At 31.8% G+C, this 57671-nt stretch carries 54 protein-coding genes and 1 tRNA gene (2 of these 55 running past the window's edge); 29 read left to right on the top strand and 26 right to left on the bottom strand.

What is annotated here, in order from left to right; genetic code table 11:
- The 8 genes from GFV00_RS04680 to GFV00_RS04715 form a co-directional block, all read right to left on the bottom strand.
- Positions 1 to 251: the 5' portion of a thioesterase family protein gene (locus GFV00_RS04680; RefSeq protein ID WP_160557033.1), read on the bottom strand. The gene continues 1624 nt to the left of window position 1, outside the view; the window shows 251 of its 1875 coding nt (coding positions 1-251); it begins with the start codon at positions 249 to 251; its stop codon lies beyond the left edge, outside the window.
- Positions 252 to 362: 111 nt separating this feature from the next.
- Positions 363 to 1463: an ABC transporter permease gene (locus tag GFV00_RS04685; RefSeq protein WP_160557032.1), complete on the bottom strand. Its 1101-nt coding sequence runs from the start codon at positions 1461 to 1463 to the stop codon at positions 363 to 365.
- Complete coding sequence (locus GFV00_RS04690; RefSeq protein ID WP_160541817.1) at positions 1460 to 2566, bottom strand: ABC transporter permease; 1107 nt, start codon at positions 2564 to 2566, stop codon at positions 1460 to 1462. The genes GFV00_RS04685 and GFV00_RS04690 overlap by 4 nt, the downstream gene beginning before the upstream one ends.
- Before the next feature lie 36 nt (positions 2567 to 2602).
- On the bottom strand, positions 2603 to 3334 hold the full coding sequence (locus tag GFV00_RS04695; protein WP_160557031.1) for an ABC transporter ATP-binding protein: 732 nt from the start codon (positions 3332 to 3334) through the stop codon (positions 2603 to 2605).
- Positions 3303 to 4214, bottom strand: coding sequence for an ABC transporter ATP-binding protein (locus GFV00_RS04700; protein WP_160557030.1), 912 nt, complete (start codon positions 4212 to 4214; stop codon positions 3303 to 3305). The genes GFV00_RS04695 and GFV00_RS04700 overlap by 32 nt, the downstream gene beginning before the upstream one ends.
- Positions 4215 to 4279: 65 nt before the next feature.
- Positions 4280 to 5176, bottom strand: coding sequence for an HlyD family secretion protein (locus GFV00_RS04705; protein WP_160557029.1), 897 nt, complete (start codon positions 5174 to 5176; stop codon positions 4280 to 4282).
- Between the two features lie 4 nt (positions 5177 to 5180).
- Positions 5181 to 6446 carry a TolC family protein gene (locus GFV00_RS04710; protein ID WP_160557028.1) on the bottom strand — a complete coding sequence of 422 codons (1266 nt, stop codon included), beginning with the start codon at positions 6444 to 6446 and terminating at the stop codon, positions 5181 to 5183.
- Between the two features lie 10 nt (positions 6447 to 6456).
- Entirely contained in the window at positions 6457 to 7068 is a 612-nt protein-coding gene (locus GFV00_RS04715) for a TetR/AcrR family transcriptional regulator (RefSeq protein WP_160557027.1), read from the bottom strand.
- Positions 7069 to 7504: 436 nt separating this feature from the next.
- On the opposite strand from GFV00_RS04715, the gene pdhA reads away from it, so the two are divergent.
- The 7 genes from pdhA (at position 7505) to GFV00_RS04750 (ending at position 12790) form a co-directional block, all read left to right on the top strand.
- Entirely contained in the window at positions 7505 to 8509 is a 1005-nt protein-coding gene (gene pdhA / locus GFV00_RS04720) for a pyruvate dehydrogenase (acetyl-transferring) E1 component subunit alpha (protein WP_160541812.1), read from the top strand.
- 22 nt (positions 8510 to 8531) lie between these two features.
- Positions 8532 to 10157 (top strand): 2-oxo acid dehydrogenase subunit E2, encoded by a 1626-nt coding sequence (locus GFV00_RS04725; RefSeq protein WP_160557026.1) that lies wholly within the window; start codon positions 8532 to 8534, stop codon positions 10155 to 10157.
- Between the two features lie 107 nt (positions 10158 to 10264).
- On the top strand, positions 10265 to 10690 hold the full coding sequence (locus GFV00_RS04730; RefSeq protein WP_160557025.1) for a nucleoside-diphosphate kinase: 426 nt from the start codon (positions 10265 to 10267) through the stop codon (positions 10688 to 10690).
- A gap of 96 nt (positions 10691 to 10786) precedes the next feature.
- Positions 10787 to 11263 carry a cytidine deaminase gene (gene cdd / locus GFV00_RS04735; RefSeq protein ID WP_160557024.1) on the top strand — a complete coding sequence of 159 codons (477 nt, stop codon included), beginning with the start codon at positions 10787 to 10789 and terminating at the stop codon, positions 11261 to 11263.
- 93 nt (positions 11264 to 11356) lie between these two features.
- Positions 11357 to 12310: a methylenetetrahydrofolate reductase [NAD(P)H] gene (gene metF, locus GFV00_RS04740; protein ID WP_160557023.1), complete on the top strand. Its 954-nt coding sequence runs from the start codon at positions 11357 to 11359 to the stop codon at positions 12308 to 12310.
- Positions 12311 to 12670, top strand: coding sequence for a dihydroneopterin aldolase (folB, locus tag GFV00_RS04745; RefSeq protein WP_160541807.1), 360 nt, complete (start codon positions 12311 to 12313; stop codon positions 12668 to 12670).
- A 49-nt stretch (positions 12671 to 12719) separates the two neighbouring features.
- Positions 12720 to 12790 (top strand) — tRNA-Cys (locus tag GFV00_RS04750).
- A gap of 35 nt (positions 12791 to 12825) precedes the next feature.
- Here the strand turns inward: GFV00_RS04750 and GFV00_RS04755 are convergent.
- The 4 genes from GFV00_RS04755 to GFV00_RS04770 form a co-directional block, all read right to left on the bottom strand.
- Positions 12826 to 14526, bottom strand: coding sequence for an enoyl-CoA hydratase-related protein (locus GFV00_RS04755; RefSeq protein WP_160557022.1), 1701 nt, complete (start codon positions 14524 to 14526; stop codon positions 12826 to 12828).
- A 205-nt stretch (positions 14527 to 14731) separates the two neighbouring features.
- Entirely contained in the window at positions 14732 to 15910 is a 1179-nt protein-coding gene (locus GFV00_RS04760; protein ID WP_160557021.1) for an acetyl-CoA C-acyltransferase, read from the bottom strand.
- A gap of 158 nt (positions 15911 to 16068) precedes the next feature.
- Positions 16069 to 17133: a 2Fe-2S iron-sulfur cluster-binding protein gene (locus GFV00_RS04765; RefSeq protein WP_160557020.1), complete on the bottom strand. Its 1065-nt coding sequence runs from the start codon at positions 17131 to 17133 to the stop codon at positions 16069 to 16071.
- Between the two features lie 125 nt (positions 17134 to 17258).
- Entirely contained in the window at positions 17259 to 17669 is a 411-nt protein-coding gene (locus GFV00_RS04770) for a hypothetical protein (RefSeq protein WP_105296668.1), read from the bottom strand.
- Between the two features lie 189 nt (positions 17670 to 17858).
- Between GFV00_RS04770 and GFV00_RS04775 the strand changes: the two genes are divergently transcribed.
- Entirely contained in the window at positions 17859 to 19073 is a 1215-nt protein-coding gene (locus tag GFV00_RS04775) for an MFS transporter (RefSeq protein ID WP_160541802.1), read from the top strand.
- Between the two features lie 53 nt (positions 19074 to 19126).
- Here the strand turns inward: GFV00_RS04775 and GFV00_RS04780 are convergent, their stop codons facing one another.
- Positions 19127 to 19573 carry a type I restriction enzyme HsdR N-terminal domain-containing protein gene (locus GFV00_RS04780; protein WP_160557019.1) on the bottom strand — a complete coding sequence of 149 codons (447 nt, stop codon included), beginning with the start codon at positions 19571 to 19573 and terminating at the stop codon, positions 19127 to 19129.
- A gap of 10 nt (positions 19574 to 19583) precedes the next feature.
- On the opposite strand from GFV00_RS04780, the gene holA reads away from it, so the two are divergent.
- From holA to hisIE, 10 genes are all read left to right on the top strand, one after another.
- Complete coding sequence (gene holA, locus GFV00_RS04785) at positions 19584 to 20594, top strand: DNA polymerase III subunit delta (RefSeq protein ID WP_160557018.1); 1011 nt, start codon at positions 19584 to 19586, stop codon at positions 20592 to 20594.
- A 99-nt stretch (positions 20595 to 20693) separates the two neighbouring features.
- Positions 20694 to 20984, top strand: a complete 291-nt coding sequence (locus GFV00_RS04790) for a putative quinol monooxygenase (RefSeq protein ID WP_160557017.1) — start codon at positions 20694 to 20696, stop codon at positions 20982 to 20984.
- Between the two features lie 293 nt (positions 20985 to 21277).
- Entirely contained in the window at positions 21278 to 22135 is an 858-nt protein-coding gene (gene hisG, locus GFV00_RS04795) for an ATP phosphoribosyltransferase (protein ID WP_160557016.1), read from the top strand.
- A 75-nt stretch (positions 22136 to 22210) separates the two neighbouring features.
- A complete protein-coding gene (gene hisD / locus GFV00_RS04800) occupies positions 22211 to 23491 on the top strand; it encodes a histidinol dehydrogenase (protein WP_160557015.1) in 1281 nt (426 codons plus the stop codon).
- A 71-nt stretch (positions 23492 to 23562) separates the two neighbouring features.
- Positions 23563 to 24600: a histidinol-phosphate transaminase gene (hisC, locus tag GFV00_RS04805; protein WP_160557014.1), complete on the top strand. Its 1038-nt coding sequence runs from the start codon at positions 23563 to 23565 to the stop codon at positions 24598 to 24600.
- Complete coding sequence (gene hisB, locus GFV00_RS04810; RefSeq protein ID WP_160557013.1) at positions 24597 to 25691, top strand: bifunctional histidinol-phosphatase/imidazoleglycerol-phosphate dehydratase HisB; 1095 nt, start codon at positions 24597 to 24599, stop codon at positions 25689 to 25691. Before hisC ends, hisB begins: the two co-directional genes overlap by 4 nt.
- A gap of 117 nt (positions 25692 to 25808) precedes the next feature.
- Positions 25809 to 26387 carry an imidazole glycerol phosphate synthase subunit HisH gene (hisH, locus tag GFV00_RS04815; protein ID WP_160557012.1) on the top strand — a complete coding sequence of 193 codons (579 nt, stop codon included), beginning with the start codon at positions 25809 to 25811 and terminating at the stop codon, positions 26385 to 26387.
- 96 nt (positions 26388 to 26483) lie between these two features.
- Positions 26484 to 27206, top strand: a complete 723-nt coding sequence (hisA, locus tag GFV00_RS04820) for a 1-(5-phosphoribosyl)-5-[(5-phosphoribosylamino)methylideneamino]imidazole-4-carboxamide isomerase (RefSeq protein ID WP_160557011.1) — start codon at positions 26484 to 26486, stop codon at positions 27204 to 27206.
- Positions 27207 to 27297: 91 nt separating this feature from the next.
- Positions 27298 to 28050: an imidazole glycerol phosphate synthase subunit HisF gene (gene hisF, locus GFV00_RS04825; RefSeq protein WP_160557010.1), complete on the top strand. Its 753-nt coding sequence runs from the start codon at positions 27298 to 27300 to the stop codon at positions 28048 to 28050.
- Entirely contained in the window at positions 28047 to 28634 is a 588-nt protein-coding gene (gene hisIE, locus GFV00_RS04830) for a bifunctional phosphoribosyl-AMP cyclohydrolase/phosphoribosyl-ATP diphosphatase HisIE (RefSeq protein ID WP_160557009.1), read from the top strand. Before hisF ends, hisIE begins: the two co-directional genes overlap by 4 nt.
- A gap of 56 nt (positions 28635 to 28690) precedes the next feature.
- On the opposite strand, the gene ligA is transcribed toward hisIE, so the two are convergent.
- A complete protein-coding gene (gene ligA, locus GFV00_RS04835) occupies positions 28691 to 30724 on the bottom strand; it encodes an NAD-dependent DNA ligase LigA (protein ID WP_160557008.1) in 2034 nt (677 codons plus the stop codon).
- A gap of 303 nt (positions 30725 to 31027) precedes the next feature.
- Between ligA and GFV00_RS04840 the strand changes: the two genes are divergently transcribed.
- Entirely contained in the window at positions 31028 to 31837 is an 810-nt protein-coding gene (locus GFV00_RS04840; RefSeq protein ID WP_105296681.1) for an enoyl-ACP reductase, read from the top strand.
- A 65-nt stretch (positions 31838 to 31902) separates the two neighbouring features.
- On the opposite strand, the gene GFV00_RS04845 is transcribed toward GFV00_RS04840, so the two are convergent.
- Positions 31903 to 32469: a hypothetical protein gene (locus GFV00_RS04845; RefSeq protein WP_160557007.1), complete on the bottom strand. Its 567-nt coding sequence runs from the start codon at positions 32467 to 32469 to the stop codon at positions 31903 to 31905.
- Between the two features lie 107 nt (positions 32470 to 32576).
- Between GFV00_RS04845 and GFV00_RS04850 the strand changes: the two genes are divergently transcribed.
- The 4 genes from GFV00_RS04850 (at position 32577) to GFV00_RS04865 (ending at position 38265) form a co-directional block, all read left to right on the top strand.
- A complete protein-coding gene (locus tag GFV00_RS04850) occupies positions 32577 to 34484 on the top strand; it encodes an ATP-binding cassette domain-containing protein (RefSeq protein WP_160557006.1) in 1908 nt (635 codons plus the stop codon).
- A gap of 230 nt (positions 34485 to 34714) precedes the next feature.
- Positions 34715 to 35590 carry a sulfite exporter TauE/SafE family protein gene (locus tag GFV00_RS04855; RefSeq protein WP_160557005.1) on the top strand — a complete coding sequence of 292 codons (876 nt, stop codon included), beginning with the start codon at positions 34715 to 34717 and terminating at the stop codon, positions 35588 to 35590.
- A gap of 12 nt (positions 35591 to 35602) precedes the next feature.
- Entirely contained in the window at positions 35603 to 36001 is a 399-nt protein-coding gene (locus GFV00_RS04860; RefSeq protein WP_160541787.1) for a DUF1634 domain-containing protein, read from the top strand.
- Positions 36002 to 36048: 47 nt separating this feature from the next.
- Positions 36049 to 38265, top strand: coding sequence for an FUSC family membrane protein (locus tag GFV00_RS04865; protein WP_160557004.1), 2217 nt, complete (start codon positions 36049 to 36051; stop codon positions 38263 to 38265).
- On the opposite strand, the gene GFV00_RS04870 is transcribed toward GFV00_RS04865, so the two are convergent.
- The 4 genes from GFV00_RS04870 to pepE form a co-directional block, all read right to left on the bottom strand.
- Positions 38258 to 38713, bottom strand: coding sequence for a YqaA family protein (locus tag GFV00_RS04870; protein WP_160557003.1), 456 nt, complete (start codon positions 38711 to 38713; stop codon positions 38258 to 38260). The genes GFV00_RS04865 and GFV00_RS04870 overlap by 8 nt on opposite strands.
- Positions 38714 to 38723: 10 nt before the next feature.
- On the bottom strand, positions 38724 to 39473 hold the full coding sequence (locus tag GFV00_RS04875; protein WP_255448787.1) for a 1-acyl-sn-glycerol-3-phosphate acyltransferase: 750 nt from the start codon (positions 39471 to 39473) through the stop codon (positions 38724 to 38726).
- 2 nt (positions 39474 to 39475) lie between these two features.
- Positions 39476 to 40441 (bottom strand): type I phosphomannose isomerase catalytic subunit, encoded by a 966-nt coding sequence (locus GFV00_RS04880; RefSeq protein ID WP_160557002.1) that lies wholly within the window; start codon positions 40439 to 40441, stop codon positions 39476 to 39478.
- A gap of 66 nt (positions 40442 to 40507) precedes the next feature.
- Positions 40508 to 41215 (bottom strand): dipeptidase PepE, encoded by a 708-nt coding sequence (gene pepE / locus GFV00_RS04885; RefSeq protein ID WP_160557001.1) that lies wholly within the window; start codon positions 41213 to 41215, stop codon positions 40508 to 40510.
- 295 nt (positions 41216 to 41510) lie between these two features.
- On the opposite strand from pepE, the gene GFV00_RS04890 reads away from it, so the two are divergent.
- The 3 genes from GFV00_RS04890 to aspS all read left to right on the top strand — a co-directional run bounded on the left by GFV00_RS04890 (position 41511) and on the right by aspS (position 45406).
- Entirely contained in the window at positions 41511 to 42170 is a 660-nt protein-coding gene (locus GFV00_RS04890) for a hypothetical protein (protein WP_160557000.1), read from the top strand.
- A 224-nt stretch (positions 42171 to 42394) separates the two neighbouring features.
- The gene (locus tag GFV00_RS04895; RefSeq protein WP_160556999.1) at positions 42395 to 43288 is read left to right on the top strand and encodes a CorA family divalent cation transporter; all 894 of its coding nucleotides are present in this window, start codon (positions 42395 to 42397) and stop codon (positions 43286 to 43288) included.
- Positions 43289 to 43654: 366 nt separating this feature from the next.
- Positions 43655 to 45406 carry an aspartate--tRNA ligase gene (gene aspS, locus GFV00_RS04900; protein WP_160556998.1) on the top strand — a complete coding sequence of 584 codons (1752 nt, stop codon included), beginning with the start codon at positions 43655 to 43657 and terminating at the stop codon, positions 45404 to 45406.
- A gap of 293 nt (positions 45407 to 45699) precedes the next feature.
- Here aspS and GFV00_RS04905 read toward each other — a convergent pair whose 3' ends face one another.
- Positions 45700 to 48168, bottom strand: a complete 2469-nt coding sequence (locus GFV00_RS04905) for a hypothetical protein (RefSeq protein ID WP_160556997.1) — start codon at positions 48166 to 48168, stop codon at positions 45700 to 45702.
- Positions 48169 to 48323: 155 nt separating this feature from the next.
- Here GFV00_RS04905 and GFV00_RS04910 point away from each other — a divergent pair, with 155 nt between their 5' ends.
- Entirely contained in the window at positions 48324 to 49079 is a 756-nt protein-coding gene (locus GFV00_RS04910; protein ID WP_160556996.1) for a Kdo domain containing protein, read from the top strand.
- Between the two features lie 7 nt (positions 49080 to 49086).
- Here the strand turns inward: GFV00_RS04910 and GFV00_RS04915 are convergent, their stop codons facing one another.
- The 3 genes from GFV00_RS04915 to GFV00_RS04925 all read right to left on the bottom strand — a co-directional run bounded on the left by GFV00_RS04915 (position 49087) and on the right by GFV00_RS04925 (position 52218).
- On the bottom strand, positions 49087 to 50742 hold the full coding sequence (locus GFV00_RS04915; RefSeq protein ID WP_160556995.1) for a glycosyltransferase family 39 protein: 1656 nt from the start codon (positions 50740 to 50742) through the stop codon (positions 49087 to 49089).
- 97 nt (positions 50743 to 50839) lie between these two features.
- Positions 50840 to 51505, bottom strand: a complete 666-nt coding sequence (locus tag GFV00_RS04920; protein WP_160556994.1) for a lipid-A-disaccharide synthase N-terminal domain-containing protein — start codon at positions 51503 to 51505, stop codon at positions 50840 to 50842.
- Complete coding sequence (locus GFV00_RS04925) at positions 51502 to 52218, bottom strand: glycosyltransferase (protein WP_160556993.1); 717 nt, start codon at positions 52216 to 52218, stop codon at positions 51502 to 51504. The genes GFV00_RS04920 and GFV00_RS04925 overlap by 4 nt, the downstream gene beginning before the upstream one ends.
- 156 nt (positions 52219 to 52374) lie before the next feature.
- On the opposite strand from GFV00_RS04925, the gene mdh reads away from it, so the two are divergent.
- Entirely contained in the window at positions 52375 to 53313 is a 939-nt protein-coding gene (gene mdh, locus GFV00_RS04930; protein ID WP_105296699.1) for a malate dehydrogenase, read from the top strand.
- Between the two features lie 331 nt (positions 53314 to 53644).
- The gene (murF, locus tag GFV00_RS04935) at positions 53645 to 54922 is read left to right on the top strand and encodes a UDP-N-acetylmuramoyl-tripeptide--D-alanyl-D-alanine ligase (RefSeq protein ID WP_160556992.1); all 1278 of its coding nucleotides are present in this window, start codon (positions 53645 to 53647) and stop codon (positions 54920 to 54922) included.
- Positions 54923 to 55083: 161 nt separating this feature from the next.
- On the opposite strand, the gene GFV00_RS04940 is transcribed toward murF, so the two are convergent.
- From GFV00_RS04940 to bamA, 3 genes are all read right to left on the bottom strand, one after another.
- A complete protein-coding gene (locus tag GFV00_RS04940; protein ID WP_158254198.1) occupies positions 55084 to 55608 on the bottom strand; it encodes an OmpH family outer membrane protein in 525 nt (174 codons plus the stop codon).
- A gap of 16 nt (positions 55609 to 55624) precedes the next feature.
- A complete protein-coding gene (locus tag GFV00_RS04945) occupies positions 55625 to 56617 on the bottom strand; it encodes an OmpH family outer membrane protein (RefSeq protein ID WP_160556991.1) in 993 nt (330 codons plus the stop codon).
- Between the two features lie 99 nt (positions 56618 to 56716).
- Positions 56717 to 57671, bottom strand: the end of a protein-coding gene (gene bamA, locus GFV00_RS04950) for an outer membrane protein assembly factor BamA (RefSeq protein ID WP_160556990.1). 1610 nt of this gene lie beyond the right edge of the window; the window shows 955 of its 2565 coding nt (coding positions 1611-2565); its start codon lies beyond the right edge, outside the window; its stop codon occupies positions 56717 to 56719.

A 57671-nucleotide genomic window follows, 5' to 3' on the forward strand; every position in this document is an offset into this window, starting at 1 on the left:
AGGCGAAACGGCTTATACCATTTTTTATAAAAACGTTCTAATGATTCTTGTCCTTTATCCCGATTGGCGATTTTTTGAGTACCATAACCAAATAAAAATAATCCGATTGAGTTTAACAAAGCAAAACCCAATAGACCTGTTAAACCGAATAAATAAGTTATTTGCACGGAAAAAAACAGTCCTAATCCCCACAACCAGGATAGAGCAACCGAATTTCCCCAAAAAAAAGAATTTATGATTTTAGATTTCATTACTTTTAGTTTAAAGTATATGTTGTTTCATTAATTTATTAATGTCAAAAATAATGCTTAAGAAACTTATAAAGAACATGTTCTATGCCTTTAAATAACTCTTTCAGACTCTCAATTTGTTTTTTTGTAGCTTACAATTGCACCTACATTCAACACTACAGCAAAGATAATAATTATATATAATTGATGAGAGATATCAGCCAAGGTACTTCCTTTCATATAAACCAGCCTCATCACTTCAATAAAATAACGTACCGGATTAAACATGGTAACGATTTGCGCCCATCTGGGCATACTGCTTATCGGAGTATAAAGTCCGCCCAATAAGAAAAATATAATTATAATAAAAAACAACACAAACATGGCCTGTTGTTGTGTAGATGAAAAATTTGAAATTATTAACCCAAATCCGGTAAATGCAATAAGGTAGAAAAAACAAAATATATAAATTATTAGAGCATGACCGGCCGGAACTAACCCGTATACCAACCAGGCTATTAGCATACCAACAGTTAGTATAAACATTCCCATAACCCAAAAAGGAATCAATTTTCCTATAATAAAAATATATTTTGGAATAGGTGTAACATTGATTTGCTCAATGGTTCCAGCTTCTTTTTCTTTAACAATATTCAAGGAAGAAAGCGCCCCGCCTATAATACTGAGTAGCATAACCAAAATACCGGGCACCATAAAATTTCGATAATTCATTTCCGTATTATACATATAATAGGGCTTAACAATAATTTGTCCCGAACTTTGAGACTGACTAACCAGTTCCCGATTGTAAGCTGCTAAGATTTGTCCTAAATACGAAGACCCTAAACCTGCTTTTTGTCCGTTTATGGCATTTACCGATAGCATAACATCGGTAGATTTTTCTCTTATAAAGGTATTTTCAAAATTATGGGGAATTTCTAAAATCAAGTCTGCTTCATTTTTTTCGACGATCTTCAATGCATCTGAATAAGACGTTGAATAATTGGCCAATTTAAAATATCCGGATGAAATTACTTTTTGTATCAATTCTCTGGAAGCCGAACTGTGATCGTTATCTATTATGCTTAATAAGATATTTTTCTGTTCAAAAGTGGCTGCCCATGGCAATACTAATAATTGAAAAACAGGCATAAAAAATACCAATCTCAAAATAGTTTTATTCCTGAATATCTGAAGAAATTCTTTTTCTAATAAAAATTTTAATGTTCTCATAACCTGTTTTTAAACATTTTAATACTTACCACTAATAAGAAAAGAGTCATACCAATAAGTATCAGACACTCTTGCCAGATAGCAAAAAAACCAAGCCCTTTAATCATTACATCTTTAACGGCAGTAATAAACCAGGTAGCGGGTAAAATGGTTGATATTATTCTAAGCGGCAAGGGCATATTTTCTACGGGAAATATTAACCCTGAAAGCAACAATGTGGGAAGCAATAATCCCATACCCGAAATTAACATGGCAGCTTGTTGGGTTTCCGTTATGGATGAAATTAAAATTCCTAACGATAAGGTTGATAGAATGAAAATTGTACATAGAAAAAGAAGTAAAAGTAAATTTCCTTCAATTGGCACTTCCAAGATGGTAACAGATATAATTAATATAGAAAAAACGTCAATAATGGAGATCAGGAAATAAGGAACCACTTTCGCTAATACAATGCTTATGGGTTTTAGTGGAGAAACTAATAATATCTCCATAGTTCCTTGTTCTTTTTCTTTTACAATGGAAATAGATGTCATCATTGAACAAATTAACATAAGAACCAATCCCATAATTCCCGGCACAAAATTATACGCACTTTTTAATTGTGGATTATAAAGCATTTTAACCTGACTTTTAATTACATAAGAACCTGAACTCGCTTTATTCATTTGTTGTTTTTGATATTCCGCTATAATTTGTTGCAAGTAGCTAACTATGGTAGATGCTTCATTAGGATCTGATGCATCTACAATAAGTTGAACTTCACTAGTTCCTTGATGATACAAGTCTTTATCAAATCCTTGAGGAATAACCACCGCCAATTTAGCTTTTCCTAAGCGAAAACGTTGTTCAACCTGTTCTAATTTGTCCAGGTAGCCTGTAAGGTCAAAATATTTACTGGCATTTATTTGTTCTATAAGTTGTATGGATTGGATGGTTTTAGAATTATCTAATACAATGAAAGAGGTATTTTTAATTTCTGTCGTAATAGCAAACCCAAATATCATAAGAAGTGCTATAGGCATAATTAAAAGCATAAGCATAGTTCTAAAATCACGGGTGATGTGAAAGATTTCTTTCTTTATAAAACTAAAAAATTGATTCATGCCCTATTCTTATTTTTTCCTTTATTTAGTTAAAATCTATTCTCTTTTTGCTCCTCTTGCCAATATTTGAAAAACTTCATCCATAGTTTCCGCATGATATTTATGACGAAGTCCCGCAGGCGTATCCAATGCTTCAATTTTACCATCGACCATAATTGAAACCCGATTACAATATTCTGCTTCATCCATATAGTGAGTTGTAACAAAAATGGTTATCCCGTTATTGGAAGCCTGATATATCATTTCCCAAAAAGTACGTCTTGCTATGGGGTCTACTCCTCCGGTGGGTTCATCCAAAAAAACAATTTCAGGAGAATGAAAGGTCGACACTGCAAATGATACTTTTTGTTTAATTCCCAAGGGTAAGGATTTAACCAAAACATCCCTTTCTGTTTCTAAGGAAAGTTCCTCTAAACATTGTTCCGTTTTTACTTTAATATCCTTAGTGCTCATTCCATAAATACCACCAAATAATCGCATATTTTCTTTAATGGTTAAATCTTCATATAACGAAAATTTTTGGCTCATATATCCGATATTTTTTTTAATCTTATCCGACTCTTTGTAAATATCGTATCCTGCAACAATTCCTTCCCCTGAGGTGGGAGATAACAATCCACAAAGCATTCGTATGGCTGTTGTTTTTCCTGCACCGTTTGCTCCCAAAAAACCAAAAATTTCACCTTTGGATACTTCAAAGCTTATATGATTGACTGCAATAAAATCGCCAAATTTTTTAGTTAACTCTTTCGTTACTATGGTTTTCATTTTTATTCATTAAATAAATAAAACAATCTTCGATTCCCGGTTCAATTTCTTTTACTTCAGCTCCCTCTATCGTAACCTTTTCATTTTTAAATGTCACGTGCAAATATTCTCCGAATATATAACAGCTGTTTATTTCTTTTTGTTTGCGTAATTGCTGAAGAAGCTTATAATTATTATCAGATCGCACCGAATATAATTTATACGGATATTCTTGCGTAATCTGTTTAGGAGTATTGACAGAAAGTATTTTTCCTTCTTGAATTAGCGCAATCTTATCACATAAACTAGCTTCATCCATATAAGGTGTAGAAACCATTATAGTAATTCCCTGTTGTTTAAGTCGGGTTAACATATCCCAAAATTCTTTCCTGGATACGGGATCTACTCCTGTGGTCGGCTCATCTAAAAATAAAACCGAAGGCTTATGTATTAAGGCACAACATAGGGCTAGTTTTTGTTTCATTCCTCCCGAAAGTTTACCTGCTCTTCTCTTCTTGAAGGGTTCGATTTGAACATATATATCTTTAATTAAATCGTAATTTTTTTCAACCGTTGTATTGAATACTCGAGCAAAAAAATTAAGATTCTCTTCAATACTTAAATCTTGATAAAGCGAAAATTTACCGGGCATATACCCGACTCTTTCCCGTATTTGTAAAAAGTTTTTCTTTACATCAAACCCATCTACAAATGCCTCTCCTTTATCCGCCACCAACAAAGTGGTTAATATTCTAAATAGAGTGGTCTTTCCTGCTCCATCGGGACCTATTAAACCAAATAATTCTCCTTTATTAATTTCAATAGATATATCTTGTAAAGCTTCAACCGGAACTTTACCCGTATAGGTTTTTGAAATATTTTGTATGGAAATAACACTCATTATCTTTATTATATCTTCACTAGAATTTATTCTTGTTTACTTTTAGAAAATGAATATAGAACTTATCAGAAATCTACATCACCATACATACCTATTTTAATAATCCCGTCAGTATTTGTTACTGCGATTTTTACCGCATACACTAAATTTTGACGCTCATCTTGGGTCTGAATAGTTTTTGGAGTGAACTCGGCTTTATCGGATATCCATGTAATAGTGCCCGGATAGGATTTTTGTTTATCCTCAGAAATATTTATAAATACTTTTACTTTCTGTCCTATTTTAATTTTTTCTAATTGTTCTGAAACTATATATGCTCGTAAAAATAAATTTTTAGTATCTGCAATTTTATAGAGTGCTTTACCTTGGGTAACAACTTCTTTTTCTTCTACAAATTTGTTTAAAACAGTACCCTGAATTGGATTAATAATTTTACATTTTTTTAATTGATCTTCTATTTGGGATACTTGAACTGTATTGGTGTTACTTTCTTCATTGAGACTGTTAACCGATGTTGAAAGTGAATTTACTTGCGCATTTAAAGATTTTTTAAGAACTTCAATTTGTGAATTCGCATCATCCAGTTGTTTTTGAGTAGCTGCATTATCTGCCAATAATCTTTGAATTCTTCTTTTTTCAAATTCAGCTTTCGCAATCTGTTCTTTTATGGAAGAAACTTGGACGGATATGTCCGGTCTTTTTACCTGTATGGCTTTATTGGTAGCTAATAATTGTCTTTTCTTTAAATACAGCTGAATGCTGTCAACATATCCAACGTATTGTCCTTTGGCCAATTGATCTCCTTCCGTTAATTGAAAAGATTCCAATTTACCGTTAGCTTCCGATGAAACAATCACTTCAGTTGCTTCAAACGTTCCCGACGCATCATGCTCAAATTTATTTCGATTACAAGATAACAGGAACATAAACGTTCCCAGGGTAAATATTATTAACTGTCTCATAATTCTAATTTCCTTGTGTATATTTATAATTATAGATACTTTGTAAATATTGCATTTCATGTATAGACTGCGTTACTCGTGCCTGATTTTCTGCATTAATATCTCCGATTAAATCATTCATATTGTAAATTCCATTTTTATACTTACTCTCTCCGGCCTTTTTAACACTATTCCTTAACCGAATAATTTCATCATCTTTTACCATCAATTGTTCATATTTATTTATTTCATTCTGAATTTGGGTAAGCTGAACATGGGTGTTAAATAAAAAGGTTTCTTTTTGAGATTGAAGTGAATTCCTATCATTTTTTAGTAATCGATATTCGTTTTTCTTTGTGTATAAGTTTCCAAAATTCCAACTTAAACGAACCCCGCCAATAGCATATGTTTTAAAATCTGAGTTCAACATATTTAAACCGGGTTTTCCATATCCTCCTTGAGCAAAAAGTGAAAATTTAGGCATATTTTTAGCTTTTATTGTACTTTCTTTAGCTTCATATACTAAATTTTGCTTATCATACATCCTTAATTCGGGACGAGAAATCTCTTGATCAAAATTGATACTATTGTCCGGAAGTTTCAGTTCAACTCCTTGACTTATTTCTTCATGTATAAATAAAGAAAGCATTTTTATATAAGCCATTCGTAAAGTGGTAAGTTCAATTTTTTTTTGATCGGTGTTTAATAATTCCACTTTAACCAAATCTAAATCAGATACCATGGCAACGCCATTTTTTAGCATGGCACTAACCAGGTTATAATTGGTTTGTAAATCGGAGTTTAAAACATCCAATTGATTCAATTGCTTGTCTATCGTTAGAATTCCAAAATACAATTGATTAATTTTTTCCCTTACAGTATATAAGTTTACTTCAAGCTTTTGCTTTTCAAAATCTGAATTCGCTTGGGTAATTTTTTTTTGAGATCGCGTTGCTCCTCCATCCCATAGCAATTGTGTAACATCTAAAGTTATTTTGTATTGATCTTTGTCCATTTCGGGAATATTGTAACCCGGAATTTTTATGGGTATTTTAGTTACTTGAGTTTGATAAGAAGCCTGTCCACCGAGAGAAATTTGCGGTAAGTAATTTTTTGCCAAATTATCCAAAGTATAGTCTTCGGCTAGAGAAATTAAATCGTACTGTTTAATTAACGGATAATTTTCTCTTGCTTTTTCCTGACATTCTTCCAGGCTTATTACCGATAACTGTGAAAACAATAGACAAGGAAGTAAACATAATTGTAAAAAAATATACGTTTTAGTTTTCATAATCTCATTATTATACTAGCTTTAACATTGACTTTAACCAAATTGGAACTAAAGTTTTTCGTTGTTCGATGAAATCTGTAAAACTTTTTTCATCCATTTTAGTTACATATTTTATAAAGGGTTGCCCTATTATCGGAAAAATAGACATGGAAACAAGATTTATAAAAAAATGTATAGCTGTAAAATTCAACTTTTCTTTATTTATTTGCTCATTGATCTGTTTGAACATATAAGTCTCTTGGATAAAACCTTCGGGAATTTTAACCCTATCAAAAAGATGTTGAGGATTAGCCTGTAATTCACTGAATAAAAAAAGAGGCAAATTTGAATTTTTGGACATTCCTTCTATGTATCTTAAGACTCCTGCATCTATTTTCTCGGTCAAGGTTGTTTGCTTATTATTCATTATATGTTCCAGATAAAAAAACATTTCTTCTAGACTCTCCTGCATCACTATTTCAAATAAATTTTCTTTACTTCTGTAATAATAATTTAGCAGAGCCAAATTGATACCCGCCTCTTTTGCTATATCTCGGGTACGAGTTAAACCAAAACCTTTTTTTTGAAAAACGCGCTTTGCAGCCTCCTTAATTTTTTGCTCTGTTGACACATCTCTGACCATATCCTGATTTTCATTTTCAATTTTATAACTTATTCATTGCAATCGTATTGCATTTTTTATACCACTAAATATATTTTAATGCAAATATATTTAAATTTTTGATTTAATCAAATGATTAAATTTTATTTAATGAATAGTTTTTTCATAACTATAACTTCTATAATAATTCTTTTAAATGATCAGATATATATCGAAATGAAATTTAATGAATTGAAAAATTAGACAAATAATATTTCTACCAAATAAAAATAAAACAAACAATAATATGAGTAAATTATTATACTCGATTATTAAATCAGCATTAAATAAAAATAAATAATTACTTATATAAATAATTTAATATAAATAATCATGATATAAGTATTTAAACTTATAAAATCTAAATTTTGTTAGTTCATAGTATTTGATGTAAATTTGCGTGTCAAATTGTACAAGGATGAAAGAATTTAGTAAAGAAGTATACCTCAAGTGGTTTGAGGATATGACTATGTGGAGAAGATTTGAGGACAAAGCTCGTTCTCTATATTTAAAAGATAAAATCAGAGGTTTTTTGCATTTATATAATGGCCAAGAGGCAATTGCAGCAGGTTTTACTCATGCAATGGATATAACCAAAGACAAGATTATAACCTCTTATCGTTGTCATGCTCATGCGTTAGCCATGGGGCTGGATCCTAAAGTAGCCATGTCTGAATTATGCGGTAAAGCCACCGGTTCATCTCAAGGATTGGGTGGATCTATGCACCTTTTCAGCCGTGAGCACAATGTATACGGTGGACATGGTATTGTAGGTGGTCATATCCCGCTAGGTGCCGGTATAGCCTTCGCAGATAAATATTTTGAACGCGACGCGGTAACTATTTGCTACATGGGTGACGGTGCAGTAAGACAAGGTACTCTACATGAAACTTTCAACATGGCTATGAACTGGAAATTACCGGTAGTATTTGTTTGTGAAAACAATCAATATGCTATGGGTACATCGGTTGAAAGAACTACTAATAATTTGGATATTTACCAATTAGGACTAGGGTATGAAATGCCATGCGCTCCGGTGGATGCAATGAATCCTGAGACAGTTGCAGAAGCAGCTTACGAAGCTATTGAAAGAGCAAGAAGAGGAGATGGTCCTACGTTCCTTGAGGCTAGAACGTATCGTTTCCGAGGACATTCCATGTCTGATGCTGAGCCTTACAGAACGAAAGAAGAAGTGGAAGAACACAAAAAAGAAGACCCGATTCTATTCGTAAAACACAAAATTTTGTCTAATAATTGGGCAAGCATCGAAGAATTAGATGAAATAGATAAAAGAATAAAGGATGAAATGAATGAAGTTGGTAAGTTTGCAGAAGATGCTCCTTACGCAGATGATGACGTATTATATAAATATATATATTCAGAGCCAAATTATCCTTTTTTAGATAAATTAGAAAACCAATAAAAACACGAATCAAAACCAAATTATGGCTGAAGTTATAAAAATGCCTCGTCTGAGTGATACCATGACTGAGGGAAAAGTATCTAAATGGAACCTAAAAGTAGGAGATCCTGTAAAAGAAGGCGATATCTTAGCAGAAATTGAAACAGATAAAGCTGTTCAGGATTTTGATTATGATGGTGATGATGGTATCCTTTTATATCAAGGAGTTAAAGAAGGTGATGCTGCACCGGTGGATTCTCTGTTAGCTATTATCGGAAAAGCAGGGGAAGACATCAGCGCATTAATTGGAGGTGCTAACAGCAATTCTTCATCTTCTGAACCAACAACTAATAACGACTCTAGCAATACGAATACAACTTCTACCCCTTCTGCTTCTGTAGAAATCCCTAAAGATGTGGAAATTATCAAAGTTCCTAGACTTAGTGATACCATGACTGAAGGTAAAGTTTCTAAATGGAATGTTAAGGTTGGTGATACCATTAAAGAAGGCGATGTTATTGCTGAAATAGAAACAGATAAAGCTGTTCAAGATTTTGAATACGATGGTAACGGCGGAGTTTTATTATACCAAGGAGTAAAAGAAGGAGATTCTGCTCCAATTGAATCTTTATTGGCTATCGTAGGACCTGCAGGTACGGATGTTAGCGGAATTATTGCTGGAGGCACTGCTGCTTCTACTGCAACTTCTAAACCTGCTGCTTCCGAGCCGACAGCTGTCGCATCCAATGACTCTAAACCTTCTTCTGAAGCTAATACAGTTTCATCCGGCAACGGTAAAATATTCGCTTCTCCTTTAGCAAAGAAAATTGCTAAAGAAAAAGGTATTAGCTTAGATCAAATTAAAGGAAGTGGAGACAATGGAAGAATTATTAGAAAAGATGTTGAAAATTTTGTTCCAACAGCTTCAACTACTACAGCTTCTGCCTCTTCAGCTAAATCTGCGCCGGTTGCTCCGCAAATAACTCCGGGTGTAGACACTGAAACTCCAAACTCTTCCATGAGAAATGCTATTGCTAAAAGTCTTAGCCACAGTTTATTTACTGCTCCTCATTACAATTTGGTATTTGAAATCAATATGGATAATGCTATGGAAGCTAGAAAAGCTATCAATAGCCTTCCTGATACCAAAGTATCTTTTAACGATATTGTAATTAAAGCCGTTGCAATTGCTTTAAGAAAACATCCGCAAATTAACAGTACTTGGTCCGATACTAAAATTATCCACCGCGGAAATATAAATGTAGGAGTTGCCGTAGCAGTTGAAGATGGATTAGTAGTTCCGGTAATTAAAAACACCGATTACTTATCTTTAACTCAAATTTCATCAGCAGTAAAAGACTTAGCCGGAAGAGCTAGAGATAAAAAATTAAAAGCTAATGAAATGGACGGATCTACTTTCACTATTTCTAACTTAGGAATGTTTGGAGTGGAATCTTTCAATTCTATTATTAATCAACCGAATTCATGTATTTTATCCGTGGGAGCTATCATACAAAAACCGGTAGTTAAAAACGGACAAATTGTGGTTGGTAACACAATGCAAATATCATTGGCATGTGATCACCGTGTAGTAGATGGTGCTACCGGAGCTCAGTTTTTACAAACTCTTAAAATGTATCTTGAAAATCCGGTATCATTATTGGCTTAAGAGATTAAAATATTTAATTAAAAAACACTCAATTCTTTACAGAATTGAGTGTTTTTTTTTAACTTTATTTTATTATTACTTAGCTTAATTTTTTAATATATAAACCTATGTCTAATTTTACTCTTACTATGATAAAACCCGATGCTGTTTCTAAAGGGCTAACGGGAACTATTTTAAAAGATATTACTGAAGCCGGTTTTAGTATCATTGCTTTAAAACTAACCTCCCTCACCTTAGCAGATGCCCAAAGATTCTATTCAGTACATCAAGGCAAACCTTTTTTTGAGGACTTAGTGAATTTTATGACCTCCGGACCTATAATTGCAGCTGTTTTAAAAAAGGAAAATGCTGTGGAAAATTTTAGAAAGTTAATCGGTGCTACCAATCCCGATCAGGCAGAAGAAGGTACTATCCGAAAAAAATATGCTGAAAGCACACAACGAAATGCTATTCATGGATCAGACAGCGACGAAAATGCAGCGATTGAAGCTCATTTTCATTTTGCAGAAAGAGAAATCTATTCTTTCTTATAAATAATTTTTGTTTTAGCAAATAGATCATACAGGATAATTATTTTAGCCATTTTTATAATTTATTAGTAACTTAGGTGCACATAATAAGTATTAAATATGATTAAAGTCTTAGATCTAAAATATGAAGAGTATTCCCAATGGGAAGATCTTTCCGACCAAGACTTAGTAGTAATTAATAAGGCTAAAGAAGCCCGTAATTCTGCTTATGCCAACTATTCAAATTTTAAAGTTGGAGCCGCCTTATTATTAGATAATGGTAAAATCTTAACAGGTAACAATCAAGAGAATGCCGCTTATCCCAGTGGTTTATGTGCTGAAAGGACCGCTATTTTTTATACTATAGCAAACTATCCGTCTGCTAAAATAATAAAAATGGCTGTAGTTGCCGGAAAAGATGATAATAGTTCCATTCCTGTCTCTCCTTGCGGAGCCTGTAGACAAGTACTTATTGAATACGAATTCAGACAAAAAATGCCTATTGAATTTCTTTTTACCGGTATGAAAGGAAAAGTAATTAAATTTAACCAATGTGCTGATTTACTACCCTTTTCTTTTAATGAAAGTGCTTTATAATTATAATGAATATACTATAAATGATAATAATAACAACTAAAAATATTTTTCATCTCCCAATACAATGGCCTGTTTTGAACAAAAATAATTAATATGAAAGTTACAGAACATATTTCCAAAGCAAAGGGAAAAACTTTATTTTCCTTCGAAATACTCCCGCCTAAAAAAGGAGAAGATTTACAAAATATATTTTCCAATATTGATCCTTTAATGGAATTTAATCCTCCTTTCATTGATGTAACCTATCATAGAGAAGAATACGAATATAGAGAGTTACCTAATGGATTGATACAAAAAATTGTTACAAGAAAACGTCCCGGTACAGTGGGTATATGTGCTGCAATTCAACAAAAGTATAAAGTTGACGCAGTGCCTCATTTAATATGTGGTGGGTTTAATAAAGAAGAAACTGAAAATATTCTTATCGATTTTAATTTTTTAGGTATTGATAATATTTTAGTTTTACGGGGAGATTCCATTAAAAGTGAGGGTATTTTTAAACCACACTCTCAAGGACATTCATATGCTAATGAACTGGTGTCTCAAGTTCAAAACATGAATTCAGGTAAATATCTTCATGAAGAATACGCTCATGGAGCTACTGATTTTTGTATTGGCATAGCCGGATATCCTGAAAAACATTTTGAAAGCCCTAATTTAGATACGGATTTAAATTATTTAAAGCAAAAAATTGATGCCGGAGCTGATTACATTGTTACTCAACTGTTTTATGATAATACTAAATATTTTGAGTTTGTAAAGAAGTGTAGGAATATCGGAATTACTGTACCGATCATACCCGGCATAAAGCCTGTATCTATAAAAAAACATCTCACTATTCTTCCAAACATTTTTCACATAGATATGCCTCAAGAGTTAGTTATGGCCGTAGAAAAATGTAAGGATAACAAAGAAGTGTATGAGGTGGGAATAGAATGGACGGTTAATCAATGCAAGGAATTAATGAAGCAAGGAGTTCCCGTACTTCATTTTTATTCTATGGGAAGATCTGAAAATATAAGAAAAATTGCTAAACAACTTTTTTAAATGCAAAAAATAAAATTAAAAAATATAAAAATTTACGCCTATCATGGATGCTTAGAAGAAGAAGCTAAAATTGGTTCCTTTTATATAGTTAATGTGACAATACGGTTAAATTTAGAAAAATCAGGAAGATCTGATGAGCTTAATGATACTGTTAATTACGGAATTGTTGCACAAATAGTTAAAGATCAAATGGCTGTTCGCTCCAATCTTTTAGAACATGTTGCCTATCGAATTATAAGAGAAATAAAATTTCAATGTAAAAAGGTAAAAGCTGTAAAAGTCTCTGTTGCAAAGGTAAACCCGCCTGTACATGTAAATTTAGATCAGGTAAAAGTAACTTTTAAAAAGAAATTTTATTAGATTTTAATTTTAATTCAAAAAAAATTGTAGATTTGCAATCCAACAAAACGGCTTCGTGGCCGAGTGGCTAGGCAGAGGTCTGCAAAACCTTGTACAGCGGTTCGAATCCGCTCGAAGCCTCAATAAAAACCATCTCAAATGAGATGGTTTTTTTATTATTCCTTATTTTGTTTAACTCTTGCCCAATTGGCGATCAATCGATCCGGAGTTTTACAAGCTCTTTTTTTAAGCACAAAACAATTTCTTTTTAAAGAAAAAGAATTTCGGTCGTAAAGCATATCTTCTTTCATCTCTTCTAATTCTTTCTTTCTACATTCAGCTGCTTTTTCCGGATTAAAAGGTTTTTTCGAGGCTTTTTTATTAACTTCTTCTGCTTTTTTAGCTTGTACCCATAACCATTCATTGAAATTGTGTATTTCTCTGGGACCTATAGAATCAATTAATCCGATCTCCAATGCTCGGGTTACACTTACGGGTAAACATTCTTCGGTTAATTTTCTAGCTTGTTGCTCTCCCACCCGTTTAGGCAAAGTATATGTCCAATATTCTGAACCGTATAATCCCATCGTGGCATAATGAGGATTAAGTATTATTCCATCTCTGGCAGCTACAAAATCAGCTGTTAAAGCTAACATTACTCCTCCCGCTCCGGCACTTCCTGTCACACCGGCAATTACCCATTGTTTCGTATCTAAAAGTTCTAAACATACATCGTCTATAGCATGTATATTTTTCCAGGCCTCTTCTGCCGGATTTTCTGCTGCTTCTATCGTATTAAGGTGTACACCATTGGAAAAAGCATTGTATCCTCCTTTAATTATCAACACATTCGTTTCCTGTTCTTTAGCAAATTGAATAGCTTTTATTATCCTTTCGCATTGTTGGGTACTCATTGCACCATTATAAAAATTAAAGGTTAACTCTCCTATTTTTCCTTTTTGGGAATAATGTATTGTACTGTATTCCTCATTAGATAAAACCGTATCGTACAATGAAAGTGTTAAATCTTTTAGACTTTCTGCTTTTTCTTTTAAAACTTGTACAGCCGGTAGTTTAAAGGGCAATTGGTCTTTAGCTGCTCTTTTTAAAGAACCAATCCATAGGCTTTTTTCTCCTGCTCCAATTAAAACTGCATCTTCACGGCGGGCTAAAAGTTTTCCCGCTTCACCTTCACGATGATCCAAATATGCATCATATATATAAAATTTTTCACCTTCTATTTCTGCTAATACACCGGGTATTCCTTCTGCTGAATTTACTATATTTAAAATATCTTTTGCCGAACTAGTCCATTCAAAATGACGATCCGATTGTTTCATATTAGGTTCTAGCCTTCCCTTTACGTTTTCGTTATTATAATCTAATGGGATGGGTTTTTCTTTATTTATAAATTTATCAATAACCTCAAAAATACATTTTATAGCGGCATCACTTACAAAATTGTTATAAAGCTCTGATTTTCTTATTAAAGCAGGTTTTTTAAATTCATGACTTGCCCAAATAGGACCGGCGTCCATTTCTTCTACGGCTTGTAAAGCAGTTACTCCCCATGTGTCAAGATTTTTTAAAATTGCCCAGTCTAAAGAAGAGGCTCCTCTATCTCCTCTAATACCCGGATGGATAATTATGATAGGTCTTGTCTCATTTTTCCAAAGAACTTCAGGCACTCTATCTTTCAAAAAAGGACAAATAACAAGGTCCGGATGGGCAGTTTCAATTGAATCTATAACCTCTTGTTCTGTGGTAAAAAGTAAAAAACTAACCTGATATCCTGCTTCTTTCAATGAAAGCCAGACTCTTTGGGTTAAGCCATTAAAGGCTGACGAAAGCAAGATAATATTTAATGTATTCTTCATGATTTCTAATATTATTTAATTCAAAATATAATTTTTGTTTACCTAACAAATATATATAAATCAATTAAATATTATTAGGATATTAATATAATTTAAATTTATATTATATTAAATAGTTTACAGACTCTTCAAACTTATTAATTGAATTGATAATAAAAAAGGCAGATTTTTCAAATCTGCCTTTTTTATTATATTTTATAAAAGTTTATATATTTTCAAGTATAATTGCACTAGCTCCTCCTCCTCCATTACAGATTGCTGCCGCTCCATACTTTGCATTATTTTGTTTTAACACATGGATTAAAGTAACTATAATTCTCGAACCGCTATTACCTAAAGGATGCCCTAAAGAAACAGCGCCACCATTTACATTTACTTTTGAACTATCTATGTTTAGTATTTTAGCATTCGCTAATCCAACTACGGAAAATGCTTCATTGAACTCAAAAAAATCAATATCATCTAAAGATAAATTTGCTTTTTTTAGGGCTTTGGGAAGAGCTAAGGAAGGTGCTATGGTGAATTTTTCAGGCTCACAAGCAGCATCTGCATAGGAAATAATTTTTACTAACGGTTGTAAACCTAATTCTTTAGCTTTCTCAGCTGTCATTAGTATTAGTGCTGATGCTCCATCGTTTAAAGTGGATGCATTAGCTGCAGTTACAGTTCCTTCTTTCTGGAAAACAGGGGATAATTGTTTCAGCTTATCGAAATTTACATTTTTAAATTCTTCATCTTCTGAAATGACTATGGGATCTTTTTTTCTCTGAGGAACAGTCACAGGCACAACTTCATCTTTAAATTTACCGGATTTCCATGCTAATTCCGAACGTGTATACGATTGTATGGCGAAAGCATCTTGCTCTTCTCTGGAAATATTATACTCTTCTGCACAAGCATCTGCGCATATTCCCATGTGATTGCGATCGTAAACATTTATCAACCCGTCTTTTAGTAAACCATCAACTAACTTTTGATCTCCCAACTTGTTTCCAATTCTTCCTTTTGTTAGATAATAAGGTACTTGCGACATGGATTCCATTCCTCCTGCCACTACTATTTCATTATCTCCTGCTTGAATGGATTGTGCGCCAATAATTACCGCTTTCATTCCTGAAGCACATACTTTGTTTATGGTAGTACAAGGGACGTTATTTGGTATTCCGGCTCCCAATGAAGCTTGTTTAGCCGGTGCCTGTCCTACATTGGCCTGTAAAACATTACCCATAAAAACCTCATTGATCAAAGTTTTTTCCAATTTAATTTTATTCAGTGCCCCTTCAATGGCTGCTGATCCTAATTGCACCGCTGAAAGGCTTGATAGACTGCCTAAAAAACTTCCTATGGGTGTTCTCGCAGCAGAAACAATAACTAGTTCTTTCATTTTTTAATGGTAGTATATTTTTAATCTTTAATTTTTTACTGTTGACTTGTGGTAAATATACTTATTTTTACTTTATCATACGGTATTTTGCTACTATTCCTATCATTAAAGAAAGATGAAAATTAATATAGTACACACAAGAATGTTTTAAAAAATTTTTATGCTTCGTCTAAATTAATGGTCAATGTTTTTGTTTTAGGATGAGCCATACAGGTCAGTATTTTACCTTTGTTCAGATCATTTTCTGTTAAAACTAAGTTTTCATCTAAATATACTTCCCCTTCTGTTTTAGCACAAATACATGCCCCACAAACTCCTCCTTTACAAGAATAAGGAGCCTCTACTCCACTATCCAGCAAAGTAGTAAGTAAGGAAGAACCATTATTTATCCAATTCATCGTTTTTGTGATTTTCCTAAATGTATAGGTCACTTTTACTTCTTTAACTGTAGAACGTTTGACTTTATCATCAAAAAAAACTTTTTCTACCGGCTCATACAATTCGTAATGTATATTTTTTTTAGGGATACCTTGCTTATAAATAGCATTAGCCAGGGTAACGATCATATCTTTTGGACCGCAAATAAGCGCTTCGTCCAATTCATCCCAATCCATAATTTGATTGATGATTAGTTTTATTTTGTGAGCATCCAATTTCCCCTCAAAAAATTTATCTTGCATTTCTTGTCGGGTATAAAAAAAATAAGGGAAAAAATTAGTAGGATTTTGTTTTTGTAATTCAGTCAATTCATCTTTAAAAATTGCTTCATTTTCATTCGTATTACCATAAAAAAGATAGAATTGAACGTTAGGCTCATGATATAAGGTATCTTTGATAATGCTTACAATCGGGGCTATACCGCTACCGGAGGCAAATGCTGCCAAAGTTCTTTTTTCATTGGGTCGCGAGGGAATTCCGAAAGTTCCCATGGGAGCAGAAATAGATACAAGATCTCCTTCCTTCACATGGTTTTGCACAAATTCAGATACAAACGCATTTTTAGCCTTTTTTACAGCAAAAGACAGATATCCTTCATACGGTGCAGTGCATATCGAATATTCTCTTTCAAAGATTTCTCCATTGATCTCAAATTGAAAGCGAATAAACTGTCCCGCTTTCCAACGGAATATAGATTTTAATTCTTCAGGAATTGACAAGTCTAATCGAACACTTCCTGAAGTAAGCGGTATCACTTTTTGTACATGTAAGGAATAAAATCGCATTATTTTATTATTTCTTTTAAGCCTGCAAAAATACCGGATTTAAATTAAAAAAATCTTTAATCGTTTTGAGGATTTAGCCGAAAAAATAATGTGAACATTTGAAAAAACAGATTTAAACACAACTTTTACGGTATGGTTTCCGCATGGTTTTGTGAAGAAATTATACTGTCAACAATATATTTAGTATATCCTCTCCAAGGTAATGCTCCGAAATATTCCTTATAGTGCAAGATAACATCCTTTCCGGTAAGCTTCATTAATTGATGTGCCAATTCTTCATTATCCACAGAAAATTCAAATTCATTGGATTGCATACCTCCGGTGGTTCTTGATTTGAATCCGGTTTGAATTAATTTTCCTTCATAAGTTTTAAAAATAATCCCTTTATGCATGATATAATTTAATTGCCCGGACTTTACACTGCTGTCTCCGTAAGGTACGTAATAATACACATAAAATATTGCAACCCCTAAAACGCTGATAATTAAGAATAGGATTATTATTGTTTTTTTCCATGAACCTGATTTATTTTCCATATCGAACTTATGTATTTTTCTGAATTAATTGTATTCATTTTCTTTTTTGTCCCATTAAGTGAATTACCATAGTTCGATACTTATAATCATCGTAAAAATTAGTTTATCAACTTTTTATAATCCAAATTTATTCCAATTCGTACAATTAGTAATATATTTGCAGTTATTTTTTTCACCATACCTGTAACTATGGAAAAATCATCTCAACCAACCGGTACCGCTTTCACCTTGTTGTCGTTATTAGCACTATCTCATATGTTTAATGACACATTGCAATCGGTTATACCCGCCATATATCCGCTTTTAAAAAATTCATTGGCTCTAACGTTTACTCAAATAGGTTTGATAACCCTTGTTTATCAAATGTCCTCCTCCTTATTCCAACCCATAATCGGAATTTTTACCGACAAGCACCCTCAACCCTATTCTTTACCCGTTGGAATGACTTTCAGCATGATGGGCGTTATATCCCTGGCCCTTGCCACTAATTTCACTCATGTGCTATTAGCTGTTTTTTTTACAGGATTAGGATCGTCCATATTTCATCCGGAAGCTTCTCGTCTTGCCTATCTGGCTTCGGGAGGTAAGCACGGTTTGGCTCAATCCATCTTTCAAGTGGGCGGAAATTTCGGAAGTTCCATAGGTCCTTTAATTGCGTTATGGATCATAACTCCTTATGGACAAAAAAATGTGGGATGGCTAGCCATCATCGCTTTATTGGGTATTGGAATAATGCTTGTAATCAGCAAATGGTACAAAAAAAATTTAGTTCTTTTAAAAACCAAAAAAGAATCCGAAAAAAATATCGGAGATCAAAATTCCATAAATAATACTTCATTGCCTCGACCTAAGGTAGTTTTAGCTATAGGTATTTTATTACTACTGGTTTTTTCAAAATATGTTTATATGGCAAGTCTTACCAGTTATTATACTTTTTATCTTATTAATAAATTTGGTGTTAGTATTGATGAAGCTCAAATCTATCTTTTCGCTTTTTTATTTGCTATTGCAGCAGGTACAATTATTGGCGGCCCTGTAGGTGATCGAATAGGTCGAAAATATGTAATTTGGATTTCCATTCTCGGAACTGCTCCTTTTGCTCTCTTAATGCCTTATGCGAATCTTACTTGGACATGCATTTTAAGTATTTTCATAGGATTGATTTTGTCATCAGCCTTTTCGGCCATTCTCATCTATGCTCAAGAATTAGTACCCGGAAAGGTGGGACTTATAAGTGGACTTTTTTTTGGTTTGGCTTTTGGAATAGCCGGAATAGCTTCTGCTATTCTAGGTAAAATTGCCGATAAGACGGGTATTCAATACGTATACTATCTTTGCTCCTTTTTGCCTTTATTGGGATTGGTAGCATCTTTTCTACCCGAAACTAAGAAAAGAAATAAATAAGCTCCTAATTTTTTAATTTAATTATTTTTTTTGTTTTAAAGTTGTTAAAATTATTAGGACCAATCAAAATCGTCAACAATTTTATACTGATTATTAACAGGGTCGTAACTGAAATACAAGTGTTTAAATCCATTGGTTAATAAAATATATTTGGATTTAATTTGCGTATTATATCGAGCTGCCTGTTCAAAGGTAGTTTGAGTAATAGGTATTTCAGGAGCTTTGCATTCAACCAATAATCTGGGTTCTGATTTTTTATACAGTAAGATATCCAAACGTTTGGTTTGTTGATTGAGGTTTATTTTTTTTTCGATTATAAACGCTGATTGAGGAATTTTTTTTTCGGTTTTTAAATAAAAAATAATATGTTGCCTTACCCATTCTTCAGGTGTTAGAATTAACCATTTTTTTCTAACTTCGTCAAAAATATACCAAAGAGATTTTTCCTCCTTTATTTGAAAATTATATTTTTTTGGGAAATTTAAAACCGGAAGTTCCATTATTCTAATTATGAAAGAATATAATAATTTAGTCAAAGATATTAAAAATAAAAAGTTTCTGCCTGTATATTTTTTACAGGGTGATGAGCCTTTTTACATCGATAAACTTACCGAATTACTGGAAGAAAATGTCCTAAGGGAAGAAGAAAAGGCTTTTAACCAAAATATTATTTACGGTACAGAATCTGATTTGGATCAAATTATATCTTTGGCAAAGCAATTTCCAATGGGAGCCGATAAACAGCTTATAATAATTAAAGAAGCAAAGGGGTTGCCTTTTGACAGATCCGAAGCCTTTGATAATTATATAAAAAATCCTCAGCCTTCAACTGTATTGGTCATCAACTATAAATACAAATCTTTAGATAAAAGAAAGTCGGTAACTAAATTACTCAGTAAACAAGGATATATTTTTACAAGCGAAAAGCTATATGACAACCAAGTACCCACTTGGATCGGTTCATTGTGTCAATCTAACGGTTTGGAAATTGACGAAAAATCCAGGATTTTACTTGCCGAATTTTTAGGCACTGAACTCTCCCGTATTGATAACGAAATTCAAAAACTTAAATTAATTGTAGGTAATTCCAAAAAGATAACTCCTGAAATCATTGAACGAAATATTGGAATTAGCAAAGAGTACAACAATTTCGAATTAAGAAAGGCCATCGTTGAGAAAAATACGAAACAGGCTTATAAAATAATAGACTATTTTGAAAAAAACCCAAAAGCAAATCCTATTGTTTTGACTTTTGGAACATTAATAAGTTTATTTTCCAATATTCTTATCGTACACACTTTACCGATAAAAACTCCTCAAAATATAGCTAAAGAACTTCGTATTAATCCTTTCTTTGCTAATGAGTATTTAACCGCCATTAAAAATTATTCTTTAAAAAAAACTACTGCATGTATTGCTTATTTGCGAGATGCAGACATGAAATCCAAGGGAGTGGATGTTTCATCTCATGCAACTTCTAAAGATATCTTAATGGAAATGTTATATAAAATACTTCATTAATCAAAACATATTCATTACATACTATTAAAATTTATTTAAACAACATATATAGGGTTTTAATTATATTAATTACTTTTGACATATTAAATTATTTATACCATGTCAGAATTAAAAATAATTGCAACCATACAAGTAAAACCTGACTATCTTGATGATGTTAAAAAAATATTGTATTCCTTAGCAGATGGCTCCCGTAAAGAAGAAGGTAATGTATCTTATGATTTACATGAAAGCATAAAAGATCCTTCTAAACTTTCTATAATTGAAGTATGGAAATCCCAAGAGGCTATTAATATTCATAATAATACCAAGCTATTTAAAGATTTTATAAAATTCATTGATGGCAAATATGATGAGTTAGATATTGATGTCATCAAACAAATTTACTAGACATATAAGATTATGTAATTAATTTATATAGTAACCCCTTCATTTATATAGGATAATATAATTGTAATTTATTATTAGTGCTTTATTATATTTTTTATAAATTTGTACCAATCAATATAAACAAAAATGATTCAAACACATATACATCATCATCATTATTTACACACTTACAATCAGGTGAGGTAAGTAATTTTGTTATGCAAAATGTCAAAATAAATAATAGCCGCCTGAGTTTTCGGGCGGTTTTTTTTTAGGATCACTTCAGTAGTAAAGAAATTTAAAAACTATGGCTAATGAGTAAACTGAAAATTGCTATCCAAAAAAACGGACGGCTAAGTCAAAAATCACTGGAATTATTGAGTGAATGCGGAATAAAAATTCCAAATGGTAATCAGAAATTGAAAACTGTATCTACCAATTTTCCTATTGAAATCTTATTTCTTAGAGATGATGATATCCCACAATATGTAGAACAAAATGTAGCCGATATTGGAATCTTAGGTGAAAACGAAGTTTGGGAAAAAGACCGAAATGTAGAAATCATAAAGAAATTAGGTTTCGGGAATTGCCGAATGTGTTTAGCTATACCTAAAGAAGAAACATATACCGGAATTGCTTATTTTAATAATAAAAGAATTGCAACTAGTTATCCTAAAATTTTAAAGAAATTTTGCAAAAAAAACAATGTAAAGGTTGAAATTGAAGAAATCGGCGGAAGCGTTGAAATAGCTCCGGGAATAGGTTTGGCTAATTGCATTTTCGATATTGTCAGCACCGGAAGTACACTTCTCATGAACGGACTAAAAGAAGTGGAAACCGTTACTAAAAGCGAAGCAGCCCTTATAAAATCAAAAAAACTCTCTCGGGACAAACAAGAAATTCTAGATAAATTATTGTTCAGAATTCAATCGGTACTATATTCTCGAGAAAATAAATACATCTTGTTGAATGCTCCTAATGAAAACCTGAAAGATATTATTTCTTTATTACCCGGAGTTAAAAGTCCTACCATTTTACCCCTAGCAAAAGAAGGATGGAGCAGCATACATTCTGTAATTAAAGAAGATAAGTTTTGGGACATCATTGAACAATTAAAAGAATTTGGAGCGCAAGGAATTTTAGTCATACCTATACAAAAAATGATTCTTTAAATTTTTATAATAAAAGGAATAACCCATTCAGTTTACTTAACAATCAACCATTTTATCTATTAATAGAGCTCAAAAATGAACATTATAAAATATCCTCCGGTAAATGATTGGCACCATCTAGTCAAAAGACCTGAAAATGAAAAAGTTTCGTTATATGAAACCGTAAAAAATGTATTTACCGATGTAAAAAATGAAGGCGACGCAGCCTTAAAAAAATATACTCTTCAATTTGACCAAGTGTCTTTAACTAGCTTTACTGTTTCCGAACAAGAACTTCTTGAGGCGGAATCATTAGTTTCTGATGAATTGAAGCAAGCCATCATACAAGCTAAATCCAATATTGAAAAATTTCATTTTTCTCAAAAAGAAAAGAAAAAAATTATTGAAATACAACCCGGTATCGAATGTTGGAGGGAATCCAGAGCTATAGAAAAAGTTGGATTATATATTCCCGGAGGGTCTGCACCGCTTTTTTCGACCGTTTTAATGTTGGGAGTACCCGCTAGAATTGCAGAATGTAAAGAAATTGTATTATGCACCCCTCCCAATAAAGAAGGCAAAATACATCCTGCTATTTTATATGCAGCAAAAACGATAGGTATCAAAAATATATACAAGGTAGGAGGTGTTCAAGCCATCGCAGCGATGACTGTAGGTACAGAATCCATTTCACCTGTCTATAAAATTTTCGGTCCGGGAAACCAATTTGTAACCGCGGCTAAACAATATGCCCAAGAGTTTAAAGTCAGCATAGATTTACCTGCTGGGCCCAGTGAGGTATTAGTAGTGGCCGATTCGTCCGCTAATCCTGCGTATGTTGCTTCCGATTTACTCTCACAAGCAGAGCATGGCCCTGACAGTCAAGTTGTATTTCTAACCACGGATTCAGAAATTTTAAATCAGACCCTAGCCGAGATCAATACTCAACTTGAAAGTCTTCCTCGAAAAGAAATTGCTAAAAAAGCTTTACGAAATAGTCTAGGTGTTTTATTGAATTCCTTAGAAGAATGTTTTCAATTGAGTAATCTTTATGCTCCGGAACATCTGATCTTGGCTATTGATCAAGCCAAAAACTATACACACTCTATTGAAAATGCGGGATCTGTATTTTTAGGCAATTACAGCTGTGAAAGTGCCGGAGATTATGCAAGCGGAACGAACCACACATTGCCTACTAATGGCTATGCACGAAATTACAGCGGGGTTTCTCTGGATGGTTTTTACAAAAAAATCACTTTTCAAGAACTAACCAAAGAGGGATTGCAAAAGATCGGAAATACTATAGAATTAATGGCTGAAGCTGAAGAGCTGCAAGCTCATAAAAATGCGGTGAGCATACGTTTACGAACCAATTAAACTAATTTATATATTTTATTTAAAAATAAATAGGGTAGAATTAACGCTTTTAATTCAATAAAATAATAACCATGAAAAATATAAATGAACTGGCCCGTCCTAATGTGCTTGCTATGCATCCGTATTCTTCCGCAAGAGATGAATCCGGAGGAATAGAAGGTATTTTTTTAGACGCCAACGAAAACCCTTTTGGAAACAATAACCGTTATCCGGATCCTTACCAAAAAGATTTAAAACAAAAATTAAGTGAAATTAAAAATATTGCCACGGAAAAAATTTTTATTGGGAACGGAAGTGATGAAATAATTGATCATATTTATCGGGTATTTTGCAATCCCGGTAAAGACAAAGTTATGTTTTTCAGTCCAACTTTCGGAATGTACCAGGTAGCAGCAGAGTTGAACGATGTTACGATTGTTGATATTCCTTTAACATCCGATTTTCAAATCAATATCGAAGAAGCTCAAAAATATTTCAACGATGAAAATCTAAAAGTAATTGTTATTTGTACTCCCAACAATCCGACCGGCAATGCGATTAATCCAAAAGATATTGATTTTATACTAAAAAATTTTAACGGAATTGTTGCAATCGATGAAGCATATATAGAATTTACCGACCAACCTTCCTATCTGGAAAAAATGGATCAATACCCAAATCTTGTACTATTCCAAACGCTCAGTAAGGCTTGGGGTATTGCAGGAGTACGTATTGGTATGGCCTATGCTCAACCTGAAATTATTCATTTACTTAATAAAGTAAAGCATCCATATAACATCAGCGAATTGAATCAAAAGGCAGCTTTGGAAGCGCTGAATCAAAGCAGTGAATTTGAAAAAAGAAAAAAAATTATTCTTGAAGAAAAAGAAAAATTGCGTTCTGCTTTGGAAAAGCTATCGCTAGTAACGAAAATTTACCCTTCCGATACGAACTTCTTGCTCGTTGAATTCTCCAATTCCAATCAAGTTTTCCACCAATTAATGCAAGAAGGTATTATTGTACGAGATCAATCCTCTAAAATTAACAACAGTCTTCGTATTACGGTTGGATCTCCGGAAGAAAATTTAAAATTAATTAATTCATTATCTAGGCTAAACGATACCTTATGAAAAAAGTATTATTTATAGACCGTGACGGCACTTTAGTTAAAGAGCCTCCAATAGATTACCAATTGGACAGCTTGGAAAAATTGGAATTTTATCCCCTGGTTTTCCAAAGCCTTTCCAAAATATCCCGTGAAATGGATTACGAATTAGTTATGGTAACCAATCAAGATGGATTGGGTACCGAATCCTTTCCTGAAGAAACTTTTTGGCCTTCACAAAATAAAATCATCAAAGCTTTTGAAAATGAAGGAATAACGTTTTCTGAAATTCTGATAGACAGAAGTTTTGAACATGAAAATCTCCCTACACGAAAACCCGGAACGGGAATGTTAACTCATTATGTAAAAGGAAAGTATGATCTCTCCCATTCGTATGTAATTGGCGATCGATTAACCGATGTACAATTAGCAAAAAATTTAGGCTGTCGTTCTATATATATGGGAACGGAAGAAAATTCCGGTGCAGAATTACAAACGCAAAGCTGGGAAGAAATTTATCACTATTTAAAAAAGCAACCCCGAAAAGCTAAAGTGATTCGTAATACAAAAGAAACCAAAATTTCCGTGGAAATAAATTTGGACGGTTCGGGAAAAAGTTCCATATCCACAGGTTTGGGCTTTTTTGATCATATGTTGGAACAAATAGCCAAACACGGTTCTATGGATTTATATATTAAAGTAGATGGAGATTTGAATGTAGATGAACATCACACAATAGAAGATACGGGAATTGTTTTAGGTGAAGCTATTTTACAAGCACTTGGAAGTAAAAAAGGAATTGAAAGATATGGATTTCTGTTGCCTATGGATGATTGCTTGGCTCAAGTAGGCATCGATTTCGGGGGGCGTCCGTGGATCGTTTGGGAGGCAGAATTTAAAAGAGAAAAGATCGGAGAAATGCCAACCGAAATGTTTTATCATTTTTTTAAATCTTTTAGCGATAATTCGAAATCTAACTTAAATATAAAAGCGGAAGGAAGTAATGAACATCATAAAATAGAAGCTATTTTTAAGGCCTTTGCAAAAGCTATCAAAATGGCTGTTAAACAAACCGATGATAATTTTGCCATTCCAAGCACAAAAGGCAGTTTATAATGCAAAAACTTATTTTTTACTTTTTACCGTTTATTTCTTAAGTTTTAAATAATATAGTAATTCAAACATTTATGAAAAATTCATACTTTCAAAAATTATAAAAAAGGCTTGTGAAAAATGATAGCAATTATAAAATACAATGCAGGTAATATTAAATCAGTACAAAACGCACTCACACGCTTAGGGGTTGAATCTGTTGTGACCGATGATCCCAACACGATAATACATGCCGATAAAGTAATTTTTCCGGGAGTAGGCGAAGCCGGAAGTGCCATGTCATATTTACAAGATAGAGGTATGGATATTTTAATAAAATCGATTACACGTCCTTTTTTAGGGATTTGTTTAGGACAGCAGTTAATGTGTTCTCATTCGGAAGAAGGCAATACCCATTGTCTGAATATTTTCGATGTTAACGTTCGAAAATTTCCTTCTACCGATATTGTGCCTCATATGGGTTGGAATACAATCTATGATTTGAAGGGAGAAATTTTTAAAAAAAATACTGACCACGATGATGTATACTTTTTGCATAGTTACTATGCGGATTTATGTACAGACACTTCTGCTACCTGTACTTATATTTTACCGTTTAGTGCCGCTTTACAAAAAGACAATTTTTTTGCTACACAATTTCATCCCGAAAAATCGGCAGATGTGGGAGATCAAATATTAAAAAGTTTTATTGAACTGTAATTTCCTGTTCAGATAAAAAGTTATCATTCAATCAACGGTATGTTACGAGTAAACCCTCGTAACTTTAACAAAAAATAATAAAGCTTAAATAAAAAAATGAGAATTATACCCGCCATAGATATTATTAACGGAAAATGTGTACGTTTAACTAAAGGAGATTATTCTACGGAAAAAATTTATCGGGAAGATCCTTTGGATACCGCTAAAGAATATGAGGATATCGGAATTCAATATTTGCATGTGGTTGATTTAGACGGCGCAAAATCCAACCGAATCATCAATTATAAAACACTCTATAAAATAGCTTCCCAAACAAATTTAAAAATTGATTTTGGAGGGGGCTTAAAAAGCGATGATGATTTGAAAATTGCATTTGAAAATGGAGCTTCACAAATTACGGGCGGAAGTATTGCCGTAAAAAATCCTGAATTATTTCTTTCTTGGCTTTCAACTTTTGGAAATGATAAAATTATTTTAGGGGCAGATTGTAATCATCGAATGATAGCCACCCAAGGTTGGACAGAATCTTCTTCTTTAGATGTAGTTGATTTTATTAAAGAATATGAGAAAAAAGGCATTCGTTATGTAATTTGCACAGATATTTCCAAAGACGGAACTTTAGAAGGCCCATCAAATGAATTGTATGAAGAAATCCTTCAATCGGCTTCTATACATTTAATAGCCAGTGGGGGGGTGTCTTCCCTGGAAGATTTACTTAAATTAAAAGAACTGGGTTGTGAAGGCGCTATTATCGGAAAGGCTATTTATGAAGGAAAAATCAAATTGAAGGAACTTAAGCAATTTTTAAATAACGGGTAAAGCAATTTTATAGAAATTTTGTATAATAACTAAACAATCGCTTTAGACTTTTCATGCAAATTTTAATTTTTTAAAAAAAATATAAAAAGAAGTGCTAAAAAAACGTATAATTCCTTGTTTGGATATAAAAAACGGCAGAACTGTTAAAGGAGTAAATTTTGTGAGCCTCACCGATGCCGGAGATCCGGTAGAATTGGCTAAAGCTTATGTGCAACAAGGAGCGGATGAATTAGTTTTCCTGGATATAACCGCAACTATTGAAAACCGTTCCACCTTACTTCACTTAGTAGAAAAAATTGCTAATGAAATTAACATTCCATTTACGGTAGGAGGAGGAATAAATTCCGTGGAAGATGTATTTTCTTTAACTCAAGCAGGTGCAGATAAAGTAAGCATAAATTCTTCAGCTGTAAAAAGACCGGAATTGATTTCAGAAATTGCTTCCCGTTTCGGAAGTCAATGCGTGGTAGTTGCTGTGGATACCAAAAAAGAAAATACAGGTTGGAAAGTGTATACTCACGGGGGAAGAACCCCGACTACGATTTTAACATTAGATTGGGTAAAAAAGGCGGAACAACTGGGAGCTGGTGAAATTTTACTTACTTCCATGAATAGTGACGGTACGAAAAACGGATTTTCTCTTGATATTACGCATGATGTTGCATCTAGCGTAAATATTCCCGTTATTGCTTCAGGAGGAGCCGGTACTAAAGAGCATTTTTCGGATGTATTTTTAAACACTAAAGTATCGGCGGCTCTGGCTGCCAGTGTATTTCATTTTAATGAGATTCCCATTCCCGAATTAAAAAGATTTTTAAAAACTAAAAATATTCCTATACGATGAAATTAGATTTTGATAAAAATAACGGATTGATTCCTGTAATTATTCAGGATGAACTTACCCTGCAAGTACTCATGCTGGGTTATATGAATGAAGAAGCCTTTGAAAAAACAAAAAGGGAAGGAAAAGTAACTTTTTTCAGCCGCTCCAAAAATCGATTATGGACGAAAGGAGAAACCTCCCATAATTATTTATGGGTAAAAAAAATTGATATAGATTGTGATCACGATACTCTTTTAATTAAAGTTTCTCCAGAAGGACCTACCTGTCATACGGGAAGTTATTCTTGTTTTGAGGAACAAAATGCAAAAGGATTTGTATATAAATTACAAAATATAATCAGTCAACGAATTGACGAAAAAGTAAACGGGTCGTATACCTATCAACTTTATCAAAAAGGAATTAATAAAGTAGCACAAAAGGTAGGTGAAGAGGCTGTTGAGGTTGTTATTGAGGCAAAGGATACGGATGATGTTTTGTTTAAGAATGAAGCAGCAGATCTTCTATACCATTACCTTATCCTTTTGAAAGCAAAGGGTTTTCAATTGGAAGATATTGAAAAAGTATTATTTGATCGAAATCATTAAATATATGAACTGCAATTAAAAATTGCAGTTCATACTCTAATTTTTTCTATTTGTTTTTAACGCGTTGACTCATTTTCTTTCGGGTTTATGCCTTCTTTTTCAAATAAGTCTAGAAATTGATATTCATCCAATATATGTACTGTTCCCAATTGTTCAGCCTTTTTAAGTTTCGATCCGGCTTTTTCTCCTACTACCAAATAATCTAAATTTTTACTCACGGATGAAATATTTCGTCCTCCATTTTTTTCTACCAATTCTTCGGCATGTTCTCGTGTGAAAGCGATTAATTTCCCTGTAAACAAAAAGGTTTTTCCTTCTAAAATATGCGAGATTTCTTCCTGAGAATCTTCTGTTTCGAAATGTAAACCTGCTTTTTTTAATCTGTCAATGAGTGCCAAATGTTCGGGTTTGGCAAAATATTCTTGTATGCTTATGGCTATTTTATTTCCTACATCAGCTGTATTTTCCAATTCTTCTAACGTCGCATTTTGTAAGCCCTCTATTGATTTAAATCTTTTAGCCAGTTTCTTAGCCATGGTTTCTCCTATATGACGAATTCCCAACGCATATAAAACCTTCTCAAAAGGGATTTGTTTTGAATTTTCGATACCGTCAATTATATTTTGAGCCGATTTATCAGCCATTCTATCAAGTCCGATTAATTGTTCTTTTTTTAAAGTATAGAAATCCGAAATATCTTTGATCAACCCATTTTCATAAAGCATTGAAACCGTCTCTGCTCCTACGCTGTCTATGTTCATGGCCCTTCTGGAAACAAAATGTTCCATTCTTCCCATCACTTGTGGCGGACAAGCCTTTTCATTGGGGCAAAAATGAGCAGCTTCTCCCGGTTCCCGAACTAAAGGTGTACCACAAGCCGGACAATTTTTAATAAATTCCAGCTTAATCGTGCCCGGTTCTCTTTTATCGTAATTCACATCCACAATCTTGGGGATAATTTCTCCCCCTTTTTCTACAAAAACCAGATCATTGATTCGTAAATCCATATTGGCGATAAAATCTTGATTGTGAAGAGAGGCTCTTTTTACTGTAGTTCCTGCAACTAACACCGGTTTCAAATTGGCTACCGGAGTTATTGCTCCCGTTCTTCCTACTTGATAGTCAACACTTAATAATTGTGTTTCTACTTTTTCGGCCTTGAATTTATAAGCAATGGCCCATCGAGGAGATTTAGCCGTATAACCTAGTTCTTCTTGTTCTGAAATGGAATTTACTTTTATTACGACTCCGTCAATCTCAAAGGGAAGATGATATCTTTCCGTATTCCAATGTTCAATAAATGCCGTTACCTCTTCTAGATTGGTACACAATCGGGCATAATTTCCTACTTTAAATCCCATGTCTTTAGCATGTTGCAAAGAGTCCCATTGGGTACTGTATCCTCTTTCATCAGTAAGTACATAATACAAATAGCAATCGAGGCCTCTTTTTGCCACCGCCTCGCTATCCTGAAGCTTTAAACTTCCACTAGCCGTATTTCTTGGATTGGCATAGGGTTCTAATCCTTCTTTTTTTCTTTCTTCATTGAGTTTATCCAAAGATTTTTTGGGCATGATTATCTCTCCTCTTATATAAAAACGTTGCGGATATTTACCTCTGAGATGAAGCGGAACAGATCGTATAGTTCTCACATTATGGGTAACATCATCTCCTTGAAAACCGTCACCTCGGGTAACTGCTTGAACTAGCTGTCCGTTTTCATATAATATACTGATGGATAATCCGTCGTATTTTAATTCACATACATATTCTACTTTTTCATCTATAGATTTGGCTACTCTTGTTGCCCAATCTTTGATATCGTCAAATGAGTAACTGTTATCGAGCGAATACATGCGTCTTTCATGTCTTACGGTAGGAAAAATCTTAGTTATTTGCCCTCCTACTCTATGGGTAGGTGAACCGGGACTGTCTAATTCTGGATTTTCTTTTTCTAATTGCTTCAGCTCATTCATCATCTGATCAAACTCATAATCCGAAACATCAGATTGATCTAATACATAGTATTTGTAATTTAAATCCGTTAGTTCCTTCCTTAAAAATTCAATTCTGTCTTTAGTATTACTCATATTTAGAATATTTATTCAAATTTATAAACAATGGTTGATATGTTAAATACTAATGGATACTATTTAGTATACTAAGTATTTTTTATCTATATTTTTATAAAAATCGATGCATTTTAGATTAAATTATACCAAAATACACAAATCATGCTCAATTTTCATTTGTAAGGGATTATGCAAAATACATCGTATAATTTCTTTAGTTTTTATGAATTGATTTATTAATCGGGTTAGATACTAAACTTTTCGGTTACATATAAAAATATTTACATAAATTTGTTCTGTTAACATTTTTAAATAAATACTATGTCTCACGGATTATTAAAGGGGAAAAAGGGAATTATTTTCGGGGCGTTAGATTCTAACTCCATTGCATGGAAAGTTGCAGAACAAGCTCATGCAGAAGGAGCTGAATTTATCCTTACTAATTCCCCAGTCGCTCTTAGAAAAGGGGAACTTAACGCATTGGCTGAAAAAACCGGCTCTGATACGGTTCCTGCTGATGCCACTTCAATGGAAGATTTGAATAAACTTTTCGATCATGCTCTTGAAAAATTCGGAAAGCTTGATTTTATTTTACATTCTATAGGAATGTCTATTAATGTCAGAAAAAATAAAGATTATACTGATATAAATTATGAATGGTTAACTAAAGGCTGGGATATTTCTGCCGTTTCTTTCCATAAAGTTATGAAAACTGCTTGGGATAAAGACGCTATGAATGAATGGGGTAGTATTTTAGCTCTTTCTTATATTGCCGCTCAAAGAACTTTTCCCGGCTATAATGATATGGCTGATAATAAAGCTTATTTGGAAAGTATTGCAAGAAGTTTCGGTTATGAATGGGGAATCCGTAACAAAGTTAGAGTTAATACAATTTCTCAATCGCCTACTCCTACTACTGCCGGAAACGGTGTAAAAGGTTTTGGTGGATTTATTGAATTTGCTGAAGAAATTTCTCCGCTTGGTAATGCTACCGCTGAGGAATGTGCAAATTATTGTATCACTTTATTTTCCGACCTAACCAGAAAAGTAACTCTTCAAAATCTTTTCCATGATGGAGGTTTCTCCAATGTTGGAGTTAGTGAAAGAGTTATGAAACGTTTTGAAAAATAATTGGTTATTACAATTCTATAAAAAAAGAGGCTTTAAAATAAGCCTCTTTTTTTATATAAATTCTTTTATTTCAGTTTCGGTTGTAATTTAATTACTTTGTCATCGTTAATATGATAGTATTTAATTACAGCGTTATAATCTTTGTAATCAATAGGCATTTTACTACTAAATGCATTACCGGAAGAGCTTCCCGGGATGATAACAATTCTAAAAACTTGTTTATTAATTAATTCAGGAGTTAAAGTCAAATCATAACTTCCACCGGCATAAATATTAAAATCTTCAATACTAAAATCAAAATCATAAGAAAATTCGCTTTCAGTAATCCCATCATTATTCAAATCAACATAAAAAGTTCGAGGTATAAGTTGCCATACATCTTTACCGGAAGCATTTTCAGCAGAAAGCCTATATATTAATAAATGATCTCCGTTTATTATGGCCGGTCTAAGCTCTCCGTTGATCACCCAACCCAATTGACTGTCAAATCTAAAAGAACTTTCAATTTCAAATACTCTTGAAATTGTATCCGTGTTAACTACAACACTTCCTTTGTCATCATCGTCACTGCAACTAGTTAAAAATACAGTAAAGCATAATGTTAGTACTACTATTGATACTATTTTTTTCATAAAATTATATTAAAAAACTAATTTACATATTTTTCTTATAACAAAGACAAAAATGAAGGAATTAAGTTTAAAATCGTATCTTTGCATGTTCAAAATTTAACAAGAAAATGATATTAGTCCAGAATCTAGGTTTACATTTTGCAGGATCTTATCTATTTGAAAATGTAAATTTTAGAATTAATAAAAATGATCGTATTGGATTAGCGGGTAAAAATGGTGCGGGTAAATCAACTTTATTAAAAATTTTGTCCGGTGAGCAACCTTCAACTGAAGGAAATGTTGAAAAAGAAGGAGAAGTTCGCATTGGATTCTTAAAACAAGATTTAGATTTTGAGAAAGGAAGAACCGTATGGGATGAGGCAAAACTGGCTTTCAAAGAATTAAATATAATCAATGAAAAAATTGATACAATCAATCATGCTCTTGCTACAAGGACCGACTATGAATCTGAGGAATATCACAAGCTTATTCATGATTTAACCGATCTAACCGATCGATTTTCTCATTTAGGCGGCTACAATATTGATGGAGAAATTGAAAAAATTTTAAAAGGGTTAGGTTTTAAAGAATCCGATTTTAATAGGCTTACTGATGATTTTTCAGGAGGATGGAGAATGAGAATTGAGTTAGCTAAACTCTTATTGGAAGAAAATGATGTGCTGCTTCTTGACGAGCCTACCAACCATTTAGATATTGAATCCATCATTTGGTTGGAAAGTTTTTTAATTACTTATAGCGGAGCGGTGGTGCTAGTATCACACGATAAACAATTTTTAACCAATGTTACCAATCGAACCATTGAAATTTCCAATAAATCCATTCAAGACTATAAGGCTAATTATACCAAATACCTTATTTTAAGGCAAGAAAGAAAGGAAAAACTTCTTCAGCAACAAAAAAATCAAGAACAAGAGATTAAGCGTACAGAACAATTAATCAATAAGTTCCGTGCAAAAGCTAGCAAAGCTTCTTTTGCTCAATCTCTTATGAAGAAATTAGATAAGGTTGAACGCATTGAGGTGGAAGATGAAGACATAACTCGTTTTAATATTCGTTTCGAACCGAGTATTACTCCCGGAAAAATAATTTTTAAAGCAGAAAATTTAGGTAAATCTTTCGATACTCATACTATTTTCGAAAATGCCAATTTTTATATCGAACGCGGAGAGAAAATAGCTTTCATCGGTCAAAACGGTCAGGGAAAAACTACTATGGCTAGAATTATGGATGGCTTATTATCTTATCAGGGTAAACTTGAAATAGGCCACAACGTTCAAATTGGATATTTTGCTCAAAACCAATCTGAAGAGCTAAATGCTTCTAAAACTATCTTAGAAGAAGCTGAAGATTCGGCTACAGAAGAATCTCGTCCTAAAGTTCGAGACTTATTAGGTTCATTTCTTTTTCAAGGAGATGATGTTCATAAAAAAGTGTCTGTACTTTCCGGAGGGGAAAGAAATCGATTGGCTTTATGTAAATTACTTCTTCGACCTTTCAATACGTTGATAATGGATGAGCCTACAAATCACTTGGATATACAATCTAAAGCGATATTAAAACACGCCTTAAAGAATTTTACGGGGACGCTGATTTTAGTATCTCATGATCGTGAATTCTTAGATGACTTAGCCGACAAGATTTTTGAATTCAGAAATGGAGAAGTAAAAGAATTTTTAGGTAATATCAATGAATATTTAGAGTATCGTAAAAAAGAAAATATGAGAGAAGTTGATATCGAAAAATCAACTTCCCGTAAAGTGACCTCAGAAAATACACCTACTAAAGCTTCTCAGGAAAAGCAATTTAAATCGAAAGAACAAAAATCGTTAGAAAATAAATTGTCTAAACTTGAAAATGACATTGAAAAAACAGAACAAAAGATTTCTGCTTTTGAAGATTTATTTAGTAAGGAAAACCCAAAAGAGGAAGATATTAAGGAGTATTCTGAATTAAAGGAAAAGCTTACCCGAATTACTCATGAATGGGAGAACATGTTTTCTCAATTAAACGGATAGGTATGGCATGATTTCCTTTTAAAGGATAGTTACCTATTAAATTTAAATGAAAGTAATTATATTTTGCAATTAACCGTTTGATCATCAGTATAATAAAACTCTATGTAAAGGGTTGTTTTTTTACCTTAATTTTTCAATTATTGGACTATAGAATTAAATTTAAATTAATAGTAACAGATTAAAGTAGGAATCTTTAAATTTGTTACTTAATTTCTTAATTTTAATTCATTTTGACTATAATAACTTTTACAATTATTCTATTTTTTGGAGCAATTGCAGCGGGTACTCTGGGTTCTCTTACCGGACTTGGCGGCGGAGTAGTCATAATTCCTCTATTAACTCTGGGTTTTGGTGTTGATATTAAATATGCTGTTGGAACCGCATTGGTTACTTCGATAGCTACTTCTTCGGGGGCTGCAGCTGCTTATATTAAAGAAGGAATGACTAATGTGCGTATTGGAATGTTTCTTGAGATTGCTACCACCCTGGGAGCAGTTTTAGGTGCCTTACTTGCTGTTTTTCTACCTACTTCCGCAATTTATATAATTTTAGGATTCACTCTTATCTTTTCATCTGTCATGACTTTAAGAAAGAAAAATGCATCTATAGATTATACTGCTCCGGGGAGTAAATTAGCTACAACATTGAAATTAAACGGAACGTATCCTACTCCTGACGCAATTAAAAAATATAATGTTCGAAATATTGGTGCGGGTTTTTCTCTAATGACGATAGCCGGTGTGCTTTCCGGTATCTTAGGTATTGGATCGGGAGCGCTTAAAGTATTAGCTATGGACACGGCTATGAAAATACCTTTTAAAGTATCGACTACTACTTCTAATTTTATGGTAGGGGTTACTGCAGCCGCCAGTGCAGTTATTTACTTTCAAAGAGGTCAAATCGATCCCTTTCTTGCCATGCCTATAGTGGTAGGGGTTTTGTTTGGAGCTTTTCTAGGTTCAAAAATATTGATGGCTATAAACGTTCAGCTGTTACGTAAAATTTTCAGTTTGGTTATTGCTATTCTTGCAATTCAAATGATCTATAGAGGATTGGAACCTTCATTGATTAAATGGTTTCCACATATCAATTTTCCTAAACTTTAAGCTGAGTGTGTTATGAGTAATTTATTTTCGAGAAAATTTTGGGAAGAACGTGATGTAGAGCTTTATATTGGTAAATTGCTGCGTTACGGAGTTATTCTTTCTTCTATTATTACTATTACCGGCGGAGTTATTTATATATCTCAACATCCGGATCAACAACTCAATTTTAAAACATTTGTAGGGGCCCCAAATTATTTGAGGGAATTATCTACTTTATTACCCGCTGTTTTAAAATTGGACGGGTTAGCAATTATACAGCTGGGAGTTGCCGTTTTGATCGCCACTCCTATTCTACGGGTTGCTTTTTCAATAGTGGCTTTTGCTATTGAAAAAGATCGAATGTATATTGTTATAACCTGTATTGTTTTAGCTATTATCTTATCAAATATGATTTTTGGTCTGGAAGGATAAAAACTAACCGAAAATTCTAATTTACTAATCACTGCTTACTTATTTTCATGCAGCAAAAAATTAAACATATAGTCTCCGAAAGTACCTTTTTTATTTTTGGTTTTTATTTTAGTCGTGGCTTACGTATTGCTCTAGCTATAGTAATCCCCCTACTCGCCGGATGGTTTTTTAAGAGGCCCGATATCGGTATAGTTGCTTCTTCCGGAGCTCTTGTAGCCGGACTGGGAGATAATCCCGGATCTATTCGTGTTAAATTTTATACTCAATCTATTGCCGCTTTATTTTACTTTTTAGTGGTTTTTGTGTGTCAGTTGTTGATATCGCATGAAATTATTTTCGGTATTTGGATTACTTTGTGCGGCTTTTTCTTTTCCATGTTTTTTATTTACGGCTCCCGTGCGGTTAGTGTAAGCACCTCTTCTTTATTATGTGTGGTCTATGCATGTAGTTTTGAAGCTAACCATATCATAACTAATACGTTGGGAATGATGATGGGTATTGTATGGTATGGATTTATTTCTTTGGTTTTATGGAGAATTCAACCGTATAGGGTGATTGAACAAAAAATTAGTGAAAATATTAAACTTTTAAATGAGTATACAGAGCTAATACATGAGTACTTTTTGTTAAAAATTAAAAATCCTGCTAATAGTCAAAAACAAACAGAGATTTTAAATAAGCTGTTTGAAAAACAAACAAAAATACACAGTACTCACGAGGATATCCGAGAAAATCTTTTTAAACTGCGGATTAATGCTAAAAGTTTTTCTGCAAAGGGCAGAAAAATGACTTTAATTTTCAGCGCATTAATCGATCTGTATGAACAACTTTTATCATTAAATTGTCAAGATGACAAGTTGATTCAATCTCTGGTTAAAAGTGGTCTAAAAAGGGATTTTGAATATCATTTAGCCAATATGGAAAAAATCCTCTATGAATTAAGTTGGTCTATAAATTTCCATAAAAAGGTCACTGTAACTATTGATACCGCTCCACTGGATCGTTTTAAAGAAAAGATACTTTCGATTGAAGAAAAGGAAAAAAATAATGAGAAATCCGTTATTGATATCAATGCTTTAAAACATGTTCGTTTTATTTTTAAATCATTTTATAAACAAACCGGTTTTATTAAATCACTTATCAACGGAGAGTTTAGATCGGAAAGAAAACAATATGAGGATTTGGATTTGGAAAAGTTCACCAGACAATATAATTATAGCTTTTCTACATTTAAAGCTAATTTAAATCTTAAATCCAATATTTTTAAACATGCTTTACGAGTAAGTGTCGCCATATCGGTTTCTTATATAATTTGTACTTTACTTAAAATTGAGTATTTTGCTTGGGTATATTTAACCATCATTTTAATTTTAAAACCTTTTTATGGAAATACGAAAAACTCTTCTATTCAAAGGTTGCAAGGTACTCTAATCGGAGGAGTATTAACGTTGGGTCTCCTTCTTGTTACGCATAACATTTATGTGATTTCTATAGTAACTTTTATTTGTATTGTGGGCGCTTATAGTTTTATACCTATCAGTTATAGAACGGGGGTTGCTTTTGTTACCATATTTGTTATACTCCTGATTTTTCTGGAACACAGCGGAAGTGATGGTTGGACAAATATTTATCATCGTTTGGGAGGAACAACGATTGCCGTTGTAATCAGTTTTATTTTAAGTTTTTCTTTTCTTCCTACTTGGGAATATAAAAATCTTCCTGTATTGATTGAAAAGTTATTGAAATATAATTTAGATTATTTTACAAAAATAACTTATAATTTATTGAATGTTGATAAGCTTTCTGATACCGATATAAAACTGTCCAGAAAGGATGTTTTGTTGGGAACTTCCAATTTATCAAGTACTTTTCAAAGAATTGTATCAGAACCTAAAATTTCAAAAAATTACAAATCCGATATATATAATATTCAAACTTTTATAAACCTACTTTCTACAAGAATATCATCCCTTAGATCCTATATTAATGAAAACAGTAAAGCATCTGATATAGATAAACAGTTGATCTCATCTATTGAAAATACTTTAAATAAATGTTTACTAAATATCAAAGGTTCTTCCTTTGATTGTGATACGGAATGTCAAGAAAAAGAGGAAGAATTAAATGTTTTAGCAGATGATCAATCATTAATTTCTTACCAGCTTCGGGAAATTAATCTTTTGTCACAGCAAATTTATTCCTATATAAATAAGCTTAATAATTTTCAAGAGTGGAAAGATTCTAAAAGGGATTTTTCTATTTAATGAAATTTGCAAAACCTTTATAAGCATACATAATTAAAAGGTAACGAAATAGTTTACCGGCTAACATAGACAGGGATACGATATAGACATTGGATCTCATATATCCTAAGGCTACAGGTATGATATCTCCAATAATGGGTAAAAAAGAAAAAAAGGAAATATATGCTCCTTTTTTATTTAATCTTTGAGTGGCTTTATCAATTTTTGTTTTATTTATTTTTAAATATTTTTCAATCCATTCAATTTTACCCAGCCTTCCCAGGTAGTAACCGGTCATTCCTCCTAACCAGTTTCCAATCGTAGCTATCAGAATACTTAACCATGGATTTCCGCCCATAATGAGTATTCCTGTAAGAACTGCTTCGGAGCTAAAGGGTAAAATGGTTGCTGCGAGATAAGAAGCAATAAATAATCCTATATATCCATAGTCAACTAATCCGTCTAACATATAAAATTACTTATTTTACATTCATAAAATCTATCTTATCATCTTTTATCCTTTCATAAATTAGGTGATAGGCTTTTTCTTTAAGTGATTCTTTCGTTTCTCCATTCGGATACAATATTTTTACACGCTCTACTTTAACTTTACCCGGATATCCTAAATTAAATACAAATGGAAACATATTTTTTAGATTATGAAATGCATATACAACAATAGGACTATTACAATAAATTGAAGCTATAAATGCTCCATCTTTAAATTTTTCCAATTTTATTTTTCTCTTGGGAACCCCTCCTTCAGGAAAGATAACCACATTTTTATTTTGTTGGGTTAATTCTTTTTTTACGGAAGAAAAAACTGCTTGTTTGCTTTGTCTACTGGATCTATCTACCAGGATGGATACTTTCTTATAAATTCTTCCGAATACGGGATATTTTTCCAACTCTTTTTTTCCTACAAATATAATTGGATGATGAGGGTGAAGTACATACATTAAGACCACGTCAATTAAGGAAGTGTGATTGGCAATAAATATGTAATTTTCTTTAGGATCTAAATTTACTTCCGATAGCAATGAATAGGTAAATCCCGATCCATAAAAAAGCACCCATCCCCACATTCGCATAAAGAAATAGGTTAGCTTATTATTTTTCTGATAAGTCATCAGATAAATTACCACACCAATGGTAAGTGTGCAAAGGGCGGCTAAAATATAAAACCAGATTCTCCAAAGTATGGTTGCTAAAGTCTTAAGATATTTCATATTTAATCTATATGAACTTCTAAGAGTTTTGTTTGTACAAAGGGTTTTACTTCAACATTCTCAACTTCCGCAGGAAGCAACACCGTATCCCCTTTTTTAAGGGTTACGGGTAAGGTCTTATTCAATAGGGTGCATTCTCCTTCTAAGCAAATCAGTATACGAAATGAATTGGACAAGTTATTTAAAATTTTATTTTCTGTAACTTCCATCGATGAAACCGTAAAATATGGAGATGCTAATAGTGTTGTCTCTTTTGCATCTTTATCATAATATGAAAATGGATCTTCAACAAAAGAATAATCCATTACCTCTTTAGCTTGATCAAGATGTAATTCTCTTTTTTTTCCGTCCTTATCAATACGATCATAATCGTAGATTCTATACGTAACATCTGAATTTTGTTGGATTTCAACTACTGAAATTCCTTTTCCCATGGCATGAACTCTACCGGACGGTATATATATAACACTTCCTTTGTCAGGGTGTATTTTTCTGAGGATTGTATCTAAAGTATTTTTTTCAATATTTTCCGTGAAAATAGTCTTATTTGTTCCTTTTTCAAATCCTAGTATAATCTCTGAATTGGGCTCTGAATCCAATACATACCACATTTCCGTTTTCCCGAAAGAATGATGGTGAGCTGCTGCATACTCATCGTTGGGATGAACTTGAACAGATAAGGGTTGAGCTGCATCTAAGAATTTAATGAGTAAGGGAAATTTATCTCCATATTTCTGATATACTTTTTTCCCTACTAAACGGTCTTTATACTCTTTGATTAAATCGTCTAAATTTTTTCCCTTTAGGCTTCCGTTGCTTACTATACTAACATATCCCGGAACAGTTGAAATTTCCCAGCTTTCTCCCAGTTTTTCTTCCTTACTTTCTTTACCGAATTGTTTTAGTTTATTTCCCCCCCATATTCTGTAATGGTAGGAAGGTTGAAATACCAATGGATATAGTGACATACTTATGTTAATTTATATGCAAAAATACAATTTTAAAATTGTATTTATCTTATTTTTAATTTACCTTTACGTAAGTAGAAAGTCAAAATCTTCTTCAGAGCCCAGTTCTTTAATGGGTTGATTGTATTTAAAAATTCTTGCCGTTTTTTCTCCCATCAACTTTAACTTTTCATTTTCATAATGCAACATAGTACCTTCTCTTAATCCTACTACATATAAATTATGATTTAAGGTTATAAACTCTCTAATTCTTTGTTCACGGGTTTCTCCACCAAAATCGTCAGGATGTGTATCTATATAATGGGGATTAATTTGAAAAGGGATCAAATTTAAGGTTTGGAAATTTTCCGGTTCAACTATTGGCATATCATTAGTTGTTCTCAAGCTGGGACATGCAATATTGGATCCTGCACTCCAACCTATATAAGGTATTCCTTCTTTAACTCTTTCTTGGATAAGCGAAAGTAATTTTTCTTGTTGTAATTTTTTTACCAAATTCCAGGTATTTCCCCCTCCTACGACAATTGCTTCTGCCCTTTTTATCGCTTCTTTTGGATCTGAAAAATGATGTATACTTTTCACTTCTATACCTATTTCTTTCCAGGCTTCATTAACTTTATTTTCGTATTCTTCATACGAGAAAGTTACTGCTGCAAAAGGTATAAATATTATAGTTATTTTTTCAGTACCCAGGAATGATTGTACTTGTTTTTTTGAAAATTCAAGATATTTTTCTCCAACATTAGTGGAATTACTGAGTAATAAAAGCTTCATTTTTTTACTATTACCAATCATTATTAAAATAAATAATTTTTCTTTATTTATTACTTAAAATAAATCATTATGAGAACGTTAATAGCTATAACTAATGTTATAATTCAAGTAATAAATTGTTACATTTTAAAGTCAAATATAACTAGAAATTAACTCAAATTCCATTTTATGAATTGAATAAATAAATTTGAAGTAGAATATGGTTATTTCAATTCGTTAAATTTTTATTACTGTTGGTTACAAATATCATTTTATCAATTTAATTTTATATATAATTTTGAAAAAAATTATTTAAATGAATACTATTAATTCTTTGGCAGAGCGATTATTGGGTAGAAAATTAACTAAAAGTGACGGAGTTAAGTCTTCGGAACTCGATAAAGTTGAAAGTAAATTGGGTTTCGCACTGCCTGATATTATACGTGATCTTTATTTGATGACCGGAAAAAATGGAATGTTGATGGAATCATTCAATCGTTTTGCTTTACCCACGCAACTTCAAAGAGATGATAATAAAATAGTTTTTTTAGAAGAAAATCAAAATATATGCTATTGGGGATTTGAAATTGATCCGGAAAATACTAATCCAAAAGTATATCAACTGTTAAATGAAAATGAATGGTATGAGGAACAAATTCCGCTGATTGAATTTTTAAAAGTCATGTTGTATTATCAATGCGCTCAAGGTGGATATGAATATTTAGGAATTTCCAACATTTCAGAAGAAGATTTTGAAATTTTCATCCATACGGAATGGGAAGATGTGGTAAGGTATAACGGTTTACAAATTTATTGGAAACCGGATTGTTTACTTTGGTATGTTTACAATAAAGAGAATGTAAGAATCGAGGATATTTATTTTTCTGCAAGATCTGAAGAAGCATTCCTTAGGCATGCACAAAAATATGAATTGGAAATATTTAATATACGTTTTGCTACGCAAGTACTTTACTAGACCTATGATTTATTAAAACAAATCTATTGTCCACAAATACGTAATAAATTCCATATAAATCTGTTTTTCAAATTATCAAAAATTAAGATAAATGTAAATAATGTATTTTAGTTTTATCTATTTAGTAATTTATTTTATAAAATTCTTTTAAAATTGCAATGATTTAATTTATTTTTTGAATATTCTTATTTCTAAAAGTAGTACTTTTACAAAAAAGGTATTTAATGGCAGTAAAAATAATTAATCAGTCCAATTATGAATGGATAGACCTACTTAATCCTACGAAAGAAGAAATGCAAAAAATTGCGGAAAAATGCAATCTTAATTTCTATAATCTTGCAGATAGTTTAGAGCCTAATCATTTACCAAAATTTGAAACTGAAAATGGCATTAATTTCCTAATATTAAGAGTAGTACATAAAGGCGATAAAAAAGACACCAATATTGAAAGTCTTTCCAACAAAATTGCCGTTTTTTTTAATGATTCTTTACTCATTACTATACACCGTATTGAAATGCCCTTTATCGATGATATTGCCAACAAATGTCAAAGTATGGGACAGACTTTCTCAACAAATATGGTGATTATAAAAATTTTAAAAAGCGTATTACAAACTTATAATGATTCCATATTACACATTATTAATAGATTGGAATATTATGAAAATAAACTTTTTTTAAAAGATCCCTCTTCCAAAGTTTTGCAAAGCATTTATTCTTTAAAAAGAAAAACCAATCTTTGTACTAAACTTTTAATTCTTTCGGATGAGGTGATTAATTCCATTAAACCCTCTAAGCAAGAAAAGGCTGCACATCAAGATGCTAAGGATTTATATTTAAAGTTAACAACTCTTTATGAGCAAGTCATAGACGACCTCAATAATTTACTCAATTTATATATTTCTCTATCTTCACAAAAGACCAATGAGATAATGAAAACTCTTACCATTTTCTCAATATTCTTTATGCCCTTGACATTTATTGCGGGTATTTACGGGATGAATTTTCATTATATGCCTGAACTGGAATTTAAATTGGGGTATCCGATCATATTATTGATTATGTTTATTATTACCCTGATTATTTATTATTGGTTGAAGAAAAAAAAATGGCTTTAAAACTTTTTCAAAAAATTTCAATTAATTTGACTTAAGTACTACGATCTCAAAACAATTTCCAATTTGTGAAATTTTACTTTTAACTCTTTTTTATAATCATTTAAGGTTTTTAAATATTTTTTTTATAAGATAAAATAATACAAGAGGATTTTAATGCTGACGAGTCAAATAACTATGAATAGTTATTCTTTTAATTTTCTATAGGTTAAATCTAAACTAAATATTTCTCCTACTAAATAATTGAAAAAACTACTGAATCAAAAAATAATTGTAGATAAATCTAGTACCTTTTAAAATTTACATTAACGTAAAATTTCTAATTCCTATTCAATAGATTATAATTATTTTTGTATAAAAATTGTCAACATGTATAGAACCAACACCTGCGGAGAACTTAATGAATCAAATATAGGACAAAAAGTAATTCTTGCCGGATGGATCCAAACTATTCGTGATAAAGGATTCCTTACCTGGATAGATTTACGCGATCGATATGGAATCACTCAACTTGTTTTTGATGAACAACGAACCGATAAGGATTTAATTGATAAAGCAAAAAAATTAGGTCGTGAATTTGTTATTCAAGCCTCAGGAACAGTAATTGAAAGATCCAGCAAAAATCCTAATTTGCCTACAGGTGCTATTGAAATTTTAGTTGAAGAATTATCCATACTTAATCCATCGTTGGTTCCACCATTTACAATTGAAGATGAGACGGACGGAGGCGAAGAATTACGTATGAAATACAGATATTTGGATATAAGACGTAATCCTGTGAAAGAAAAATTAATTTTCAGAAGTAAGGTTGCTCAACTGGTAAGAAATTATTTATCTCAAGAAGGTTTTATTGAAGTGGAAACCCCTGTCTTAATAAAATCTACACCTGAAGGAGCAAGAGACTTCGTGGTTCCGTCTCGTATGAATCCCGGACAATTTTATGCCTTACCTCAATCGCCTCAAACTTTTAAACAATTACTTATGGTTGGGGGTCTAGATAAATATTTTCAATTAGTTAAGTGTTTTCGTGATGAAGATTTACGTGCAGACCGCCAACCCGAATTCACTCAAATTGATTGCGAAATGTCTTTTGTTGAACAAGAAGATATTCTCAGAACATTTGAAGGTTTGACTAAACATCTTTTAAAAGAGCTGAAAAATCTTTCTTTTGATAAATTTCCTCGAATGACTTATGCGGAAGCAATGAAGAAATACGGTAATGATAAGCCGGACATTCGATTCGGAATGGAATTTATTGAATTCAATGAAGAATTACAGAACAGCGGTTTTAAAGTATTTGATGAAGCGGAATTAGTGGTTGGTATTAACGTTGAAAAATGTGCTGTTTATACTAGAAAACAGCTGGACGAATTGACCGATTGGGTAAAAAGGCCTCAAATAGGTGCTTCGGGATTGGTTTATATACGTTACAATGAAGACGGAAGTATTAAATCTTCTGTAGATAAGTTTTATTCTGAAGAAAAACTAAAAATTGTCATACAAAAAGCAAATGCTCAACCCGGTGATTTGATCTTAATTTTATCGGGGCAAGCTCACAAAGTACGTCCTCAATTAAGCGCGCTACGTATGGAATTGGCTGAACGTTTAGGCTTACGAGATCCTGAGGTTTATGCTCCTTTATGGGTTGTCGATTTTCCGTTACTTGAATGGGATGAGGAAGAAAACAGGTATGTTGCCATGCATCATCCGTTTACCTCTCCAAAACCTGAAGATATTCCTCTTTTGGATACCCACCCCGGAGAAGTTAGAGCCAATGCTTATGACCTCGTTTTAAACGGTAATGAAATTGGAGGAGGTTCTGTTCGTATCTATAATAAAGAATTACAAGGAAAAATGCTTTCTTTATTAGGATTTTCTCAAGAAGAGGCCGAAGCTCAATTTGGTTTTTTAATGAATGCTTTTAAATTTGGTGCTCCTCCTCATGGCGGTATTGCTTTTGGCTTTGATCGTTTTGTAGCTATTTTAGGAGGACAAGAAGTAATCCGAGATTATATTGCTTTTCCAAAAAATAATTCGGGAAGAGATGTTATGATAGATGCTCCTTCCTATATTCATGAGCAACAATTAGAGGAATTAAACATAAAAATAACCAAAGAATAAATCAATTCTTATAGTATACCTAGTAAAAGTAAAAAGCAAAATTTTTGTAACCAAAAATTTTGCTTTATAAACTAAATAAAATAAAACCAATTTTGTGAGAACACACAGTGAAAATTACTCCTTTACTTTATTTATATAAAGTAAATTTTTCATTTATCAATTCAAAGTTATGTTTTTTATTTAGAATGATTTTAAATAATTATATGATTTAAATCATATAATCTAATAGATAGCATTTAGTTAGCTAAATACATCTTATTAAAAGTTATACTTACTAAGTTTAGCGAACCCGTTTAATCTATACTATCGATATCCACGTCATTGTTTTGCCAATTTTCCAGTGTAGGCAAATTCATTGAATTTGTTTCTGATACCGGGACATTAGCTTTGATTACAGGATCATTGGCTTTTACAGATTTTTTGTTGTTTTCCTTTTCTTTATCTTTAAAGAATTTTAATAAATCTGCAGCCTTCTTTCCCTCTTCTTTATCTTTATATAAGACAGCAATGTGTTCTAACGATTGTTCAAACTCTTCTTTATTTCCTAATTTTGCATCGCAAAAAGCAGAAAGTAAGGCAAATTTAGCTATTATCTCATCTTTGGGATATTTGGAAAGTGCCTGACTTGCCATGTCTTTTACTTCTGAATAGTTACCGTTTTTGTATTTTTGATAGGCATTTTCATAAAACAAGATTGCATCTGAAGAATTAGTTTTTAATTCGTTAACTTGAGGATGCAAAATAGCGTAAGCATATTTAGTATCAGGATATTGGGTAGTTATTATATCTGAGTATTTTTTTGCTAACACTTGATTTTCTCCTTGATTAAATCGATACAAGTTATACATTGCCAAAACTTTTATTTCCTCATTGTAAGGTTGAGTTGATAATAAATGTTCTAAAGTGGAGGTAGCTGATTTTACATCATGTAACTGATCGTAATATAAAATTCCTAATGATAATTCCACAGAATCTCTCTGATTTTTTAAAACATCTATTTCTGACTGACTTTTAGGTAAATTTTCTGTATAATATTCAACTTCAAATCGTCTAGGATTCTTAGAATCCGATTGACCGGATAATTGCGTTTTAACATCATCTAAATTAGAAATCTTATTGCTTATTCGCCAGTTATCCTCCAACATTCTATCCCCCCATTGTTTTCTAAATTCTGATTGACCTACTTGTTTCAGGTTATTATTATAAAAATACCATTTTCCTTTGGTATTGGGTGTAATCATCGTAAATGCAGATGTTGTATTTTCAAAAGATTCGGTAGTAAACTCGGTATTATTTTCTCTTCTTTGATTCTTTTCTTGTTGTAATCTTTCTTTTTCTTCTTTTTCTTTTAGTTGATTTATATATTTTTGATAATAATTATTTCTTTGCTCAGGTAACATTTTAGCTACCGTTATAATACTATCATTCTTTTTTACTAAATAATATTTTTTGGTTACTTCTCCTAAAACTTTATTTTTAGCTGTTAATTTTCTTTTCATTGCCGGATCAACAAATCTTGAAATTGCGCTATCATAATAGGCACTTGCATAGACATAGTCAGGTTTTGAAAAATAATTATCTCCTATTTCTTGATAAACTAAAGCTCGTATTTGAGGATCACTCTCTTCCTCTTTTAAAGAGGTAAAAAAATAGTTCATCGCATCTTTATTTCTTTCTTCTTTTAGGGAAGTTAGACCCATTGCATAGTATATTTCATTTTTTCTGGATTGGTATAATCCTTTTTTGGTTAACCCTTTTAAAAATTTAATTCTATTCGTATAAGCTAAGCTATCCTCTTTTTTATACAATCTAGATAAAGCAATTTGTGATTTTATCTCCAACTCGGGAGTAGATTTTTTCTTAAAAGCTAAATTATAATAGTTTCTTGCCAAATCCTTTTCGTTCAATTTTTCTGATAATTGACCTTGAATAAAACTAAAACGAGCTTGGTTTGTATTGCATTTATTATATTTTTTTGCAACGTCTAAAGCTTTTACAGCTTCAGAATATCTTTTTTCATCAATTAAAAATTGAGAATATATTTTAGAGATAAATTTTGCATCTCTTTTTTTTAATTTTTGATTGATGAGTTTTTCATAAATCTCATTTGCTTGAAAAGAATTTCCTGATTGTGCTTGTGCTAAAGCCATATATCCTTCAACTTGAGCTTTTTTAGTATTTTTTACTAAGGTTGAATTCATATAATTCAAATAGTTAAGAGATTCAAACGGATCTCTTTTATAATAATAAGCTCTGGCTAATAAAAGATAAGCCTCACTCATCATAGAATTATATTCTTTTCCTTTTATAAGCATTGAATGTTTTTCAATGGCTTTCTTTCCTTTTTCTATAGCTTTGTCATAACCTTGCGCTTTTGAATCATTACCCGCACCTAACATCTTCCCAAAAGCATCAGATAAGGAATTTATGGCTCCTTGGGCATCTAAATTTTTTAGATTATCTTTAAGTTCTCCTGATAGATTTGCAGTGTTATTATCTGAACTTGCTAAGAAATTATCAAGAGAATTTTCTTTTTCCTCCACAAAAGGATTACCCGGTTCTACCGGTAAAATGGCAGAAAAATTATCCCTGTATCTTGAGTTTCTTGATTTCAATTCTTCATTTAATGCTTCTTGGCCGTTGAATAAAGTATTGTTCCAAGTAGTAATCCGATGATATGTACGATGAGTTATCCCGTTTTTTTTGGTTGAGCAGCCTACCAAAAGGCTTAAAATCAGAATTGAATATATAATTTTCTTCATTTATTTCTTATAATTGACAAAGCTAATAAAAAAACGAAAATTTATTAAATTTGTTGTTTTTAAAAGCCTACTATTTCACTTATTATCTCTTATCTTATAAAACCTTAAATATAAGCTAAATTTGTTATTAAAAATAATTATAATTTTTATATTAAATGCGCAAATACATTCTAAACAAAAAATATCAGGAAAGCAAAGATGAATTATTAAACATTATCAATAATTTTGATAGTTATGATGAAATACTTGGAAACCCGGAAAGAAATGTTATAAAAAAAGTTCCTTTTAAGGGAGATTATATTACGATTAAAAGTTTTAAAAAACCTCACTTAATAAATAAATTTGTATACCGATATTTTAGAAAATCCAAAGCTAGAAGATCTTTTGAACACGGAACAAAACTTTTGGAATTAGATATATTAAATCCTGAACCTTTAGCCTATATTGAAAATTTTGATATCATGGGTTTAACTTCCAGTTATTACATATCAAAATACGTTTCCTATGATTTTACCTTGCGTGAATTATATGATCAACCGGATGGTTTTGAATGTGTGAAAGCCTTTGCTCGGTTTTCCTATTATGTTCATACTAAAGGGGTTTATATTAAAGATAATACACCCGGAAATACTCTTATTATCCGTAAAAATAACGATTACGAAATGTATTTGGTTGATTTAAACAGAATGGAATTTCATGAAGAGTTATCTTTTGATATTAAGATGAAAAGTTTATCAAATAATATTAAGAAGCAACCCTATTTAGACCTATTAATTGAAGAATATTCTAAGGTTTCCGGATATTCTTTACATGAAGTAAAATCTAAAATTACTCATTATCAGAAAGAATTTAATCGTAAAATTGAATCTAAAGCAAAATTTAAACGTTTTTTAAAAAAAATATTTAAATAGCTATCATTTATTCTTGATTTGAATTTGATTTTTTATAAATAATTAGGAAGTCACGAGTTAATCTCTCTTTGTATGATTTGCCGGAAGGAGCCACAGTATTTAAATCAACATACGAAACTTTTTTAACGTTATAAATTGAGCTTAATTCCTTAATTAAATTTTCTGTATCTTTTTGAAAGCAAAGGACTCCGACATAATTTTTATTTTTTAATACCAATTGATCTCTAATTCCTACCTTGTCAATAGGTGGAATCTTATCTTCGTAATCCCAAACAATTTCGGGTGACATGTATTTATAATCATACAAGGTCATTTTATTTGCAGTAAATCTATGCAAATCTTTTACAGACTTATAATTAGGATTATATAAAAAACTCTTGGCTAGAGGGAAAACAAAAATGATAACCACACATTGTAATAGTATAATTGAATTAAATACACGGTGCCAAGATTTTTTAATAAGGAAATACATAATACTAATTCCTACTATAAATAAAACCAGGGATGAACACAAAGCCCAATCGGATTGTCGCGTAATTTTTTCTTTAAAAAATAAATATAGTACCAAAGGATAAACTATACCTACTAAACCAAATAACCCAAAGTTTATCTTAATCAATACAGAATCTTTTTTATTTTTAATTCCCTTAAGAATGAATTCTATATAGAATCCTGTATTCAAAGCAAGAGGAATTAAGGTGGGCAAAATATACCGTACTTTTTTTTCCGGAATTACACTGAGTAAAAGCAAGGAAAATAGTGTCCACAGTAAGGTAAATTGATAGGCTTTAAGGTTGGAAACCTTATTTTTCATATAAGGATAAAAGAGAGCTACTAAGGAAGATATCGCCCATACTCCGGATTGAGTAAAAAAGCTCCAATAATAAAAAAAGGATTTGGAGTTATAGTCATTAATCCATCGGGCCGTTTCTTTTTTTGCCATTGAATTCAAATGTTCAGGATCCATCCAATGTACATAAGCCGACCAAGAAAGGCCTCCTATAAAACCAATAAGTATATAAATGCATAGTGGTTTTAAAATCTTTTTATTTTTAAAATTAAATTTATAAATAAACCCATAAGAAATTAAAAACGGAAGCAGCAATGCATATAATGAAACTGGACCTTTACTAAGCATGGAAAAGGCAAGAAAAATTCCTCCCGGTATTGAATTTTTTATTGCACCGTTTTTCAAACGTAATAGATTCCATAGATAAAATATTGAAACAATCATAAAACTGTGACAATAAATATCCCATTGATTATCTCTACCTGCAAAATAAACGTAAAAAGAAGTTAATAGAATTAATCCGTTTTGAAAACCGGTTTGTCCCTTAAGCCCTAATTTCAATGAAAATTTATAGATATAAAATACGAGGACCATAGTCACAAGAACTACGGATATACGTAAAATTGCCACAGAATGAAATCCGAATAAATACCCAAAAAAAGCAGTCATCCAAGTTGGAAGAGGCGGTTTTTCATACCTAGGTTCTCCGTTTAATGTAGTCAAAAACCAATGTCCGTCTTGTACCATTTCTCTTGCAGTGATAAAGTTTCGTGCCTCCATTATATTAACCGGCATGACTCCTAAGTTTACCCCTAATATAATCAGAGAAGTGCAAAACAATACTATTATATGCTTAGTGTTATTATTTTTCATGCATATTTTATTTTATTTAAAATGATATTTTTAAATAAAAAATTTTCATTACTATATAATCGAAAAATAGTCAAATATATTTTATTAACTATTTTATTTAACTATCACTTTTCTTCAGGATAATTATGTTTCTTGTATAAACAATAATTCCTATAATATGCCCGGCAAATAATACAGGGTCTTTTCTGATAATTGAATAAATAAAGATCATCAATGATCCGGTAAGGCTTAAAATCCAAAAGCCCATAGGTAATTCCGATTTCTTAATTTTTTCAGAATAAATCCATTGATAGATAAATCGCATGGTAAATAAAACTTGTCCGAGGCTTCCCCATATTAGTAACCATAAGGGTATATTTTGCCTGCTAAAAAGTTTATGTAAATCAAAAGCACTGTTCCAAAGGCTAAATATAATTGCCACAACAGGAAATAAATATAAGATATATCTAAAAACTACATGATATTTCATCCAGGCATCATGAAGCTGAATATTCCTAATGTAAATATAATAAGTTATCAACTGCCCTAACATAATTGAAAAATCATGTCTCAAATATCCGTAAACGAATAAAAAGAATGAAGCAACTAGACTTACCTGCCAAAAGATGAGATCAGAAGTAACCTTTTTATTTTTTTCTGCTGAAATCCATTGAATTATCATTCTACTTGAAAAAAGTATTTGTGCAAGAAAACCTAAACTTAGGGTAAAATACTTTACAAATAGTTCATTAGAAAAAAAATTCTCAGCTAAGATATTTTTCATATTTTTTTCTCAGCTACTTTATAATTGATATATTTATTTTTCATCCAAATGTAAGCAAAGCAATCACTTAGAGGCCCAATCAGACGATTCCATAAATGAAATTTGGATTTACCGGCTATTCTTTCGAAGTGCTGTACCGAAAGTTGTTTAATTTTTCCGTTTTGAAGTAATATCATTGCCGGTAGAAAACGATGCAATCCTTTAAACATCGGAATTTTTTTCGCATATTCAGTTTGAATAATTTTTAAAGGACACCCCGTATCATCCATCCCGTCATGAGTAAAAGCACGTCGGATTCCATTCGCAATTTTCGATGAAAGATTTTTAACTTTACTGTCTTTCCTGTTGGATCGAACTCCTGTAACCAATTGGTATTGATCCGCATAATCTAAAAGAACGTTGAAATCCATCGGAGATGTTTGAAGATCTGCATCAATATATCCGACCCATTGTGTATCGGCATAATCAAATCCGGCCTTTATTGCGGCACTTAATCCATAATTTTTATCGAAGGATATATAAAAGAATTCTTGATTCTCGTTGCAAATTTTTTGAATTACCGAAAGACTTGAATCTTTAGAACCGTCGTTAACAAAAAGTACTTTTGACTTTTTCTTAGCAGCATGTAGAAATGCCAACATTTCTTCTTTAACTCGTTCAAGATTATCTTCTTCATTAAAAACCGGTATTATTACCGTTAATTCATATTCCATGTATGTGGGATGTAAAATAATTATCAAATTTATTAAAAAAAATAGTGAATTTAAAATTGGAGAGTTATGTTTTAAAAGATGATAAACGACATTTTATTATAATTAAACTTATTATACCTTTGAGAAGATTATTAACAATAAATTAAGTATAAAAATATGAAAGTAACTGTAGTAGGCGCCGGAGCCGTAGGGGCTACTTGTGCTGATAACATTGCAAGGAAAGAAATAGTTGACGAACTAGTAATCGTTGATATAAAAGAGGGTTTTGCCGAAGGTAAAGCTTTAGATTTAACACAAACCACATCACTTTTAGGATTTGACACTACTATTACGGGAAGTACTAACGATTATTCTAAAACTGCCGGATCTCACGTTGCCGTGATTACTTCAGGTATTCCCAGAAAACCGGGAATGAGTCGTGAAGATCTTATTGGTACTAATGCAGGAATCGTTAAAGACGTTGCAACTAACATATTAAAATATTCTCCGGAAGCTATATTGGTAATTATTTCGAATCCTATGGATACTATGACCTATTTAGCTCTTAAATCTTTAGGATTACCTAAATCTAGAGTTATTGGTATGGGAGGGGCATTGGATTCATCTCGTTTCAAAACCTACTTATCTTTAGCTAGTGGAGCTTCTCAAAACGATATTCAAGCTACTGTTATAGGGGGACACGGGGATACAACGATGATTCCTTTAACTCGTTTTGCTTCGTGCCAAGGGGTACCTTTTTCAAAAATATTATCTGCAGATAAATTAGAAAAGGTTGCTTCTGATACAATGGTTGGTGGTGCTACATTAACTAAACTATTAGGAACTTCAGCATGGTATGCTCCCGGGGCTGCCGGAGCTGCAGTGGTTGAATCTATTATTAGAGACGAGAAAAAAGTAATTCCTTGTTCCGTTTACCTAGACGGTGAATATGGTGAAACCGATATTTGTATTGGAGTACCTGTAGTTTTAGGTAAAAACGGTATTGAAAAAATTGTTGAACTGGAACTCAATGACACTGAAAAAGCTAAATTTAAAGCTTCAGCTGATGCGGTAAGGAATATGAATAATGTTTTATACGAAATGAAGGTTCTATAAAGTTGTAAAAACTAAATAAATTTAAAACAGCTTATTAGTAAGCTGTTTTTTATTATACCTCCTTTCACATTAATTTTAAAATCAATTCCTACACTACAAATTAGAAAATTTAACTTCAAGTTATATAAACGTTCTTTAACTTTATAAATTTATTTATTTGAAATTTTTGATTTTTTTTAAATAAAACATATATCAAAAACGACTTTTGTTTGTTCTGACTATATTTATATATTTATATGATTGAATTATTAAAGATTGATTATTGATCTATGTAGCCAACAATTAATTATTTTTGTATAGTAAATTTTAAAGTAAATCAGGAAGATTATATATGACAATTATTGAATTATATTCCATTTTTTTGCAATCTTCAGGAATTGCAACGGACACCAGAAAAATTGAAAATGGCAATTTATTTTTTGCTTTAAAAGGAAATAATTTTGATGGAAATAGATTTGCTGAACAAGCAATAAAGAATGGCGCTTTTGCTGCCGTTGTAGATGATATTGATATATCAAATCCTGAAAAAGGCATTTTCTATTTTGAAAATTCTTTAGTTGCTTTACAAAATTTAGCAAGATATCACAGAAATCAAATAAACATTCCTGTTATTGGTTTAACCGGAAGTAATGGTAAAACTACTTCTAAAGAACTAATAGCTTCCGTTTTAAATGAAAAATTTAATGTTTTATACACACAGGGTAATCTAAATAACCATATTGGAGTGCCGCTTACCATCTTATCTATAAATACTGAGCATGAAATTGCTATCATTGAAATGGGGGCCAATCATCTTAAAGAAATTGAATTATTAAGCGGTATTTCACAGCCAACAATTGGCTATATAACAAATTTTGGTAAAGCTCATTTAGAAGGCTTTGGAGGCAAAGAAGGAGTAATTAAAGGAAAATCAGAACTTTATGCTTTCTTGAGAGAGTATAAAAAAACAGCTCTGATAAATACCGACGATCCTTTACAAGTTTCTTTGAGTCAAGGAATAGAAAAAATAACTTTCGGTTCTCATGGCTCATATACATTCTCTTTATTAGAAAATAACCATCGGGTTAGCATTCAATATAAAGACCTTGTAATTAATTCTCAACTTACCGGTCAATACAATTTTACAAATATTTGCGCCGCTTTTTCCTTAGGGCTTTATTTTGGTATAGATATAAATACGATTAAAAAAGGAATAGAAAATTATTCCCCTCAAAATCAACGTTCACAAGTTGTAGAAAAGGAAAATGTAGTTTTAGTATTAGACACCTATAATGCTAATCCGAGCAGTATGGAAGTCTCCTTAGAAAATTTTTCTCATTTCAAAGGAACTAAATCTATAATTATTGGAGATATGTATGAATTGGGCAGCGAATCGGTTTTAGAACATCAAAAGATTGTAAATCTTGCAGAAAAGTTAAATTTTGATTTTATTTATTTAGTTGGTGAAAATTTTTATTCTACCAACACGAAGACTACCAGAGTTCAAAAATTTCATACAACTAATGACATGAGAGAATATCTTAAAAACCATACCCTACCAACGCAAAATATTTTATTGAAAGGTTCTCGTGCCATGGCTTTAGAAAGACTCATCGATTTTTTACCTTAAAATTATTTAGGTGTAATTTCTTGGGTAAATTATTATCATATAAGGTGTTTATTACATCATAAATTCTTTACCATAAATGTTAAAGTTTTAATCTAATTTTTTGTTTTTATATATAAAAAAAGAGGCTATTAAGCCTCTTTTATTTTGTTCTATCTTAATTCTTATTTTATTCCTAATTTAGCTTTAACATCATTTAGAATATTTGGTCCTTCAGCATATAAAAGAGAAGGTTGAGAAGTATCAAAAACATAAAGGTAACCTTTAGCTTTAGCAACACTATCAATTGCATCTTGTGCTTTTTTCATGATAGGCTCATATAAATCTGCTTGTTTTTTATCTAAAGCTTTTGCTGCTTCTTCTCGTAAAGCTACTAGACTTTGTTGATCTTTTTGGAAATCTTCTTCGTATTTTTGAAGTTGATCTTTCATTTTTTCAAGATCAGCTTGTGATTTTCCTTGCAAATCTTTTTGAATTTTTTCATACTTAGCAGAAAAACTGTCTTCTTGTTTTTTAATTTCTGCCTTTTTTTGGTCTGCTAATGTTTTTAATTGATCATCAGCTGCTTTTTTTTCAGGCATCAGGCTTAATAATTCCATTGAATTAACATGAGCTATATTTTGAGCTTTAACTAATTGAAAAGCTCCAACAAATGCAGTTAAGAGGAATACTAATGTGATTTTCTTCATTTTTATTCTAATTTTATTATTTACTTGTTTTATCATTAGTTTGATTATTATTTTGAGTTTTTTTCTTAGGTATATATTTACTACCATATCCTGATTTTGGTTGCGATTTAATGGTAGTTTTAGACTCTTTATTATTTACTGTTTTACTTTCTTTATTCTTAGGAGCCGGTGCAGTTATTTCATGTACATCTTCCTCCTTAGGATAATCTTTACTTTTTACGTTATTTATATTTTTTACCTCTGAAACTTCATCTACTTTTTCAGAAGAAACTTCATTTACTTCTTCTTTTTGAATTTGTTCCTTTTTAGTTTGTTTGTTTTTAGGAACATACTTTCTTCCCCATCCTGATTTTTGTTGCTTTTTAGTAGACTCTTTATCTTTTTTATCTATTGCAGTTTCATCAGAATTCTTAGCATTTTTAATTTTAACTTCTTTGTCATCAACTTCATCTGAATTGGATATCATAGAAGATGATTTACCATTTTTATCCTCTTTCTTTTTGGTTGCAATTCCAAATTGTTTCAACACTTTATCTGTGATGTCATATTTGGAATCTGTATAAACCATAATTAAATCTGACGATTTGTCTAAGATTAAATTATATTTATCTTTTATGGCTATAGCATTTATTGCATTCCAAATTTGATCTTGTATAGGTTTAACCAAATTAATTCTTAGATTGACTGATTCTCCTTTTGATCCAAATTTTTTTTCAATAAATTCATGAAGCGCCTTATCTGTGCTATCAATTGACATCAACCTTGACTTTTGCTGATCCTCTGTTAATAAAACTTTTTCATTCTCATACTCAATACGAAGTTTTTCTAACATGGATTGTCTGTTAACAATTTCTTCCTGCCATTTTTTAACTTCATGGTCAAGTCTTTGTTCTGATTGTTGATATTGCGGCAATTGTTTTAAAATATACTGCGTATCTACGTAAGCCATTTTTTGAGCAATGCCAAAACTAAAAAGCAAGAGCAGAGCATATGTCAATGTTTTCTTCATGGTAACTATATATAAGGCTTTTCTAAAATCATACCAAGTTTTTATAAACTTTATTTTGCTATAAATATATTATTATAATTCAATATAAGCAAAAATCATCTAAAATTGTTGACCAAATATGAAATGGGTTTCCCATCCGTTGGCACTGTTTGAATTAATGGTTGAATCAAATCCTTTAGCAAAATCAAAACCTAACATTCCGAATTGTGGCATAAAAATTCTAATACCAAAACCGGCAGATCTTTTTAGCTCAAACGGATTAAATGATTTATTATTGCTCCAAGTATTTCCTCCTTCTGCAAATGTTAACGCATAAATTTTCGTAGCTCCTCCTAATAATACCGGATAACGCAATTCCAACATAAACCTTGAATATGAGGTACCCCCTCCTAATGGGGTAATGTCTTCACCGGAAACTCCTCCGAAGGATGTAGCATCTCTATACCCACGTAAAGGGATAATTTCTCTACCATCAAATCTATTTCCATATAACCCGGTTCCTCCTAAATAGAATCTTTCAAAAGGAGGAATTCCTACTTTGGAATTATAATTACTTAAAAATCCGAATTCTCCTCCTGCTTTTAAAACAAATTTACCTACTAATTCCTGATACCAATAGGCTTTCATCTTTATTTTATAATATTCCAGCCATTTGTATTTTTCCTTATCGGTTTTTTTGCTGTAATCTTCATTGTTGAATGCGGAATATGGGGGAGTAAATTTCACTGAAAGCTCAAATTCAGAACCCATTGTAGGGAATATAGGATCAAATCCTGCTGAATATCTACCTAAACTTGCATAAAAACTGAAATTGTTACTTTCTCCATTATCCCATGTTGTATATCCTAAGGCATTTTCATCTGCTATATTAAACGGATAATTTCTAAAAGAGTATAATTGATAATTGATACCATAGGAAAGCCTGAAATAATTATCCGGCCAATTTAAACGAGTGGTTAATCCCACTTGACCTCCATATATATTTAGTTTGTTTCTTCCTTCTGCATAATAGTTATTGTAATTCAATATCGTGCTGTAAAGAGAAACAGTCATG

This window comes from Apibacter sp. B3935 (genome assembly GCF_009827705.1).
GTDB lineage: Bacteria > Bacteroidota > Bacteroidia > Flavobacteriales > Weeksellaceae > Apibacter.

Coding starts and splice junctions, on each gene's coding strand:
- hisG (WP_160557016.1), top strand. CDS start 21,278: ATGAGTAAACTGAAAATTGCTATCCAAAAAAACGGACGGCTAAGTCAA.
- pdhA (WP_160541812.1), top strand. CDS start 7,505: ATGAAAGAATTTAGTAAAGAAGTATACCTCAAGTGGTTTGAGGATATG.
- hisC (WP_160557014.1), top strand. CDS start 23,563: ATGAAAAATATAAATGAACTGGCCCGTCCTAATGTGCTTGCTATGCAT.
- GFV00_RS04845 (WP_160557007.1), bottom strand. CDS start 32,469: ATGAAAAAAATAGTATCAATAGTAGTACTAACATTATGCTTTACTGTA.
- GFV00_RS04710 (WP_160557028.1), bottom strand. CDS start 6,446: ATGAAAACTAAAACGTATATTTTTTTACAATTATGTTTACTTCCTTGT.
- GFV00_RS04925 (WP_160556993.1), bottom strand. CDS start 52,218: ATGGAATATGAATTAACGGTAATAATACCGGTTTTTAATGAAGAAGAT.
- GFV00_RS04775 (WP_160541802.1), top strand. CDS start 17,859: ATGGAAAAATCATCTCAACCAACCGGTACCGCTTTCACCTTGTTGTCG.
- folB (WP_160541807.1), top strand. CDS start 12,311: ATGCAAAAAATAAAATTAAAAAATATAAAAATTTACGCCTATCATGGA.
- GFV00_RS04695 (WP_160557031.1), bottom strand. CDS start 3,334: ATGAAAACCATAGTAACGAAAGAGTTAACTAAAAAATTTGGCGATTTT.
- hisA (WP_160557011.1), top strand. CDS start 26,484: ATGAGAATTATACCCGCCATAGATATTATTAACGGAAAATGTGTACGT.
- mdh (WP_105296699.1), top strand. CDS start 52,375: ATGAAAGTAACTGTAGTAGGCGCCGGAGCCGTAGGGGCTACTTGTGCT.
- GFV00_RS04685 (WP_160557032.1), bottom strand. CDS start 1,463: ATGAGAACATTAAAATTTTTATTAGAAAAAGAATTTCTTCAGATATTC.
- hisIE (WP_160557009.1), top strand. CDS start 28,047: ATGAAATTAGATTTTGATAAAAATAACGGATTGATTCCTGTAATTATT.
- metF (WP_160557023.1), top strand. CDS start 11,357: ATGAAAGTTACAGAACATATTTCCAAAGCAAAGGGAAAAACTTTATTT.
- GFV00_RS04730 (WP_160557025.1), top strand. CDS start 10,265: ATGTCTAATTTTACTCTTACTATGATAAAACCCGATGCTGTTTCTAAA.
- GFV00_RS04915 (WP_160556995.1), bottom strand. CDS start 50,742: ATGAAAAATAATAACACTAAGCATATAATAGTATTGTTTTGCACTTCT.
- GFV00_RS04780 (WP_160557019.1), bottom strand. CDS start 19,573: ATGGAACTTCCGGTTTTAAATTTCCCAAAAAAATATAATTTTCAAATA.
- GFV00_RS04905 (WP_160556997.1), bottom strand. CDS start 48,168: ATGAAGAAAATTATATATTCAATTCTGATTTTAAGCCTTTTGGTAGGC.
- hisD (WP_160557015.1), top strand. CDS start 22,211: ATGAACATTATAAAATATCCTCCGGTAAATGATTGGCACCATCTAGTC.
- GFV00_RS04690 (WP_160541817.1), bottom strand. CDS start 2,566: ATGAATCAATTTTTTAGTTTTATAAAGAAAGAAATCTTTCACATCACC.
- hisH (WP_160557012.1), top strand. CDS start 25,809: ATGATAGCAATTATAAAATACAATGCAGGTAATATTAAATCAGTACAA.
- holA (WP_160557018.1), top strand. CDS start 19,584: ATGAAAGAATATAATAATTTAGTCAAAGATATTAAAAATAAAAAGTTT.
- GFV00_RS04910 (WP_160556996.1), top strand. CDS start 48,324: ATGCGCAAATACATTCTAAACAAAAAATATCAGGAAAGCAAAGATGAA.
- GFV00_RS04760 (WP_160557021.1), bottom strand. CDS start 15,910: ATGAAAGAACTAGTTATTGTTTCTGCTGCGAGAACACCCATAGGAAGT.
- GFV00_RS04840 (WP_105296681.1), top strand. CDS start 31,028: ATGTCTCACGGATTATTAAAGGGGAAAAAGGGAATTATTTTCGGGGCG.
- GFV00_RS04895 (WP_160556999.1), top strand. CDS start 42,395: ATGGCAGTAAAAATAATTAATCAGTCCAATTATGAATGGATAGACCTA.
- ligA (WP_160557008.1), bottom strand. CDS start 30,724: ATGAGTAATACTAAAGACAGAATTGAATTTTTAAGGAAGGAACTAACG.
- GFV00_RS04705 (WP_160557029.1), bottom strand. CDS start 5,176: ATGAGACAGTTAATAATATTTACCCTGGGAACGTTTATGTTCCTGTTA.
- GFV00_RS04790 (WP_160557017.1), top strand. CDS start 20,694: ATGTCAGAATTAAAAATAATTGCAACCATACAAGTAAAACCTGACTAT.
- aspS (WP_160556998.1), top strand. CDS start 43,655: ATGTATAGAACCAACACCTGCGGAGAACTTAATGAATCAAATATAGGA.
- GFV00_RS04875 (WP_255448787.1), bottom strand. CDS start 39,473: ATGAAATATCTTAAGACTTTAGCAACCATACTTTGGAGAATCTGGTTT.
- GFV00_RS04725 (WP_160557026.1), top strand. CDS start 8,532: ATGGCTGAAGTTATAAAAATGCCTCGTCTGAGTGATACCATGACTGAG.
- hisB (WP_160557013.1), top strand. CDS start 24,597: ATGAAAAAAGTATTATTTATAGACCGTGACGGCACTTTAGTTAAAGAG.
- GFV00_RS04770 (WP_105296668.1), bottom strand. CDS start 17,669: ATGGAAAATAAATCAGGTTCATGGAAAAAAACAATAATAATCCTATTC.
- GFV00_RS04850 (WP_160557006.1), top strand. CDS start 32,577: ATGATATTAGTCCAGAATCTAGGTTTACATTTTGCAGGATCTTATCTA.
- GFV00_RS04715 (WP_160557027.1), bottom strand. CDS start 7,068: ATGGTCAGAGATGTGTCAACAGAGCAAAAAATTAAGGAGGCTGCAAAG.
- GFV00_RS04940 (WP_158254198.1), bottom strand. CDS start 55,608: ATGAAGAAAATCACATTAGTATTCCTCTTAACTGCATTTGTTGGAGCT.
- GFV00_RS04860 (WP_160541787.1), top strand. CDS start 35,603: ATGAGTAATTTATTTTCGAGAAAATTTTGGGAAGAACGTGATGTAGAG.
- murF (WP_160556992.1), top strand. CDS start 53,645: ATGACAATTATTGAATTATATTCCATTTTTTTGCAATCTTCAGGAATT.
- GFV00_RS04870 (WP_160557003.1), bottom strand. CDS start 38,713: ATGTTAGACGGATTAGTTGACTATGGATATATAGGATTATTTATTGCT.
- cdd (WP_160557024.1), top strand. CDS start 10,787: ATGATTAAAGTCTTAGATCTAAAATATGAAGAGTATTCCCAATGGGAA.
- GFV00_RS04890 (WP_160557000.1), top strand. CDS start 41,511: ATGAATACTATTAATTCTTTGGCAGAGCGATTATTGGGTAGAAAATTA.
- GFV00_RS04945 (WP_160556991.1), bottom strand. CDS start 56,617: ATGAAGAAAACATTGACATATGCTCTGCTCTTGCTTTTTAGTTTTGGC.
- GFV00_RS04755 (WP_160557022.1), bottom strand. CDS start 14,526: ATGAAGAATACATTAAATATTATCTTGCTTTCGTCAGCCTTTAATGGC.
- pepE (WP_160557001.1), bottom strand. CDS start 41,215: ATGAAGCTTTTATTACTCAGTAATTCCACTAATGTTGGAGAAAAATAT.
- GFV00_RS04700 (WP_160557030.1), bottom strand. CDS start 4,214: ATGAGTGTTATTTCCATACAAAATATTTCAAAAACCTATACGGGTAAA.
- GFV00_RS04765 (WP_160557020.1), bottom strand. CDS start 17,133: ATGCGATTTTATTCCTTACATGTACAAAAAGTGATACCGCTTACTTCA.
- GFV00_RS04880 (WP_160557002.1), bottom strand. CDS start 40,441: ATGTCACTATATCCATTGGTATTTCAACCTTCCTACCATTACAGAATA.
- GFV00_RS04920 (WP_160556994.1), bottom strand. CDS start 51,505: ATGAAAAATATCTTAGCTGAGAATTTTTTTTCTAATGAACTATTTGTA.
- GFV00_RS04865 (WP_160557004.1), top strand. CDS start 36,049: ATGCAGCAAAAAATTAAACATATAGTCTCCGAAAGTACCTTTTTTATT.